This is a genomic window from Nocardia sp. 348MFTsu5.1, from assembly GCF_000383535.1.
Classification (GTDB): domain Bacteria; phylum Actinomycetota; class Actinomycetes; order Mycobacteriales; family Mycobacteriaceae; genus Williamsia; species Williamsia faeni.
This window is the reverse complement of sequence record NZ_KB911523.1, coordinates 1-57,209: the sequence shown is the minus strand read 5'-3', so window position 1 is coordinate 57,209 and position 57,209 is coordinate 1. Positions and strand designations below refer to the sequence as shown.

At 63.2% G+C, this 57,209-nt stretch carries 55 protein-coding genes and 1 pseudogene (1 of these 56 running past the window's edge); 29 read left to right on the top strand and 27 right to left on the bottom strand.

What is annotated here, in order from left to right; genetic code table 11:
* On the bottom strand, window positions 1–779 hold the start of the coding sequence (locus H290_RS0123010) for an NAD(P)/FAD-dependent oxidoreductase (protein WP_020109200.1). It extends 1,228 nt beyond the left edge of the window; only the first 779 of its 2,007 coding nucleotides appear in the window; the start codon lies at window positions 777–779; its stop codon lies off the left edge, out of view.
* Window positions 780–1,071: 292 nt separating this feature from the next.
* Between H290_RS0123010 and H290_RS29525 the strand changes: the two genes are divergently transcribed.
* Window positions 1,072–2,622: an HNH endonuclease signature motif containing protein gene (locus H290_RS29525; RefSeq protein WP_020109199.1), complete on the top strand. Its 1,551-nt coding sequence runs from the start codon at window positions 1,072–1,074 to the stop codon at window positions 2,620–2,622.
* Window positions 2,623–2,791: 169 nt separating this feature from the next.
* Here the strand turns inward: H290_RS29525 and H290_RS30910 are convergent, their stop codons facing one another.
* On the bottom strand, window positions 2,792–3,094 hold the full coding sequence (locus H290_RS30910) for a DUF1918 domain-containing protein (RefSeq protein ID WP_081631691.1): 303 nt from the start codon (window positions 3,092–3,094) through the stop codon (window positions 2,792–2,794).
* Between the two features lie 1,196 nt (window positions 3,095–4,290).
* Window positions 4,291–4,734 carry a hypothetical protein gene (locus H290_RS0122990; protein WP_028463581.1) on the bottom strand — a complete coding sequence of 148 codons (444 nt, stop codon included), beginning with the start codon at window positions 4,732–4,734 and terminating at the stop codon, window positions 4,291–4,293.
* Window positions 4,735–5,197: 463 nt separating this feature from the next.
* On the opposite strand from H290_RS0122990, the gene H290_RS0122985 reads away from it, so the two are divergent.
* Complete coding sequence (locus H290_RS0122985; protein WP_020109195.1) at window positions 5,198–6,061, top strand: alpha/beta fold hydrolase; 864 nt, start codon at window positions 5,198–5,200, stop codon at window positions 6,059–6,061.
* Window positions 6,062–6,261: 200 nt separating this feature from the next.
* Here the strand turns inward: H290_RS0122985 and H290_RS0122980 are convergent, their stop codons facing one another.
* The 4 genes from H290_RS0122980 to H290_RS0122965 form a co-directional block, all read right to left on the bottom strand.
* Complete coding sequence (locus H290_RS0122980) at window positions 6,262–7,404, bottom strand: NADH:flavin oxidoreductase (protein WP_020109194.1); 1,143 nt, start codon at window positions 7,402–7,404, stop codon at window positions 6,262–6,264.
* 4 nt (window positions 7,405–7,408) lie between these two features.
* Window positions 7,409–7,933: a nuclear transport factor 2 family protein gene (locus H290_RS0122975; RefSeq protein ID WP_020109193.1), complete on the bottom strand. Its 525-nt coding sequence runs from the start codon at window positions 7,931–7,933 to the stop codon at window positions 7,409–7,411.
* 13 nt (window positions 7,934–7,946) lie between these two features.
* Entirely contained in the window at window positions 7,947–8,879 is a 933-nt protein-coding gene (locus H290_RS0122970; protein WP_020109192.1) for a 3-oxoacyl-ACP reductase, read from the bottom strand.
* Window positions 8,880–9,026: 147 nt separating this feature from the next.
* Window positions 9,027–9,515: a nuclear transport factor 2 family protein gene (locus H290_RS0122965; RefSeq protein WP_020109191.1), complete on the bottom strand. Its 489-nt coding sequence runs from the start codon at window positions 9,513–9,515 to the stop codon at window positions 9,027–9,029.
* Between the two features lie 162 nt (window positions 9,516–9,677).
* Here H290_RS0122965 and H290_RS0122960 point away from each other — a divergent pair, with 162 nt between their 5' ends.
* Window positions 9,678–10,571, top strand: coding sequence for an IclR family transcriptional regulator (locus H290_RS0122960; protein WP_028463580.1), 894 nt, complete (start codon window positions 9,678–9,680; stop codon window positions 10,569–10,571).
* 28 nt (window positions 10,572–10,599) lie between these two features.
* On the opposite strand, the gene H290_RS0122955 is transcribed toward H290_RS0122960, so the two are convergent.
* A complete protein-coding gene (locus tag H290_RS0122955; RefSeq protein ID WP_028463579.1) occupies window positions 10,600–11,103 on the bottom strand; it encodes a flavin reductase family protein in 504 nt (167 codons plus the stop codon).
* A 198-nt stretch (window positions 11,104–11,301) separates the two neighbouring features.
* On the opposite strand from H290_RS0122955, the gene H290_RS0122950 reads away from it, so the two are divergent.
* The 4 genes from H290_RS0122950 (at window position 11,302) to bphC (ending at window position 16,146) form a co-directional block, all read left to right on the top strand.
* Window positions 11,302–12,177 carry an alpha/beta fold hydrolase gene (locus H290_RS0122950; RefSeq protein WP_020109188.1) on the top strand — a complete coding sequence of 292 codons (876 nt, stop codon included), beginning with the start codon at window positions 11,302–11,304 and terminating at the stop codon, window positions 12,175–12,177.
* 41 nt (window positions 12,178–12,218) lie between these two features.
* Entirely contained in the window at window positions 12,219–13,919 is a 1,701-nt protein-coding gene (locus H290_RS0122945; RefSeq protein ID WP_028463578.1) for an FAD-binding protein, read from the top strand.
* Between the two features lie 95 nt (window positions 13,920–14,014).
* Window positions 14,015–15,193, top strand: a complete 1,179-nt coding sequence (locus tag H290_RS0122940; protein WP_020109186.1) for an acyl-CoA dehydrogenase family protein — start codon at window positions 14,015–14,017, stop codon at window positions 15,191–15,193.
* A 26-nt stretch (window positions 15,194–15,219) separates the two neighbouring features.
* Complete coding sequence (gene bphC, locus H290_RS0122935) at window positions 15,220–16,146, top strand: biphenyl-2,3-diol 1,2-dioxygenase (RefSeq protein ID WP_020109185.1); 927 nt, start codon at window positions 15,220–15,222, stop codon at window positions 16,144–16,146.
* Between the two features lie 144 nt (window positions 16,147–16,290).
* Here bphC and H290_RS0122930 read toward each other — a convergent pair whose 3' ends face one another.
* The 3 genes from H290_RS0122930 to H290_RS0122920 are packed head-to-tail and all read right to left on the bottom strand — an operon-like array spanning window position 16,291 to window position 18,520.
* Window positions 16,291–17,082 (bottom strand): SDR family oxidoreductase, encoded by a 792-nt coding sequence (locus H290_RS0122930; protein ID WP_020109184.1) that lies wholly within the window; start codon window positions 17,080–17,082, stop codon window positions 16,291–16,293.
* Window positions 17,083–17,118: 36 nt separating this feature from the next.
* Window positions 17,119–17,382: a hypothetical protein gene (locus H290_RS0122925; RefSeq protein WP_020109183.1), complete on the bottom strand. Its 264-nt coding sequence runs from the start codon at window positions 17,380–17,382 to the stop codon at window positions 17,119–17,121.
* The gene (locus H290_RS0122920; RefSeq protein ID WP_020109182.1) at window positions 17,360–18,520 is read right to left on the bottom strand and encodes a Rieske 2Fe-2S domain-containing protein; all 1,161 of its coding nucleotides are present in this window, start codon (window positions 18,518–18,520) and stop codon (window positions 17,360–17,362) included. Before H290_RS0122920 ends, H290_RS0122925 begins: the two co-directional genes overlap by 23 nt.
* Window positions 18,521–18,702: 182 nt before the next feature.
* On the opposite strand from H290_RS0122920, the gene hsaA reads away from it, so the two are divergent.
* A complete protein-coding gene (hsaA, locus tag H290_RS0122915) occupies window positions 18,703–19,869 on the top strand; it encodes a 3-hydroxy-9,10-secoandrosta-1,3,5(10)-triene-9,17-dione monooxygenase oxygenase subunit (protein ID WP_028463577.1) in 1,167 nt (388 codons plus the stop codon).
* Window positions 19,870–19,879: 10 nt separating this feature from the next.
* On the opposite strand, the gene H290_RS0122910 is transcribed toward hsaA, so the two are convergent.
* The gene (locus H290_RS0122910; RefSeq protein ID WP_028463576.1) at window positions 19,880–21,418 is read right to left on the bottom strand and encodes an FAD-dependent oxidoreductase; all 1,539 of its coding nucleotides are present in this window, start codon (window positions 21,416–21,418) and stop codon (window positions 19,880–19,882) included.
* 161 nt (window positions 21,419–21,579) lie between these two features.
* Here H290_RS0122910 and H290_RS0122905 point away from each other — a divergent pair, with 161 nt between their 5' ends.
* The 7 genes from H290_RS0122905 to H290_RS0122875 all read left to right on the top strand — a co-directional run bounded on the left by H290_RS0122905 (window position 21,580) and on the right by H290_RS0122875 (window position 28,289).
* Entirely contained in the window at window positions 21,580–22,194 is a 615-nt protein-coding gene (locus H290_RS0122905) for a TetR family transcriptional regulator (RefSeq protein ID WP_028463575.1), read from the top strand.
* 19 nt (window positions 22,195–22,213) lie between these two features.
* The gene (locus tag H290_RS0122900) at window positions 22,214–22,429 is read left to right on the top strand and encodes a hypothetical protein (RefSeq protein ID WP_020109178.1); all 216 of its coding nucleotides are present in this window, start codon (window positions 22,214–22,216) and stop codon (window positions 22,427–22,429) included.
* A gap of 61 nt (window positions 22,430–22,490) precedes the next feature.
* The gene (locus tag H290_RS0122895) at window positions 22,491–23,654 is read left to right on the top strand and encodes a steroid 3-ketoacyl-CoA thiolase (protein WP_020109177.1); all 1,164 of its coding nucleotides are present in this window, start codon (window positions 22,491–22,493) and stop codon (window positions 23,652–23,654) included.
* Window positions 23,655–23,729: 75 nt separating this feature from the next.
* Complete coding sequence (locus tag H290_RS0122890) at window positions 23,730–25,916, top strand: acyl-CoA dehydrogenase (RefSeq protein WP_020109176.1); 2,187 nt, start codon at window positions 23,730–23,732, stop codon at window positions 25,914–25,916.
* Window positions 25,917–25,953: 37 nt separating this feature from the next.
* Complete coding sequence (locus tag H290_RS0122885; RefSeq protein WP_020109175.1) at window positions 25,954–26,823, top strand: MaoC/PaaZ C-terminal domain-containing protein; 870 nt, start codon at window positions 25,954–25,956, stop codon at window positions 26,821–26,823.
* Complete coding sequence (locus tag H290_RS0122880; protein WP_020109174.1) at window positions 26,820–27,476, top strand: PaaI family thioesterase; 657 nt, start codon at window positions 26,820–26,822, stop codon at window positions 27,474–27,476. Before H290_RS0122885 ends, H290_RS0122880 begins: the two co-directional genes overlap by 4 nt.
* A gap of 24 nt (window positions 27,477–27,500) precedes the next feature.
* Complete coding sequence (locus tag H290_RS0122875) at window positions 27,501–28,289, top strand: SDR family NAD(P)-dependent oxidoreductase (protein WP_020109173.1); 789 nt, start codon at window positions 27,501–27,503, stop codon at window positions 28,287–28,289.
* Window positions 28,290–28,373: 84 nt separating this feature from the next.
* On the opposite strand, the gene H290_RS0122870 is transcribed toward H290_RS0122875, so the two are convergent.
* Entirely contained in the window at window positions 28,374–30,035 is a 1,662-nt protein-coding gene (locus H290_RS0122870; protein WP_020109172.1) for a class I adenylate-forming enzyme family protein, read from the bottom strand.
* Between the two features lie 153 nt (window positions 30,036–30,188).
* Here H290_RS0122870 and H290_RS0122865 point away from each other — a divergent pair, with 153 nt between their 5' ends.
* The 9 genes from H290_RS0122865 (at window position 30,189) to H290_RS0122825 (ending at window position 39,991) form a co-directional block, all read left to right on the top strand.
* The gene (locus H290_RS0122865; RefSeq protein ID WP_020109171.1) at window positions 30,189–31,382 is read left to right on the top strand and encodes an NADH:flavin oxidoreductase; all 1,194 of its coding nucleotides are present in this window, start codon (window positions 30,189–30,191) and stop codon (window positions 31,380–31,382) included.
* Window positions 31,383–31,459: 77 nt separating this feature from the next.
* Window positions 31,460–33,088 (top strand): AMP-binding protein, encoded by a 1,629-nt coding sequence (locus H290_RS0122860; protein WP_028463574.1) that lies wholly within the window; start codon window positions 31,460–31,462, stop codon window positions 33,086–33,088.
* Window positions 33,089–33,194: 106 nt separating this feature from the next.
* Window positions 33,195–34,361, top strand: coding sequence for an acyl-CoA dehydrogenase family protein (locus H290_RS0122855; RefSeq protein ID WP_028463573.1), 1,167 nt, complete (start codon window positions 33,195–33,197; stop codon window positions 34,359–34,361).
* Window positions 34,358–35,296 (top strand): bifunctional MaoC family dehydratase N-terminal/OB-fold nucleic acid binding domain-containing protein, encoded by a 939-nt coding sequence (locus H290_RS0122850; RefSeq protein ID WP_020109168.1) that lies wholly within the window; start codon window positions 34,358–34,360, stop codon window positions 35,294–35,296. Before H290_RS0122855 ends, H290_RS0122850 begins: the two co-directional genes overlap by 4 nt.
* Window positions 35,296–36,399, top strand: a complete 1,104-nt coding sequence (locus H290_RS0122845) for an acyl-CoA dehydrogenase family protein (RefSeq protein WP_020109167.1) — start codon at window positions 35,296–35,298, stop codon at window positions 36,397–36,399. Before H290_RS0122850 ends, H290_RS0122845 begins: the two co-directional genes overlap by 1 nt.
* Entirely contained in the window at window positions 36,396–36,830 is a 435-nt protein-coding gene (locus H290_RS0122840; RefSeq protein ID WP_020109166.1) for a MaoC family dehydratase, read from the top strand. The genes H290_RS0122845 and H290_RS0122840 overlap by 4 nt, the downstream gene beginning before the upstream one ends.
* The gene (locus H290_RS0122835) at window positions 36,830–38,008 is read left to right on the top strand and encodes a lipid-transfer protein (protein WP_020109165.1); all 1,179 of its coding nucleotides are present in this window, start codon (window positions 36,830–36,832) and stop codon (window positions 38,006–38,008) included. Before H290_RS0122840 ends, H290_RS0122835 begins: the two co-directional genes overlap by 1 nt.
* Before the next feature lie 11 nt (window positions 38,009–38,019).
* Window positions 38,020–38,829 (top strand): MaoC/PaaZ C-terminal domain-containing protein, encoded by an 810-nt coding sequence (locus H290_RS0122830; RefSeq protein ID WP_028463571.1) that lies wholly within the window; start codon window positions 38,020–38,022, stop codon window positions 38,827–38,829.
* A 106-nt stretch (window positions 38,830–38,935) separates the two neighbouring features.
* Window positions 38,936–39,991 carry a ferredoxin--NADP reductase gene (locus tag H290_RS0122825; RefSeq protein ID WP_028463570.1) on the top strand — a complete coding sequence of 352 codons (1,056 nt, stop codon included), beginning with the start codon at window positions 38,936–38,938 and terminating at the stop codon, window positions 39,989–39,991.
* Between the two features lie 164 nt (window positions 39,992–40,155).
* Here the strand turns inward: H290_RS0122825 and H290_RS0122820 are convergent, their stop codons facing one another.
* The 7 genes and pseudogenes from H290_RS0122820 to H290_RS31825 all read right to left on the bottom strand — a co-directional run.
* A complete protein-coding gene (locus H290_RS0122820; RefSeq protein WP_020109162.1) occupies window positions 40,156–41,604 on the bottom strand; it encodes an MFS transporter in 1,449 nt (482 codons plus the stop codon).
* Between the two features lie 266 nt (window positions 41,605–41,870).
* On the bottom strand, window positions 41,871–42,710 hold the full coding sequence (locus H290_RS0122815) for a mycofactocin-coupled SDR family oxidoreductase (RefSeq protein WP_020109161.1): 840 nt from the start codon (window positions 42,708–42,710) through the stop codon (window positions 41,871–41,873).
* Between the two features lie 25 nt (window positions 42,711–42,735).
* A complete protein-coding gene (locus H290_RS0122810; protein WP_020109160.1) occupies window positions 42,736–43,479 on the bottom strand; it encodes an SDR family NAD(P)-dependent oxidoreductase in 744 nt (247 codons plus the stop codon).
* Window positions 43,480–43,574: 95 nt separating this feature from the next.
* Window positions 43,575–44,456 carry an LLM class F420-dependent oxidoreductase gene (locus tag H290_RS0122805; RefSeq protein WP_028463569.1) on the bottom strand — a complete coding sequence of 294 codons (882 nt, stop codon included), beginning with the start codon at window positions 44,454–44,456 and terminating at the stop codon, window positions 43,575–43,577.
* Window positions 44,457–44,494: 38 nt separating this feature from the next.
* Window positions 44,495–45,712, bottom strand: a complete 1,218-nt coding sequence (locus tag H290_RS0122800) for an acetyl-CoA C-acetyltransferase (protein ID WP_020109157.1) — start codon at window positions 45,710–45,712, stop codon at window positions 44,495–44,497.
* A gap of 68 nt (window positions 45,713–45,780) precedes the next feature.
* Window positions 45,781–46,194 (bottom strand): nuclear transport factor 2 family protein, encoded by a 414-nt coding sequence (locus H290_RS0122795; RefSeq protein WP_020109156.1) that lies wholly within the window; start codon window positions 46,192–46,194, stop codon window positions 45,781–45,783.
* A 106-nt stretch (window positions 46,195–46,300) separates the two neighbouring features.
* Window positions 46,301–46,462 (bottom strand): annotated as a pseudogene (locus tag H290_RS31825) (universal stress protein); the annotation flags it as partial.
* A 246-nt stretch (window positions 46,463–46,708) separates the two neighbouring features.
* Here H290_RS31825 and H290_RS0122785 point away from each other — a divergent pair.
* Window positions 46,709–47,281 (top strand): ester cyclase, encoded by a 573-nt coding sequence (locus tag H290_RS0122785; protein ID WP_020109154.1) that lies wholly within the window; start codon window positions 46,709–46,711, stop codon window positions 47,279–47,281.
* 53 nt (window positions 47,282–47,334) lie between these two features.
* On the opposite strand, the gene H290_RS0122780 is transcribed toward H290_RS0122785, so the two are convergent.
* Window positions 47,335–47,781 carry a hypothetical protein gene (locus tag H290_RS0122780; RefSeq protein ID WP_020109153.1) on the bottom strand — a complete coding sequence of 149 codons (447 nt, stop codon included), beginning with the start codon at window positions 47,779–47,781 and terminating at the stop codon, window positions 47,335–47,337.
* 78 nt (window positions 47,782–47,859) lie between these two features.
* Complete coding sequence (locus H290_RS0122775; RefSeq protein ID WP_028463567.1) at window positions 47,860–48,735, bottom strand: universal stress protein; 876 nt, start codon at window positions 48,733–48,735, stop codon at window positions 47,860–47,862.
* Between the two features lie 201 nt (window positions 48,736–48,936).
* Here H290_RS0122775 and H290_RS0122770 point away from each other — a divergent pair, with 201 nt between their 5' ends.
* Window positions 48,937–50,655, top strand: coding sequence for a GAF domain-containing protein (locus H290_RS0122770; protein WP_036519972.1), 1,719 nt, complete (start codon window positions 48,937–48,939; stop codon window positions 50,653–50,655).
* Here the strand turns inward: H290_RS0122770 and H290_RS32095 are convergent.
* The 4 genes from H290_RS32095 to H290_RS30905 form a co-directional block, all read right to left on the bottom strand.
* Window positions 50,588–51,358, bottom strand: coding sequence for a DUF6629 family protein (locus H290_RS32095; RefSeq protein WP_369758842.1), 771 nt, complete (start codon window positions 51,356–51,358; stop codon window positions 50,588–50,590). The genes H290_RS0122770 and H290_RS32095 overlap by 68 nt on opposite strands.
* Window positions 51,359–52,135: 777 nt before the next feature.
* Window positions 52,136–52,786, bottom strand: a complete 651-nt coding sequence (locus H290_RS0122755; protein WP_028463565.1) for a response regulator transcription factor — start codon at window positions 52,784–52,786, stop codon at window positions 52,136–52,138.
* 88 nt (window positions 52,787–52,874) lie between these two features.
* Window positions 52,875–53,765 carry a universal stress protein gene (locus H290_RS0122750; protein ID WP_020109147.1) on the bottom strand — a complete coding sequence of 297 codons (891 nt, stop codon included), beginning with the start codon at window positions 53,763–53,765 and terminating at the stop codon, window positions 52,875–52,877.
* A 161-nt stretch (window positions 53,766–53,926) separates the two neighbouring features.
* Window positions 53,927–54,202, bottom strand: a complete 276-nt coding sequence (locus H290_RS30905) for a DUF1876 domain-containing protein (protein WP_081631696.1) — start codon at window positions 54,200–54,202, stop codon at window positions 53,927–53,929.
* A gap of 295 nt (window positions 54,203–54,497) precedes the next feature.
* Here H290_RS30905 and H290_RS31535 point away from each other — a divergent pair, with 295 nt between their 5' ends.
* Together H290_RS31535 and H290_RS29515 are read left to right on the top strand one after the other, a co-directional pair.
* On the top strand, window positions 54,498–54,668 hold the full coding sequence (locus H290_RS31535) for a hypothetical protein (RefSeq protein WP_020109145.1): 171 nt from the start codon (window positions 54,498–54,500) through the stop codon (window positions 54,666–54,668).
* Between the two features lie 86 nt (window positions 54,669–54,754).
* Window positions 54,755–55,099 (top strand): hypothetical protein, encoded by a 345-nt coding sequence (locus H290_RS29515; protein ID WP_155976998.1) that lies wholly within the window; start codon window positions 54,755–54,757, stop codon window positions 55,097–55,099.
* A gap of 222 nt (window positions 55,100–55,321) precedes the next feature.
* Here H290_RS29515 and H290_RS0122730 read toward each other — a convergent pair whose 3' ends face one another.
* The gene (locus tag H290_RS0122730; RefSeq protein ID WP_020109143.1) at window positions 55,322–56,488 is read right to left on the bottom strand and encodes a cation:proton antiporter; all 1,167 of its coding nucleotides are present in this window, start codon (window positions 56,486–56,488) and stop codon (window positions 55,322–55,324) included.
* A gap of 298 nt (window positions 56,489–56,786) precedes the next feature.
* On the opposite strand from H290_RS0122730, the gene H290_RS0122725 reads away from it, so the two are divergent.
* Window positions 56,787–57,209 (top strand): alcohol dehydrogenase catalytic domain-containing protein (locus H290_RS0122725; RefSeq protein ID WP_020109142.1); only part of this gene is annotated, 423 nt, incomplete at its 3' end.

Below are 57,209 nucleotides of genomic sequence, written 5' to 3'. Positions count from 1 at the left end.
TCGACTCGAGTGGACAATCGTATTTTTTTGTACAGGTCATATTTGTCGGCGACGCCATGTAGATAATTCAGGTACTCAGGCCCTGTGGGGTAGTACATCGACCAGTCGGGGTTGAGTTCAAACGAGTACGAGTAGTAATGGCTCGGAGTGTCCACTGCGGCACCGGGATAGATGTTGCGCGTCCAGGTGCCACCGATATCATCTCGTGACTCGAAGACTGTGTAATTGAATCCGGCCTGACCAAGTTTGATCGCGGCGTTGAGGCCGATCATTCCGGCACCGATCACGATGACATCGTGATCCGCCGGGGGCTTCTTGGTGACCGGAACGACACGCTGCCCGTTGTGAAATCCGGCTTGCTCAAGCAGCAAAGGAACAAACTCTTCGGTTACCGTGCCGGCCGCGCAGAGTGAGGCCATTCGGCAGAACAACTCAGGATCGGGTGTCCCCATCTTGGGTGTGAGGTCCTCGGTCAGCACCAACCTGGCACGCTCACGAATATCAGCGATGACGCTCTTCGGGTATTGCCCTGGTGGGGGTATATCGGCCCCGCTAGCAGCGCCGTAGTGAGTCCGTGAGGCATCGGTGCTGAGCATCTCCATGGCCACGCCGAGCTTCTCTTCGAACTCGTCGAGTAGTGCCAGGTCCCCCGTGATGTGCACCATCGACATGAGAAGAGCGCCAGGATCGGCCTGATCGATGGCCGCAGCAAGACCATTCGTAGATTCAATGCTGGTGCTGGACGACTCGGCTTCGGCGGTATTGGACAACGCGGTCATTGGGGCCTTTCCCGTCGGATGGATTCGTTGATCCCATGTGGCTGAGCTGGCAGCCATGCTGTCGGACGGACCGATTACACCCGTAGCTACTGGTGCTGCAGAAGACAGACTTCCGCCCAGTGGACAGTGCTCGACGGTGCCATGTCGATCTGAAGAGCTGGTAGCTAGTCAGCGACTGGGTGCAGGGGCTGCCGGTCGGGCTAGCCTTCGTCCCGTCGTTCGTCGGGGAGCTTGTCGGTGGGCCGCGTTATCCTGGGAACATACTTTCGAAGAGTTGGTCCGGGGGGGGTCGATGTCGGATACACCAGCAGCCGCGCCGGTTCCGGATGCGGTCAGTGCGGCCGCCGAGGTGGAGGCGGCGATCGAGCGGCTCCTGGCTGCCGATCTGTCGGTGTTGTCCGATGAGCAGAGCGCCCGGCTGGTGGAGAAGATTGAGGTCGGATCACGGAAGTTGTCGTATGCCGGGCTGACTGCCGCGGCCGGGATCGATGCCCGCCGGGCGTACGCGAAAGCCGGGTATCCCTCGACGTACGGGTTTTTGAAAGGTCAACTGCGCCTGGGTGATGGTGCTGTCAAACGCCGGATCGCGGCGATGAACAATCTCGTCTCGCGGATCACTCCGACTGGTGATGTTCTCGATCCGGTGTGTCCGGCCACGTCAGAGTTGCTGCGGCGGGGGGTGATTGATCTCGACCACATCCATGCCGTCTTGGGCACTCTCGACGAGATCCCGTCGAATATTGCGGCTGAGGAACGCGCGAGCGCGGAGCGGACGATGGCAGGATTTGCTGCCGACTACACCCCGATCCGGCTGTCTGCGCTGGGTGATCGGCTGATCGCGCATCTCAATCCGGACGGGTCGTTGACCGACGAGGGTGATCGGGTCCGCAAACGCAGCCTGCACCGTGGGCGGCAGGATAAAGATCTGATGGGCAAGATCACTGGTCGTCTCGATCCCACGACGCTGGCGTTGTTCGATGTGTTGCTGGCTATTTGGGCGGCGCCCGGTATGAACGATCCGGGCAACCCGGATTCGCCGTCGGGTGCTGCTGATGATCCGGGGATCGATGCCGAGGTGCTGCGGGCGGCGGCGCAACTCGATTCGCGCAGCCAGGACCAGCGCAACCACGATGCCCTCTCGGCGATGCTGAAGTATCTGATTTCCTCTGGTCAGCTCGGTAACACCCACAATGGTCTGCCGGCGCAGTTGATCATCACGTTGAGCAAGGCTGACCTCGAGGCCGCAGCGGGTGTGGCGCACACCGCAACAGGGGTGGACATTCCGGTCCAGGACCTTATCGATCTGGCCGCTGACTGCGATCCGAATCTGGCGGTGTTCAAAGACGGTTCCAGTGAGGTCCTCTATTACGGGCGGGCGCGCCGTGGTGCTTCGATGTGGCAGCGGATGGCGATGGTCGCTGCCCAGCGCGGTTGTACTCACCCGGGTTGTGATCAACCTGCGGCGTGGTCTCAGGCCCACCATGGGGCAAAGGATTGGGCTGATGGCGGGTTGACCGATATCGACAGTCTGGCGTGGGCGTGTGGGCCGCACAACCGGTTGGTCGGGGACGGGCCCGGTCAATGGCGAACGTTTGTTGTTCCTGATGGACCCGACGCGGGCAAGATCGCTTGGGTTCCACCGGAATACATCGACCCTGAACGCAAGCCCAGGATCAACCGGGTCCACCATCCCGATGAAGCGTTGGCGCGGGCGCGGGCGGCACTTTTGGCCGAACGCCGCGAGGCGGCCGCCGCGCGAGAACGAGAGCTCCGCGGAGAAGCACCGGGCGAGTGCGACTCCGATCCCGATCCGCCCGAGGTCGATGATCCACCGCCACACTAGGTGCCGCGAAATGATTCGCTCTGCATCGTCGCGGCTCGGGCCGTGGGGCGACGTCAGTGCGATCGGTCTGCCGGGTGACCGGACCGGAGTTGGCTACTGTCCCAAATATGCTGCGATGACACTCAAACCAGTGATGTGCCCAACCCATGCCTGCCCGTCGAGCACGTCCTCAGGTCTCCTTGTCACGCGGTGCCGCCGAGGAGCTCGAATGGGGATGGTGCTGCGAGATGTTGCGTTCGATCTCGCTGATTCGGTCTTGCCTGCGTTGTGCTTCGTGTTCGTGTTCTTCAGGCGTGATGACGCGCGCGTCTGGGCCTGGTACGACCACGGCGTCGACATCGCTGTGCGTCCAGTGGACAACATAGGGAGGTTCACCGTTGGGTGAATGGACTTCTAAAATCTGTCCGAAATGATCGGGGGTGTCGAGCACCGTACCTTTGACCACCAACCAGTCACCTACTTTTGCGTGCATGTTCTCGTCCCTTCGTCTGCGGGTAGCTGATCACCTGACGTCTGTCTCCGAGCGGTGGATTCCAGGCTGCGAGCAAGGAGTGAAATGCCCACGTCACGAAGGCGGCCGACCGCGGCAGAATCATCCGCGGACGCAACTTCATTTCCGTTCATGGCTGCCTTACACCACACTCAATGATCGTCCTCGCTCCTGGACAACCGACGCAAGAGCTACGACGAGAGCTATCGGCGGACGCACGCAACCGACTCGGCGCGGTCTTGGCACTGGACCGATCTCGCGATGGCCGTGGCCACCAACAGTGCCTCGGTTGTCGCGAGGTACTGGTACACGGGCTGTCGGGTGCCTCGGCGTCGCCACGGTGAAGTTCCACCGGATGTCGGGCCGAAACGCAGTTGAAAGATAGTCCCACACACGTCAGCGGTGTCTACGGGATCTCTTTGTCCCGGCCCGGTCTGGTCTGTGGTGCCATTGTGCTGCCAGCTGCGCGGCTCGGGCCACGGATATGGCTCTTCCGACGATGAGGTACGACGTCGAATCTACTGAGGCACCGTTGATTTGGGCTTCGTAGCCGATGCCGACGGCGAGTTGTTTGGCCCATCGGGCGGCGTCTGTGGTTGTCGTTGCTTGACGAACATCGCAGAGCACGAGGATCCGGCATGTGGATGTGGTGGACGCTGCGCTGACGGCGAGCGCGGTGAGGCGCTGTTGTTCGATTCGTTCGACCGCTCGTGCACGCAATTGGCAGAGGCCTCGACGGTTCCGAGGTAACCGTGGGTGAGCGGTGATGATGATCATCGAGCCCGCCGTGGGGTTGAGACTGTCCGCTGCGCAGGTCGGACTTCCACGAATACTGTCGGTGGTCGTGGTCGTGGTCGATGCTCGGTGGTCGAGGACTGTCGGCGACACATTGTTCTGGGCCAGTTCGCGTGTGATTTCGAAACGCAGGTCGGTCGGCCTGCCGATCACGATTACGGAACGCTCGGCCTGAGTCGGTCTCGTCGAGGTCAGGTGGTCGGCATGGGTTTTGGCTCGGGTCAACATAGCGGTGTGCATATTCTCAACTCATTCGGGACTGGAGGTGCGGATCGACTGCGATGCAGTCGGTTCCGTGTTCTTCGGACATTGCGATCAGGCACATCTCAACGTCGCTGGGCCTTCGTGGCAGGGGAGGTATCTGCGTCCCTGAGCTCAAACGCTCAGAAAGACGGCATCAGGGGTGCAAGATGCAGAGCCGGGTAGCGCTTCTCCAAGCCGGCGCGCGAGTCCTGGTCGGTGTCGGTGGTCAAGGTCACCATCCACGGCACCGACTCGACGTCTTTGGAAACCTCTGGCGGTGAGTCCAGGTCGGTCAGAACGTCCCTGGACAATCTCTGTAACCGTGCGTCGGTCAACCACCCGGTCGGATCCCGAAAGCCATAGCTCAGTTCCCAGGTGACGGGGGCGGGCAACGAACTTGCATCGTTGCGCTCGGTCCATTGGCGGGCCAGCAAGGTTGAGACGCAATGCTCGATAATGCATGATCGCTGCACATGGTCAGGGAATAAATGCCCCACAACATATGCGGTGTGCTTGAAAAAGCGTTGAAACCGCTCCGGTGACGCGCATACCCGAAAACGACTTTCCATCAGAACCGCTCGCACGGAACTCACTCCTTTATATTTACTTGGTCCCATGGACTCTAGCCCAAAAATAAATAAAAGCCAGTCCGTCCGGAAACGACGGCGACGTGCACCCTGAATCTGCTCTGACCAGCCCATTTATCTGCATGGACCGCATCGACCCTGTGTTGGTGGATCCGTCCGGTGGGCTGACCTTTCCTTTGAGGGTGGACCGGTCACGTCGTAGAAAAAAGTGCGTCGCACCCGAGCAATAAACAATTAGAAATTAATGAATGCTCTTGCTGGAAGAGCTACATACCTACAAGCGGTCGCATTAAAGTAAACTCTTTCGCGAAAATTCCGGCTCTGGCGGGGACTGTTTCTTGATCCGTGTTTCGGCCTGACACGCGATGGGCGCGAATCACCCGTCGGCGGTACCGATGACTTTCAGGTGAATCGGTCGTCCATACCTCTGGATGAAGACCGACAGACAGGAGTCCAGGGCATGACGGGACGGATTGAATCAGCCGCGGCCTCGGTTCGGGCGAACGGTGTGGATCTCGGCATCGAGAGCTTTGGCCGCGAGGACGATCCGCTGATCCTTCTGGCCGGCGGCACAACGATGTTCTCGTGGCCCGACGCGGTGTGCGAGCGGCTCGCGTCGGGCGGGCGACGCGTTGTCCGTTACGACCTGCGGGACTCCGGTGCATCGACGACCTGCGACCCGGAGAATCCGGCGTACGACCTGCGGGATCTCGTTGCCGACGCGGCCGCGCTGGTCGGGGCGCTCGGCGCCGGGACCGCCCATCTCGGTGGGGTCGGCGTCGGTGGGATGGTCGCTCAGGTTGCCGCCCTGGACCACCCGGAGGTGTTCTCGGCATTGACACTGGTCGGCACCCGGCCGGTGGCGCCGGGCCCGGTGGACGAGGATCTGCCGGACCACGATTCAGCGGTCATGGGCGCGCTGTTCGCCCACCCGATGCCGGACTGGTCCGACCGGGATGCCGTCGCGGCGTTCGCCGCTGAGGGTGCCGAGCTGCTGGGCGACGATCCGGAGGAGGTGCGGGCGACGGCGGCCCGAATCTGGGACCGGACACCGTCGAGCGATCCCGCGGTGCACCAGGCGAACCAGCTCGGGATGGTGTTCTCCCGGATCGATTGCGCCCCGCGATGGCGGGAGCGGCTCGGTGAGCTCGACGTGCCCACGCTTGTGGTGCACGGTCGCGCCGACCCGTTCTTCCCGGTCGGCAACGGCGAGGCCCTCGCCGCCGAGATCCCTGCGGCGCGACTGCTCGTCCTCGATGACATGGGTACCGCCCTGCGGCACGCCGCGGCCGACCAGGTCGCCACCGCGATGCTCGGACTCTGACCCCTCGGCTTGAGCGCAATCCCTTCTACTGCCGGCCGGTTGCCGTTACGGCGTGCTTTCGACGTCCGTTGTAGGTGGTCTCGATTCCCGGTAGGGGAGACCGGATGCCGGGCACGTACCGCAGCAGCGGCGAACCGATCAATTCATTGGGGATCGCGCCGATCCCGGGGAGTTGACACGGGATCGGCGCGAAGCTTTGGTCAGCGCAGACTGGCTTCGTGCACTGAACGATTGAACGGTGTCAGCGCCGCACCCGAGCGCAGAGTGGTCGCCAGCGCGGAGTCCGCGAGGTGCAGTCGTCCGATGGCGATGAGGTCGAACTCGCCGGAGATGATCCGCTCTTCCACGTCGCCGATGTTGTCGACCACCGGGGCGGCACCGTCTATACGACTGTCGCGCAGTGATTTTCCGAGTCCCACGCTGCCGACAGCCATCGAGTGGGCACCTGTGAGCCTTTTGGCCCAACCCGCAAGCGACAGATCACTGCCGTCGAAGGCGGGTGAATCGAAACGGCGGTTGCTGGCGTCGAACACGTCGACACCAGCATTGGCGAGCGCCCCGAGGACAATGCCGAGTTCGTCCGGGGTCTCGGCGATACGTGCTGTGTAATCCTGCTGCTTGTGCTGCGAGAACCGGTAGAAGATCGGAAGATCGTCGCCGATGGCCGCCCGGATCGCTGTGACGACCTCGACGGGGAAGCGGGTGCGGGCCAACAGGTCTCCGCCCCATGCGTCTTCGCGGGTGTTGGTGCCATGCCACACGAACGAGTCGAGTAGGTAGCCATGGCCGCCATGCAGCGCGATTCCGTCGAAGCCGGCCGCGACGGCGTGGCGCGCAGCTTGAACATAGGCGGCGATAACATCAGCGATGTCTTCTTCGGTCATCGACGCGGTCGCCTGCGTTGCGCGCGTGATGTATTCGTTCGAGTAGGACGTCGTACCGACTGGGCCCCATAGTCCGGAGGGACGCATCGGCTTGATCGCGGGGTCCACGTTGCCCATGGCGCCCCAGAGCGGTCCGACGTGCCAGAGCTGCGGGATGATCTTGCCACCGGCAGCGTGCACCTCGTCGACCACGGCGCGCCAACCGGCCAGGGCATCGTCGCCGTACAGACGCGGCACACGGGCGTTGTCCACGGCGGACGGGTGATCGATGGCAACGCCCTCGGTCACGACCAGCCCGGTGCCACCTTGTGCCCGGCGGGTGTAGTACCGGGCGACGTCCGGCCCGGGAATCCCTGCGGGCGAAGATGATCGGGTCATCGGCGACATCACGATCCGGTTCGCGAGTTCGAGGGAACGGATTGTCAGCGGCTCGAAGATCGCGGAGTGATGGTCGTTCATGTATTCACAGTGCTTTCATGAAACGGAAGAATCCGGGTGATGAATCGACCCTCAATCGGGTGAGTTTGCGATAGCTGATCAGCCAGCGTCCGTCTTCCTTGCGGTATTCCTCGTGATAATGCCCGTACCCGTGAAGGTGAAGTTCCGCATCACCGTCTCGCCACCACAGCATGTCTTCCATCGCCCAGATGCCCCGCGCGGTGGTGTCGGAGGTCAGTTCGATCTCCGGGGTGTGCCCGTGATGGGCAGTCGTGACGCAGACGGGTCCGTCGAGGAGTGCCCGGATCGTCTCGGCCAGCTTCTCCTTACCGACGACCCGGTTCGCGGTGTCGCCCGTCCGGGGTTGCTTGTCTTCGGGTAGTCCACCCCATGTTTCGCTCACCACGTCGTCGGTGTGGAGCGGGGCGTACTCGTGCCACTGTTTCGTGTCCATACAGCGGAGCCGCGCCGCGAAGACGCGCTTGATCTCCTCGATGGCCAGAACAGCGTCGGCGGCCGACAGTGAGTGTGGGGGAGGAGCCTGCGACATGGCGGTCTCGACCTCAGACGCTCGCCGGCTCGGTCGCCAATGCAGCCTTCTCCAGCGCGGCGACGTCGTAGGCGGCATACGTCTCGTATTGTCCTCGGCCGGAAAAGTACGGCGTGAGTTGATCATCGAGTTCTTCCACGGAGAACGCCGACCCCGCCGCGTCGAAACGGTTCTCCACCTTGGGAGCTGCCATCAAGGCGACCATCTTGCCGTACACGACGAACACCTGTCCGTTGATCTCGTCGGATGCCGGAGACGCGAGGTACCGGACCAGCGTAGCGACGCGTTCGGGGGCAAGTGGATCGAGCTCGGCGGTGCCGGTGTTTTCACCGAAGGCATCAGCGGTCATCGCGGTACGTGCCCGCGGGCAGATGGCATTGGCGCGGATTCCGTAGCGGGACAGCCCTTGTGCCGTGGAAAGTGTCAGCGCGGTGATGCCGGCCTTGGCGGCCGAGTAGTTGGGTTGACCGGCCGCACCGAACAGGAATGCCTCCGACGAGGTGTTGATGACACGTCCGAACACCGGGCCACCGGCAGCCTTGCCGGCCGCACGCCAGTGGACGGCCGCCGCACGCGAGGTGGCGGCGTGTCCTTTGAGGTGCACGCGGATCACGTCGTCCCAGTCGGATTCGGACAAATTGAAGATCATCTTGTCGCGGACGATGCCGGCGTTGTTGACCAGGATGTCGAACGATCCGAACGCGGTGACCGCCTGGTCCACGAGACGCTCACCGAGCGACCAGTCGGAGACATCCCCGGTCAGTGCGACTGCGCGGCCTCCGGCGGCCGTGATCTCTTCTGCCACGACGTGTGCGTTCTCGCCCATGTCATTGACGACAACAGCGGCACCGGCCTCGGCGAGCGCGAGAGCTTCTGCACGCCCGAGACCAGCGCCCGCTCCGGTGACGACCGCGGTGCGGCCGGACAGGTCGAGTGTTTCCACCATGTTGAACTCCTCTTCGGATTACTTCCGTAAAAACTGGTATTGATTCTAGTTTCTGCTCTGGAGGAGGTTTGGGCGCATGGAGTCTTGCTCAGCGGGATCGATGGCATCCGCCACTTCGGGTCGGCACCTGTGCGGAGGATCAGATCCTCAGAGGCCCGCGGCCAGGAGATCGCGGGCCTCGGCGCGACCGTCGAGAACGCGACTGGTCCGCACTGTCACCTTCCACTGGCCGTCGATTTTTTCCAGGTTCCATCGGGTTGCCGTGACCCGGTGGACCTTGAACGAGTCGCCGTCCCGAATGATCAACTGTGACTTGCACGTCGAGACCGCTGTAGTGCCGTCGACACGCGTGTGCCCCGGTTCCAGGACGTGTCCACAACCACCCTCGATCCAGGACTGGTGGGCCTGTGATCGGACCATTGCCGTGATCTCGGCGTGCCCACGCATGACGCCGGTGTCGACGTCGTAGACGCCGTCCTCGGTCCACAGGCGGGCGACGGCCTCGGCGGATCCGCTGTCGATGGCGGGCCCGTAGGCGGTCATCAGTTCTGTGATGGCGAGTTTGTCCTCCAGCAAAGCGACCCGTTGGGCCAGGGATTGGACCAGGGCTTCTGTGTCGGGTGTCAGGTCGTTCATGTCGTCACATCCTTCTCGTGAGTGAACAGCTGAATCCAGGGGACTTCGTCCCGTGGAGGTTGTGTGCCCTCTTCCCGCTCAGCGGGACCGGTGCTACCATAATAGGAATTCATTTCAGTTTTGTTCCTGGGCGCGAGCGTGACCAGGTTGTTTGGAGGCTCCATGACTGTCGTTGATTCTGGTTCCACAGCTCCGGTGGGAGCTTCGCGGCGAGACCTGCCGCCGTCGATGGTGGAGCGCATGACGCTCATCCTTGACGCGTTTGACGGCCCGAAGACTCGACTGACACTCGAGGAGGTCGCCGGTCGTACGCAGCTGCCGCGTTCCACGGTCCACCGCATCCTGGATCAGCTGGTTCGTTTGAACTGGGCGGAACACGCCTCGTTCGGCTACGGCCTGGGACGGCGGGCGATCGGACTCGGCGGTGGCGACGGTGGTCACGCCCAGATTCGGGAAGCGACTGCACCTCTGCTGCACGAGCTGCACATGCAAACCGGAATGGTGGTGCACCTGTCTGTGCTCGACGGGAGCGAGAGTGTCTACCTGGACAAGGTCGGTGGACGTTTTGCCTCGCGGCTGCCCTCACGGGTCGGTGGCCGTGCTCCGGCCTACTCCACCGCCGGTGGCAAAGCGATGCTGGCCTGGATGGATCCGGAGAAGGTCGATTCGCTCTACCCGCACCGCTTGAATCAGGTCACCGAGTCCACCATCACCGATCTGCCGACGTTGCATCAGGAACTCAATCGCATTCGCCAGCGCAATGGGCTCGCGCTCGAACACGGAGAGTCGGTGCGGGACGTCTCTTGTGTCGGAGTCGCGGTCCGCAGTTTCGACGGTCCCGTTGCCGCAATCTCGCTGTGCGGTGATTCTCGTACCTCACAGCTCAAAAGGGTTGCGCCACTGGTCGTTCACGCTGCCCGGGAAGCGACGAGGACGCTTTACCCAGAAGCCGAGACCCCGCGGCGAAGTCGCAAAACCGTGGCCGTGCCGGAGAAGACCTGGTCCTCCGAGGCGCTCGACCGGCTGTTGGCCGTCGAGTCGGGGCAATGGGTGTAATGCCCCAGGGTCTCGGAGCCGGCGAGAGCTATGTACGGAGCGGTGTCGAGGGCGCCTCGATTCCGAACTTGCCCCGGAAGAAGATCAGGGGACGCTCTTCGGTCACCGACTCGAGTTCGAGGACCCGGCCGATCACCACGTCGTGATCGCCGGCGGGGTGCACATCGTGGACCTCGGCGTGCACCCGCATCAGCACGTCGGGCAGAGATGGTGTCGTCCACTTGGACATGTCCCACTCGAGTCCGTCGAACTTGAGGCCGGCGCTTCCCCCGAATCGTGCGCACAAGTCGGTCTGATCCTCGTGCAACACATTGATACTGAACCTCCCGGTGCCGCGGATTCGTGGCCAGGACCGACCACGATGGTCGGCGCAGAAGAGGATCAGCGGCGGTTCGAGCGACACCGATGCGAACGACTGGCACGCGAATCCGATCGGTCCCGCGTCGTCCATGCCCGTCACCACGGTCACACCACTTGCGAACTGGCCCATAGCTCTGCGCATCTCGGCCTGTGACATCGTTTCGATCGACATCAGATCCACCTCCGATTCCGTTCTGTGGTCAAGGATTCGACTCCAATGACGCTGCGAGCGTATGGCGAGGCCGCAGCACGCCCCGAGGTGGTCTCGCTGAGTGGAAGATGTCGATATCGGTCAGTTCGCAGGCACTCTCGATCTCGCTCAACGGGACGATCGCTGTGAGCGGCGTTACGTGCTGGCAACCTCTCCCGCATGACCACAGACGTGAGCTACGAGCGCACCCAAAGGGAATTGGAGACGAGTCTCGGGGTACTGCGGTATCACGAGGCCGGAGAAGGTCCTCCGCTGTTGCTGCTCCACGGATCTGGTCCGGGTGTCACGGGATGGCGCAACTACCGCGGTGTGCTCGCCGATCTCGCTGCGCATTTCCGTTGCCTGGTACTCGAATTCCCGGGCTTCGGTGTCAGTGACCCGGCCGAGGGACATCCGATGGTGATGGCGCAGTCGGCAGTTGGTCACTTTCTCGATGGTCTCGGGCTCGGTGCGGTCGACATGATCGGCAACTCGATGGGTGGCATCATCGCCACCAAGGTCGCGATCGATGAACCCGAGCGCGTCGGCAAACTCGTCACGATCGGCGGAATGGGAAAGAGCATTTTCTCATCGGGCCCCAGCGAGGGCATCAAACTTCTGATGGAGTTCACCGACGACCCCACACGAGAGCGTCTGATCCGGTGGCTGCTGTCAATGGTCCATGACCAGGCCCTGGTGACACCGGAGCTGATCGAAGAACGCTGGGCTCTCGCAACCGAACCGACCACACTCGAAATCGCTCGACGGATGTACAGCAGTAAGGCATTTGCAGCGAGCATGGCTGCCGCTGCCGCATCCGACGTGCCGCCGTACTGGGCCCGGCTGGGCAAGATCACCGCGCCGACATTGCTCACCTGGGGTCGGGACGATCGGGTCAGCCCGGTCGACATGGCGGTGCTGCCGATGCGCGACATTCCGAACGCAGAACTTCACGTATTCCCCAAGTGCGGGCACTGGACGATGATCGAGGCCCGTGAGGCCTGGCTCTGTGCAGTGCTGGCATTTCTCACCCGTACAGACAGGACCCAACGATGACGGACAACCGGATGACGGACAACCGGATGACGGACAACCGGATGACGGACAACCGCAACACAGCAGGCGATTTCGACCATGTGGTCGACTTTCTCATCGTCGGCAGCGGGGGCGGAGGTATGGCTGCCGGCATCACAGCGGCGCACCACGAACTCGACACCCTCATCATCGACAAGGGTGCCACCTATGGTGGTTCCACAGCGATCTCCGGTGGTGGGATCTGGATCCCCAATGCGCCGACCTTGCGCGCGAAAGGTGTTGTCGACAGCCGCAGTTCAGTTCGCAGGTATCTCGACATCATCACCGAGGGCAAAGTGCCCGCGGACCGTCTCGACGCCTACGTCGACAACGGCCCCGAGCTGATGGAACTGCTCGACAAGAGCCCACACATGAAGATGTACTGGGTCAAGGGCTACTCCGACTACCATCCCGAGCTCGAAGGTGGGCGCCCGCTGGGACGTACCATCGAGTGCAAGCCGTTCGACACCCGGGCGCTGAAAGAGGACGAGAAGCACCAGCGCCCCAACAGCATGAAGGGTCCGCTGGGCCTGTGGGTGACCTCGAAGGACTATCACGATCTGGCCATGGTCAAGCGCACCTGGAAGGGACGCAAGGCATCGCTGGTCGCCGCTTGGCGCGTCTCGTCCAACGTGATCCGTCGTCGGCATATGGCAACCGGTGGCCGCGCGTTGGTCGCCCGGATGCGGATGGTGCTCAAGGACGCCGGTGTCCCGTTGTGGCTCAAGACCTCCATGACCGACCTGATCACCGACGACCGCGGCACTGTCATCGGTGTGGTGGCCGAGCGTGACGGCAAGACCGTTCGCATCGGGGCCCGCAAAGGTGTGCTGCTGGCGACCGGTGGGTTCGATCACAACAAGGAGATGCGCGCGAAATATCTTCCGGAGAAGGGTGTTCCGGACATCAGTGCAGGTGCCAGGGAGAACGTGGGGGATGGCATCGTTGCCGGCCAGCGTCTCGGTGCTGCCGTCGACCTGATGGATGATGCCTGGTGGATGCCGTCGGTCTTCCACCCCATGGGAGCGGTCATCCCGCTGGTGTCCGAGCGCTGCATCCCCGCGTCGGTCATCGTCAACAGTGCGGGTCGCCGATTCACCAATGAATCGGCACCGTACGTGAACTTCGTCCACGATCAGCTCGAAGGTGGCCACGTGCCGGCCTGGTTCATCATGGACACCAAGGCCAAGAACCGGTACCCGTTTGCACAGGTTCTCCCGAATGTTCCGTTCCCCCAGGGCTTCTATGACTCCGGTGTTGTGCACAAGGCCGATACACTGGCGGAACTGGCTCAGGCAGTGGGGATTCCGGCGAAGGAATTGGCGAAGACCATCGAACGGTTCAACGGCTTCGCGCGCACGGGCAAGGACGAAGACTTCGGCCGCGGTGACAGCGCGTACGACCGGTACTACGGCGATCCGACGATGAAGAACCCGAACCTCGACGAGATCGTGAAGGGTCCATTCTATGCAATTCGTTGTGAAGCAGGAGATTTGGGTACCAAGGGCGGTCTGGTCTGTGACGCGGACAGCCGGGTGCTCAGGGAAGACGGCACTGCCATCGCAGGTCTGTATGCCACCGGCAACACGTCCGCGTCTGTGATGGGTAACGAGTATGCCGGCGCCGGAGCGACCATCGGTCCATCGATGGTGTTCGGATACATCGCAGCCCAGCACGTGGCGGAGGTAGAACAGCACACCGCCGCAGACGTGGCAGCCGGCTGAATGGTCCCGAGAATGCACCGCGTCGACAACGCCGCCACCTTCACAACCCCTGCCTAGGCGTCTGCCGGGTATCAATCAAGAAAGCAGAGAAGATCATGGGCCAGGTACTGGACAACATCTTGCAGTTCGCAGACGAGATCCGCGCAGAGGGTGTCGAGGGTGACAAGCTGATGCAGCTCTCGGACACCTCCGCGAAGCGCCTGCGGGACTCCGGCGTCATCCGAATGCTGCAACCGAAGGAGTACGGCGGGTTCGAGTCACACCCTCGTGAGTTCGCCGAAACCGCAATGGGTATCGGCGCCATCGACGGTGCGGCCGGCTGGGTGAGCGGTATCGTCGGCGTTCATCCCTGGGAGCTCGCCTTCTTCGATCGCAAAGCGCAGGACGAGGTCTGGGGTGAGGATCCCGACACGTGGATGGCCTCGCCTTATGCGCCGATGGGTGTGGCAAAGCCGGTCGACGGTGGCTACATCCTCAACGGACGCTGGTCATTTTCCTCGGGAACGGATCACTGCGGGTGGGTAATGATCGGAGCCACGGTCGGAGACCGGGACGGCAAGCCCTTGATGCCGCCACAGCATCTGCACGTCCTGTTGCCGCGCTCCGACTACGACATCGACCAGGAGAGCTGGAATGTGGTCGGGCTGCGCGGAACCGGCAGCAAAGATCTGATCGTCAAAGATGCGTACATCCCCACCTACCGCACGTTGTCGGCCAAGAAGGTCTTCGACGGATCGGCACCCAAGGAGTTCGGGCGCACCCAGTCGCTGTACAACTTCCCGTTCTCGTGCATCTTCCCACTCGGAATCACATCGTCGCTGATCGGGATCGCCGAAGGTGCGCTGGCATGCCACATCAATGCGCAGCGTGATCGAGTCACAGTGTCGGGCACCGCGATCAAAGAAGATCCCTATGTCCTGTTCGCCATCGGTGACGCGGCGGCCGAGATCGCGGCGTCGCGCGCTGCGATCCTCGAAACGGTCGACCGTTTCTGGGACATGACAGAGAAGGGACAAGAGGTCTCGTTCGAACTGCGTGCCATCGGACGCCGGACACAGGCCGCAGCCGCCTGGCGGGCAGTGCGGGCAGTCGACGAGATCTTTGCACGCTCGGGAGGCGGAGCGTTGCAGCTCAGTACCCCGATGCAGCGTTTCTGGCGCGATGCCCACGCCGGTCTGGCGCACGCCATCCACGTGCCGGGTTCGATTTTCCATGCCTCGGCGCTCACCCAGATGGGCGGCGAACCGCAAGGTGCCCACCGCTCGATGATCTAGTTCCGGTTCCACGAAAGGTTTTTCCCATGACTGACATACGAGCACTCGGATACCTCCGGGTCCAGACCAGTGATGTCGACCGCTGGCGAGAACTCACGGTTGATGGTCTGGGCATGTCGATCGGTTCGGGTCCCGAACCCGACGGTCTGTACCTGCGGCTCGATGAGCGGCGGGCCCGCATCATCGTGCTACCCGGAGACACAGACAAGGCGCTGGCCGTCGGCTGGGAGGTACGTGACCAGTTCGCTCTGCAGCGCGTGCATGAAGCGGTCGAAAAGGCAGGGATCGAGGTCGAGGTCCTGTCCGAGGAGGACGCGCGGTACCTCGATGCCGAGAGGGTCATCGCATTCGCCGATCCGTCCGGAACCCGTACGGAGGTCTTCTTCGGGCCGGTGCTCGACCACAGCCCGGTCGTAACCCCTCACGGTGGCCGATTCATCACCGGCGCAAGTGGACTCGGTCATGTGGTGCTGCCCACCCCGGCGTTCGACGAGACCTACGCCTTCTACACCGAGGTTCTCGGATTTCTGCCGCGGGGTGCCATCCGGCTCGGCGGCCCTGACGCACCCGGCCCGGCCCGCCGAGTGCGGTTCCTCGGTGTCAACCAGCGGCACCACAGCCTGGCGCTGTGCCCGGCGCCGGCCAGCCAGGATCCCGGCATGGTGCACCTGATGGTCGAGGTCGACACCCTCGACGCGGTCGGTCAGGCCCTCGACCGGATCAACAAGCTCGGCTTCAGCCTGTCCTCGACGCTCGGCCGCCACACGAACGACAAGATGGTCTCGTTCTACGTACGCGCACCAGGTGGCTGGGACATCGAGTTCGGTACCGAGGGCATGCTCGTCGACGAAACCCATTACACGGCCGAAGAAATCACCGCGGACAGCTACTGGGGCCATGACTGGTCCGGATCCGAACCGCTGGCGGCATTCGCGCCGCCGCCCACCGTGTGACACCGAACCGGGACCGATGAATGACGGCGGCCGGGGATCCGGGGTGAATCACCCACCGGATTCCCGGCCGCCGTCCTTCTTCGTGATCCATCAGACGAATGAGCCGGCCCTGCGCCGAAGCGCAAGACCGGCAGCATCCGTTTCTCAGTTACGGTTGAGCAGCTTGCGCATGGCCTCGGCAGCACCTTTGACAAGCTTGTCCCGGGGGAAGCCGTTGCGCTTCTGAGCTGCCTCGTAGTTGCCGCCGGCAACCCAGACCGGTCCGTCGGTGAGGTGTTCGAGACCTTCTCGCGCAACATCTTCGGGCTCGGCCACATTCATGCCGGGCAGATCGAAGTTCAATCCGGCCCGGATCATCGCAGGAGTCCGCGTGACACCCAGCACCAGCTCGACCACGTGCACGCCGAACGGTTCGAGTTCGATCCACAGGCTCTCGGCGAAGATGCGGCCGAACGCCTTTGACGCCGCGTAGATGCTCTGATGTTCGGCACCCATGTATCCCGACAGCGAACCCAGCAGCATGATGCCGCCCCGTCCGCGCTCTTTCATCCTGGCGCCGAAGTGCTGTGAGAGGGTCAGCTGCGAGGTGATGTTGAGGTCGATGACGCCCTGGAAACCGGCCAGGTCGCCGCTGACGAACTCATGTCCGTAGCTGTTGGCGCCGGCGTTGAAGATCAACAAGCCGACTTCGACATCGTCGGTGGCCTGCCGGATCTGATCGAAAGCGTCGGGGGACAGCAGATCGAGCGCCAGGGTCCGAACCTCCACCCCGTTGGTGCGCGCCTTTTCCGCGGTCTCTTCGAGCGGACCGGGTTTACGGGCGATCAGCACCAGATTGATACCCGCATTGCTCAGCTGGTCTGCGAACGATGCGCCGACACCTTCTGAGCCGCCGGCGATCACCGCCCACGGACCGTAGTAACTCTTGTCGATCAAGACTCCTCCTTCAGAATTGATGGTGTCGCGAAACGCTCAGTGCGACAGCCCGAGCGGGCGAACCGGCTCGGGGTCTAGCACGGTGACCGAACCGAGACGCGCCGCGACCTCGATCTCGTCGGTCAGGGTGCGGCACCGTTCTCGTGGGGCACCGGCCCGGCGGGCCGCCCCGTTGTTTTCACCGGAGAACTCCCGGCACGCGGTACGGGCAGCGGGGTTCCACTGCACGGATGTGTGCTCCCAACTGTTCTTCTCGACCAGAACCTTCGCTCCGCACTCAGTGCACTGCAATGGCTGCATCAGTGCCCGCGTTCCGTTCGAGGTTTGCTTCCACTTCCTTCTTCCATGACTCGACCGGGCGCGTCGTGTCGAGTTCGAACTCGAAGCGTTCGGTCATCTCCGGTGTCACGTCGGCGACATCGACATAGAACTGCTCGTACCAGCGGCGTAACTGGTAAACGGGTCCGTCCTCTTCGCAGAGCAACGGATTCTCGATACGCGTTTTGTTCTTCCAGATCTCGATGTCCTGCTCGAAGCCTTTTGCGATGAAGACTCCGAAGTTCTTGGCCATCTCATCGGCGGCGTCGCCCTCGAGTTGCTTCGACTTCTTGACGATCATGCCGTACTGCAAAACGAACTTGTCGGCACTGACCGGGTAGTGGCAGTTGATGAGGATTGACTCGACGTCATGGTCCTCGTACTGGTACACCAGATCGTCGATCATGAAGGAAGGACCGAAATAGGTTGCGTCAGAGCGGCTTCCCAGCATCTTGGGCTGCCCGGCGGCATGCGGCCGCATGTCCTCACGCGCCTGGCCACGCATGAACTGGCTGGCGACATGCCCCTCGAACACATTCTTGAAGAATGTCGGGAAAGAGTAGTGCACGTAGAAGAAGTGCGCCATGTCGACGATGTTGTCGACCACTTCGCGACAGTTCGTGTCGACGGTGACCTGGTACCAGACCCAATCGGACCATTCGTCGCTGAGTGCTCCCTCGATGCGGGGGATCGTGACATCGGCCGGCGGGGGATTGCCTTCGGGATCGTTCCAGACGAACAGCATGCCGTCCTGATCGAGCACCTTCCACGACCGCGTCTTCGCGACCGGAGGTACCCGACGGGCGTACGGGATCTTCTTGCACCGGCCGTTGGCTCCCCAACGCCAGTCGTGGAACGGGCACGCCACCTCGTCGCCCTTGATCGTGCCCTGACTCAGGTCCCCACCCATGTGCCGGCAATATCCGTCGAGGACCGCGAGCTCGCCCGAGCTGTTCGCGAACACCACCAATTTGGTGTCAAAAGCCTGGATGGAATGGGGTTTGCCATCCCGGAAAGAATCGGAGAGGCCGAGGCAGTGCCAGCCGCGGGCGAACCGCGCGGGTGGAGTCCCGGTGTCGATCTCACGGATCTCGACTGATTCGGACTGCGGGGTGGTCACGATGTGTCCGTCCTTCCATGGAGAGTTGTGGCAGTGGCGTGGTTGTTCGAACGCTAGGTGATAACGCACACATCCAGAGCCCATGTCCCACTAACCGAGACCTTCCGGTCGACCCACCGCTTCGCGGCACCGGCCTACCATCACGGGGTACGGCCCGCAACGCACCGATGGAGTTTTCGAAGATGGCCAATGAGGTCCTGCAATCAATTCGCGACCTGCTGCCCACGATCGCCGAGAGGGCACGGGAGGTCGACGAGTCGCGGCATGTGCCGGATGCGGCAATTGCCGACCTACAACAGGCCGGCGTGCTGAAGATGTTGCAGCCCAAACGATATGGCGGGGCCGAAGGTGATCCGGTGGAGTTCTACGAGGTGGTACGTGCGATCTCGGGGGCTTGCGGGTCCACCGGTTGGGTGGCGTCGGTGCTGGGAGTGCACCCATGGCACCTCGCGTTGTTCGATCAGCGGGCGCAGGATGATGTGTGGGGTGAAAACGACTCGGAGCTGATCTCTTCGGCGTACGCGCCGGTGGGCAAATTGGTGCCGGTCGAAGGTGGATTCGAACTCACCGGCAATTGGCGATTTTCCTCCGGATGCGAGCACGCCTCGTGGGCGCTGCTCGGGGGGCTCGTCTTCGGTGCCGAGGGCCGGCCGGTCGACTTCATGACGGTGCTCGTGCCGCGGAGCGATTACAGCATCCAGGACGTGTGGGATGTGGTCGGAATGCGCGGTACGGCGAGCAACGAGATCACCGTGACCAAGGCGTTTGTGCCCGAATACCGAACCATCCGGAACTATGACACCGCTCAACTCCGTGGTCGGGGACAGAAGGTCAACTCCGGGCCGCTGTACCGATTGCCGTTCGCGACGATATTCACCTCGGCGATCGCGGCGCCGATCGTTGGTGTTGTCGCCGGATGTCACGAGTCCTATCTGACGATGATGCGCGAGCGCGTTCGGCTCAGCCTCGGCGGTGGGCGGTTCGCCGAGGATCAGGCCGCCCAGGTGGCCGTGGCCCGCGCGGCCTCGGAGATCGATGCGGCGATGCTGCAGATGGATCGCAACGTCCGCGATCTGTGGAATCTGGCCCGGGCAGGCGAGGACCTGCCGATGTGGATGCGGCTGCGGGCGCGCCGAGACCAGGTCCGAGCCACCGAACGGTCACTCGAAGCCATCGATTTGCTGTTCAAGACCTCCGGCGGCAACTCGCTGACCCGGGGAAACCCGATCGAACGGGCGTGGCGTGATGCCCATGCGGGCAGCGTGCACGTGGCCAACGAACCCGAACGCGCCCTCGCCCTATACGGCCGGGGCGCGTTCGGGTTGCCGTTCGAAGACAATCTCGTCTGACCCGACGGCATCAACCCATCATGTGCAAGGCGGCCCGATACGAGAACGCCATCGCCGTCCCCAGCGGAACCCCGGGACCCGGGTAGACCTTGCCACTGAGCGAGGCGCTGGTGTTGCCGGCCGCGTAGAGACCTTCGATCGCGGTGCCGTCCTTGCGCAGCACCCGGGCGTCGGCATCGGTGCGCACGCCGCCCTTGGTGCCGAGATCGCTGAGGATGATGCGGGCCGCGTGGTACGGACCGGTCGCGATCGGTTTCAGCGCGGCGTTCGGCAGGTCCGCGCCGGGGCGGCAGAAGAAGGCGTCGTAAGGGTCCTCGCCGCGGTGGAAGTCTTCGTCGACTCCGCGTTCGGCGTGGTCGTTGAACCGTTCGACGGTGTGCAGCAGGGTGTCGGCAGGCACTCCGATCTTCATGGCCAGTTCCTCGATGGTGTCCGCCGACACCCACGTGCCCGCGTCGAAGTGCTCTTCGGCCGTGGCCTGGGGGATAGAGATCGCGGGCAGCGTGGGCCCGCCCTCGGAAGAGTCGAAGACCAGGTACGACGGGATGGCGGCGTCGGATCCACGAGCGATCATGGCCCGACCGAACTGATCGTAGGGCAGTGATTCGTTGAGGTACCGGTTACCTGAGGTGTCGACCAGGATGCCGCCGCGGACGCCGACCATGAAGGCGCCCGATCCGTCGGGCATCTCGATTCCGGGGCACCACCATGCTTCGTCGAGCAACGCGGTATCTGCGCCCACCTCGACTGCCGCGCGGATCAGATCGCCGGTGTTGGCGCCCTGCGGTCCCATGCTCCATCGCGCGCGGCCCGGAGTGTGGTTCGCTCCGCGCAGTTCGGCGTTGCCTTCGATTCCGCCTGCGGCCAAGAGGACGCCACGTTCTGCGCGGATACGCAGGATCTCGCCGGTGGCGGTCACCGCCTCGACACCGACCACCCGGTCGCCTTCGGTCAGGATCTGCCGGGCGGCCGTGCGGGTGCGCAGGTCTGCGCGTCCGGTGCCCTGCAACGCCAACAACAGCCGACCGATCAGGGCACGCCCACCGATGAGCGTGGCGTCGGGTTGCGGTTTCCCGGCTCGGTCGAGGTTCGGTTCCGGCCGCACCAACTCCCGAAGGTCCGCGATCTCGGCGCTGGGCAGGTCGAGGGGATTGATCGCTCGGCCTGAGTCCATCCGTCCCGGTGCCTGGTAGTAGTCGGGGAACGGGCGCCACTCGAACTCGATGTTGGGGTCGCTCTCGAGGAAGTCGACCACAGCCGGGGCAGTGGTCAGGTACGCCTCCTGACGCTCGACGTCGACATCACCGACCAGAGCTCGGAGGTAGGTGCGCGCCTTCTCGGTCGAATCGCCGATGCCCGCACGATCCTGCACCGCGGTACCCGGCAACCAGACTGCCGCTCCCGAATACGCTGATGTACCACCGAACAGATCGGTTTTCTCCAGTACGATCGTGCTAAATCCGTTGGCCGCCGCGGTATACGCACCGGTCAGGGCGCCGCCGCCGGATCCCACAACCAGCACGTCGCATCGGATGGTCCAGTCCTGCATCGTCATTCCTCCATGGGTTCGAGTGGGTGTCCACGCAATCTCATTCCGGTGATCGACGCGCCCCGGGTCCCACTCACCGGACAGAGTGTCACTGTTTCCTACGGTGATGAGACAGTCAGAGAGCGACAACGCGCGTGAGCGCATGACGAGGAGGACGGACGGTGCCGAGAATCGGCGAGGCGAGAGATGCCGCGGAACCCAGTTCCGACGAGCAGCGGGCCCGCCATGTCCGGATGCTGGAGGCCGCCGCGGAGTTGGCGACCGAGAAAGAGTTCTCGCGGGTGCAGATGCACGAGGTCGCCAAGCGGGCCGGTGTGGCCATCGGCACCCTGTACCGGTATTTCCCGTCGAAGACCCACCTGTTCGTCGCGGTCATGGTCGAGCAGATCGAGCAGATCAACGACAATCTCGCGCGACGCCCGCCGGCGCACGGCGGTAAGGATGCGATCTACGAGGTGCTCGTCCGGTCGACCCGCGCCCTCTTGCGCAGACCGGCATTGTCGACGGCGATGATCCAGTCGAGCAGTACGGCCAACGCGGCGACGGTGCCCGATGCGGCAAAGATCGACCGCGCATTTCACGACATCGTGATGAACGCCGCGGGCATCGAACACCCGACTGAGGACGACCACACGGCGGTCCGGCTGTTGATGCAGCTGTGGCTCGGTGTGATCCAGTCCTGTCTCAACGGCCGTATCTCCATCCCCGACGCCGAATCGGATATCCGCACGGCGTGTGATCTGTTGCTGGCCCGGATGTCGACCAACGAGTTCTGACTGAAATACATTCTTCCGCTTGCGCTCGGTCGGGCCTTCCGCCGAGCGTGCCCAGGCGACCGTCGAGCGTGCCCAAGCCACCGTCGAGCGGGCCGAACCGACCGTCGAGCGGGCCGAAAACGCAGCCGAACGTGCCGAAGTCGCCCAAGGCGATGTCGAAATCGTCGACCAGCTTGTTTTAGGCGTCTCCCATTGCGATGAATCTACAAGGGCATTGCCGGGTGTCGAAAAATAGAATACATTCTAGAAATACCCCCAAGGCGCCGGAATGTCTCGCGCCATTCGAAGGAGCGAACATGAGCAATGTCGTCATCGTGGAAGCGGCTCGCACACCGATCGGCCGTCGCCGCGGAGCATTGTCCGGTGTTCACCCGGCCGTCTTGCTGGGTGCCGCCCAGCAAGCCGTCCTCGACCGCACCGGCCTGCCCGCGTCCGACATCGGACAATTGGTGGGGGGCTGCGTCACCCAGGCAGGCGAGCAGTCCAACAACGTCACGCGCCAGGCCTGGTTGCATGCCGGCCTGCCCTACACAACGGCCGCGACCACGATCGATTGTGCGTGTAGCTCCTCGCAGCAGGCCGTGCACATGGTTGCCGGACTGATCGCCTCCGGTCAGATCGATGCCGGCATCGGTTGTGGTGTCGAGGTGATGAGCCGAGTTTTCCTCGGCCAGGCCAACGCGCCGGGTACCGGGAATCCGTATCCGGCTGACTGGACAATCGACATGCGGGATCAGTTCACGTCCGCTGAACGCATCGCAGCGCGGCGCGGTATCAAACGCGGTGACGTCGACGCCCTGGGACTCCAGTCGCAGCGTCGCGCTGCAGCGGCATGGGCCGAGGGTCGTTTCGACCGCGAGATCGTGCCCGTGCAGGCACCCGTTGTCGACAAGGAGGGCACGCCCAGTGGCGAGATCGCCACAGTGACTCGCGACGGCGGCCTGCGTGAGACCACCGCGGAGGGACTGGCCGCGCTGAAGCCTGTCATCGAAGACGGGATGCACACCGCAGGCAACTCGTCGCAGGTCAGTGACGGCGCCGCGGCCGTACTGCTGATGAGCGAGGAGAAGGCGGCACAGGCCGGCCTGCGTCCGCGCGCGCGCATCGTCTCCTCGGCAATGGTCGGCTCCGACCCGTACTACCACCTCGACGGACCGGTCGACTCGACCCGGTTGGTGCTCGAGCGCACCGGAATGTCGTTGGGCGACATCGACATCGTCGAAATCAATGAGGCGTTCGCGTCTGTTGTCCTTTCGTGGGCGCAGGTCCACGAGGCCGACATGTCGAAGGTCAACGTCAACGGTGGAGCCATCGCGCTCGGCCACCCGGTCGGTTCGACCGGCTCGCGGCTCATCACCACGGCCTTGCACGAGCTCGAACGCAGCGACAAATCGACGGCGCTGATCACGATGTGCGCCGGTGGTGCGTTGTCGACGGCGACCATCATCGAACGCGTCTGACACACCCACCCGAACTCACGAGACCGATAGCGGCACGAAGAACATGGGAATTGAACGACATGGGAATTGAACGACATGGGAATTGAACTCACTGACGACGACCGCGAACTGCGCGATTCGGTGCGGGGATGGGCAGCGCGCCACGCGTCTGCGACCGTGATCCGGGATGCGGTGGAAGCGAAAACCGAAGTCCGCCCCACCTATTGGCAGTCTTTGGCCGACCTGGGCATGCTCGGCCTTCACCTGCCCGAAGAGTTCGGTGGTGCCGGTGTCGGACTGGTGGAGCTCGCCATCGTCGCCGAGGAACTCGGGCGTTCGATGGTGCCCGGGCCATTCTTGCCGACCGCTGTGGTCTCGACGGTTCTGCACGAGGCCGGCCGAACCGCCGAGCTGGCGGGGCTGGCCGACGGCTCGCTCTTTGGAGCCGTTGCGCTACAACCCGGTTCGCTGCGGTTGCATCGTGACGGTGGCACCGTGACGCTGTCCGGAACATCCAGTCATATCCTCGGTGGACAGGTCGGTGACCTGCTCTTGCTGGCCGCCGATGACAACGGCGCTCGCGCATATGTGGTGGTTTCCCGTGACCGCGTCGACATTACCGATCTGCCCAGCCACGACCTGGTACGCCGTAACGCGCAGGTCGAGGTCGACGATCTCGAGTTGTCCGATGCGGATGTCCTTGGACTCGATTCGCAGCGTGTCCTCGACATCGCGGCGACGCTGTTTTCGGCCGAGGCCGCAGGTCTCGCCGATTGGGCCACGACGACCGCGGCCGAATACGCCCGTGTCCGACAACAATTCGGCCGGGTCATCGGTCAGTTCCAGGGTGTCAAACACAAGGCCGCGCGCATGCTCGGGCTGACCGAGCAGGCGCGGGTGACAGCCTGGGATGCTGCCCGTGCGATGGGACCGGGCACGGATGGCGGCGAAGCCTCCCTGGCAGCGGCCGTCGCGGGCGCCGTGGCGCCCGAGGCTGCGTTCTCCGTCACCAAGGACTGCATTCAGATCCTCGGTGGTATCGGCTACACGTGGGAACACGACGCGCATCTGTATCTCCGTCGCGCCCAATCGCTCCGGATTCTGCTGGGTTCGACCGCCACGTGGCGCCGCCGGGTCGCTTCGCTCACCGTCGACGGTGTACGCCGTGTCCTGGGCATCGACCTACCGCCCGAGGCCGAGCGGATTCGCACCGGGATCCGGTCAGAACTCGCCGGCGCAGCGTCGCTCGACGATGCCGAACGCAAGGTGTTCCTGGCCGACAACGGTTATACGGCACCGCATCTGGCCACCCCATGGGGCAAGGGCGCCGATGCCATCACGCAGCTGGTCATCGCCGACGAACTACGGGCCGCCGACCTCGAGCCGCACGACATGATCATCGGCAACTGGGTGGTGCCAACCTTGATCGCCCATGGGAACGACGAGCAGTTGCAGCGGTTCCTTCCGCCGTCGCTGCGCGGCGACATCGTGTGGTGTCAGCTGTTCTCCGAACCCGGTGCCGGGTCGGACCTGGCCGGACTGAGCACCAGGGCCACCAAGGTCGAGGGTGGCTGGAAGCTGCAGGGCCAGAAGGTGTGGACCTCGATGGCGCGAGATGCCCACTGGGGAATCTGCCTGGCACGCACCGATGGGGATGTTGCGAAACACAAGGGTCTGTCGTACTTCTTGATCGATATCAGGAACAGCGAAGGCCTGGATATCCGGCCTCTGCGCGAGATCACCGGCGAATCACTCTTCAACGAAGTGTTTTTCGACGACGTGTTCGTGCCCGACGAGCTACTGGTAGGAGAGCCGGGCGACGGCTGGAAGCTGGCCCGCACCACACTCGCGAACGAACGTGTCTCGCTGTCGAACGATTCGTCACTGGGCTCCGGTGGCGAGGCGCTGCTCGATCTGGCGTCTACGGTGCCCGGTGGTCTGGATGATGAGCAGATGACAGTCCTTGGAAAGGTGTTGTGCGACGCGCAGACCGGCGGGTTGATGGGCCTGAGGACCACACTGCGGTCGCTCACCGGTGGTCAGCCGGGAGCGGAGTCGTCGATTGCAAAACTGCTCGGTGTCGAGCACATCCAGCAGGTGTGGGAGGTGGCCATGGAGTGGGCCGGACCATCCTCACTCCTGAGTGAGCAGGATCGGTGGGCACCGACCCAGCAGTTCCTCAACTCTCAGTGTCTGTCGATCGCCGGCGGGACAACCAATGTCCAGCTGAACATCATCGGTGAGCGGATCCTGGGGCTCCCCCGCGATCCCGAACCGGCATAAGAAGTGCGGGCATGACCGCAATGAAGGAGTTCTAGCCGTGGGTATCGACGTCAACGTTGCACTCTCTGCCGAGCCGACCGTCCGTGATGTGTCCTGGACCGAGCGAGACGTCCTGCTCTATCATCTGGGCCTCGGCGCAGGTACCAACAATCTGGATCCGGCCGAGTTGGCCTGGGTCTACGAGAAGAACCTGCGTGTGGTTCCGACCTTCGCGATGGTTGCCGGACAGGGTGTTTCGGCCGGCGCGATCGAAGCTTCGGGTATGAATCTCCCGGGCATCGACATCGACCTGCGCAAGATCCTGCACGGTGGACAGTCGCTGACACTGCATGCGCCCATCCCGGTGTCCGGCACCGCGCAGATCTCGTCGCGTGTCGCCGACGTGTGGGACAAGGGCAAGGCGGCGGTCATCGTGCTCGAACAGGCGGCCACCGATGTCGACCGAAATCCATTGTGGACCAGTTCGATGCAGATCTGGGCCCGCGGAGAAGGTGGTTTCGGGGGACCGGCCGGACCCGATGTGGTGACGGCGACCCCCGACCGTGAACCGGACAAGGTCCTCGTTTCCAAGACGTCGGCCCAGCAGGCATTGGTATACCGACTCAGCGGCGACATGAATCCGTTGCATGCCGATCCCGCCTTTGCCAAGATGGCCGGTTTCGAGCAACCAATCCTGCACGGGCTGGCTTCATACGGCATCGTGTGTAAGGCCGTCGTCGACGGCATCCTCGACGGTGATCCCGCAGCGGTGCAGGCCTATTCGGCGCGGTTCGCCGGTTCGCTGTGCCCGGGGGAGACCATCGAGACCTCCGTCTGGCGCGGCGACAACGAATTGATCTTGCAGGCCGTCTGCGTCGAACGCGATCAGCAGCCGATCCTCACCCACGCCACGATGGAGATCCGATGAGCCAGGACCCGGCCAAGCACCCGACGGTCGGGAACGCGCCGGACGGCATCGTCCTGACCTCGGCGCCCAACGGCGAACCCGTCGATCAGGCGACTGCCGCCGCACGGCGTGTGGTGGATGCACTGCTGCGCACGGATCGCACCAATGCGAACCTCCATCGAGTGGCCGAGGAATTGAACGGTATCGCCGAGCATCTCGAAGAACATGCTCCAGAGGTCGCCGACCGTCTGATCGATATGTGGCATGGCGAAGGCGTCACCCGGCACGATCCCGTGACCGGCCCGGAGAATGCGATAGCACCGCCGCTCACGCTGGCCGGCCGTGACGACGGCTACGTCGAAGGTGATGTGACGCTGACGTTCCCGTATCAGGGACCCCCGGGGCATGTGCACGGCGGCGTGGCGGCGTTGTTACTCGACCACACGCTCGGCGTGGCCAACGCCTGGTCCGGCCGCAGCGGTGCCACGGCACAGCTCAATGTGCGCTATCACGCTCCGACACCGTTGTTCGAGCCGTTGACGATACGTGGCCGGTTGACGGAGGAAAACGGCAGAAAGATCACAACCGTGGGCGACATCCGCACCGCGGACGGCACGGTCTGTGTCTCGGTCGAGGCATTGTTCATCGACAAAACGGTGCCCCGCCCTCGCTAGAGGAGTACCGGCGAAGGAGTCTTCATGGCCAAGTTGGACGGCAGGGTGGCTGTGGTCACCGGCGCCGGTATGGGTATCGGCCGGGGTATCGCCGGGGCGTTTGCCCGCGAGGGCGCTTCGGTGGTGGTAGCCGAGATCGACACTGCTGCAGGCGAACAGACGGTCGCATGGTTGCGTGACGAGTGGGGTGTGGCCGCGGAGTTCGTCCGCACCGACGTCACCGACAAGTTGCAGGTCTTGGCGATGGTGGACGTCGCGGTGAAGCGTTTCGGCAGGCTCGACATCTTGGTCAACAACGCCTGGCGTGGCTCCGGCTATGCGCGCTTCGAGAACATGACCGACGAGCAGCTGCGTGGCGGTTTCGACATGGCTGTGATGGGGGCGTTCTGGGCGATGCAGAAGGCTCTGCCGGAATTGCTGAAGCACGGCACCGGGCGGGTCATCAATCTGTGTTCACTCAACGGCGTCAATGCGCACATGTACTCGGTGCAGTACAACGCGGCCAAAGAGGCACTGCGCAGCTTGACCCGGACCGCGGCCCGCGAATGGGCGCCACATCAGGTGTGCTGCAACGTCATTTGCCCGGGTGCCCAGAGCGAGGCCTACAAGCGCGTCGCCGAAGCCGACCCCCAGATGGCCGCGGGCATGGCCGCCGGCAACCCGATGGGGCGTATCGGCGACCCCCTCGACGACATCGGCCCGGTTGCTGTCTTCCTGGCGAGCGATGACAGCCGGTATCTGACCGGAAACACACTCTTCGTCGATGGTGGCGCCCACATCAACGGCGTCCAATGGGCGCCGGCCGTCGACTAGTCGTACACATCGAACAGAAGCACACGCTCCAGTCACCGGCACACGTCGCAACGTGTGCAAATGACTGGAGCGTGTGCTTTGTCGTCAGACCGTGATCGAGCGGCGCATCATCTTGCCGGTCGCGTTGCGGGGCAACGGATGATCGGTGATCCGCCACTGCGTCGGAACCTTGTAGTAGGAGAGTCGCTCGGTTGCGAAGGCGCGGAGGTCGTCCTCGGTCGCCGATGCTCCCGGCCTGGTCACGATCACGGCAGCAACCTCCTGACCCAGGTCGGGATGCGGCACACCGACCACGGCACATTCGGCGACATCCGGATGCTCGTCGAGACACTGTTCGATCTCGGTCGGGTAGACGTTCTCTCCACCGCGCAGGATCAGATCGGACCTGCGTCCGGTGAGGCGCAGCCTGCCGTCCTCGACGATGCCGAAATCACCGGTCCGCAGCCATCGCCCGGGTGCGATCGCGGCATCGGTGGCCGCCTCGTCCTCCCAGTAGCCGAGCATCACGAATGGACTGCGCACGCAGATCTCGCCCTCGGTTCCGTCGGTTACCTGCCGCCCGAGCGGATCGCGGATCTGCAGGCTGACGGTCACGATGGGACGGCCAAGGGTGCCGGGGAACGCCTCGATGTCGGCGGGTGTCGCGACGGCGATGGCCGTGCTGCATTCGGTGAGACCGTAACTGTCGACCAGCGCGTTGCGAGCGAACGCAAACTTGGACTGCAGCTTCTCCTTGAACGCGACCGAGGAGGGCGCCGATGCGAGCGCGAAGGACTTCAGGGACGACAGGTCGTACTTCTCGACATTGTCGTGCTCGAGGAGTCGGGTGGCCATGGTCGGCACCGCACCCCAATTGGTTACCCGTTCCCGCTCGATGAGACCCAGGATGGTGTCGGCGTCGAACGCGCCCTGATTCATGATCACGGCGCCCCCGGTCGCCAAACGAGGCACCACCAGATTGTGCAGGCTCGCGATGTGGAACAACGGTGAAGTCAGCAGATGGCGTGCCGGGCTGGACGCGGTCGGATCGTAGGTCTGTCTGCTGAGTTCGGCCATGAACGCGTCACTGAACCGCTGATAGTCGACCACCGCCAAGAGATTGCGCTGTGAGTGCAGCGCACCTTTGGGGCGCCCGCTGGTGCCGCTGGTGTAGAGGATGACCGACGGGTCGTCCTCGTCGACATCGGGGTACGGCAGGTCGGCACCGTCGTATTCGGCGATGAGTGCGGGAAGGTCTTCTTCCATGGTCAAGACGGTGACCGTGCTGGGGATCTCGGGGAGTGCGGCAGCGCGCTTCGCGTCGACCACGAGGACCGTCGGCCGGCTGTGCTCGAGGCCGTAGGTGACCTCACGCGGCACCCACCAGCCGTTGAGGCCGACGGTGATGGCACCCAGAGCCTGTGTGGCCCAGAACGTCATGACCCATTCGGGGGTGTTCGCTGCGAGGATGCCGACACGGTCGCCTTTGCCGACGCGGTATTTGTCGCGCAGTGCCGTGGCGAGCGCGGCGACGGACCGAGCGTGGTCGGCGTAGGAGATGCGACGATCGGTGGTGACGAGGTAGTCGGCATCTCCCCAGTTCAGGGATTGCGGAAGAAGTTCGGCCACAGCGTGCCGGCGATGCTTCATCACCTGCATGGACGTACCGAGCACATCTTCTTCAACCAGCTCGAACGGTCCGCCGGGGCCGGTCAGGCGGGTCATCACCGCAGCGATCTGTAGCTGCGGGTCGGTGGGGGCAGACATCGGAAGCCTTTCGTTTGTACTGCGATGTACGCCACAAAATCTCACGGCGTGACATATCCATGGTGACGGTTACCACTGAGCGAGACTCGGCCTTCTCGGAAACGGTGGCGACGATACCGTTCGGCGAATAATCGCAGCTGGAGGAATATCACCATGACGACAGATCTCGGCCGGCCCACGATGTACGCCGACCCGTTGGCTCCCGCCAAACTGGGGCCGATCACGCTACGCAACCGGGTCATCAAGGCGGCGACCTTCGAGGGTCTGACGCCCAAGGGCCTGGTCAGCGACGAGCTGATCGAGTTCCATCGCCAGCCTGCAGCCGGTGGTGTCGGCATGACGACGGTCGCATATTGCGCCGTCTCATACGAGGGCCGGACGTCACCTGCCCAGATCTACTGGCGCGACGAGGCGATGCCCGGCCTACGCAAGCTCACCGACGCCATCCACAGCGAGGGTGCGGCAGCCTCTGCCCAGATCGGGCATGCCGGTCCGGTCGCGGGTTCGAAATATCTGGGTACCCCGGCGCTCGGGCCCTCGCGGGCGTTTCGAATGACAACGCAGAACTTCTCCAAGCCCGCGTCCAAAGCCGACATCGCCCGGATCACCGAAGCGCATGCGGAGGCCGCACGCCGGGCGATCGAGGTCGGATTCGACGCCGTCGAGATCCACTTCGGCCACAACTACCTGGTCAGTTCCTTTTTGAGTCCCCGGGTGAACAAGCGCAAGGACGAGTATGGGGGTTCGCTCGAGAACCGGGCCCGTTTCGCCCGCGAGATCGCGCTCGCAGTCCGGGACGCGGTCGGCGACAAGATCGCGATCCTGGCCAAGCTGAACATGGATGATGGTGTGCCCGGCGGGTTTTGGGTCGAGGAAGCGATCCAGGTTGCCAGGTGGCTCGAACAGGACGGTTCCCTCGACGCATTGGAGCTGACCGCTGGCAGCTCGCTGCTCAACCCGATGTATCTGTTCAAAGGCGATGCCCCGCTCCGTGAGTTCGCCGCCGTGATGCCGCAGCCCACAAAGCTGGGAATTCAGCTAGTCGGCAAGCACTTCCTCAAGGAGTACCCGTACAAGGACGCGTACCTGTTGGAGGATGCCCGCCAGATCCGCGAAGCGGTGAAGATGCCGCTGGTCCTGCTGGGTGGGATCACCGGCAAAGAGACCATGGACCTGGCGATGCGCGAGGGATTCCAGTTCGTGGCGGTTGCCCGGGCGTTGCTTCGCGAGCCTGATCTCGTCAATCGAATTGCGGCACAAACCCACTCGCCGGGACTGTGCAATCACAACAACAAATGCATGACGGCAATCTACGGTGGCACACACTGTGTGCTTCGAGCACGATGAGGACTGAAGTCTTGGACGCGACAACCCCCGCCACGACAACCCCCGCCACGACAAACCCCCGCGACGACGTCGCACAGATGCTGATGGACCGGCTCGGCGATGAGCATCTCGGACTGCGGACCCGGACCCGGGACTGGACCTGGGATGAGGTCGTCCGGGAGAGCGCGGCGCGCGGCGCCTTGGCGCAGTCATTGCGTCAGCCGGGACCCTTTCACATCGGGGTCCTGCTCGAGAACACACCCGAGTTCACCTTCTGGCTGGGCGGCGCGGCACTGACCGGCGCGACGATCGTCGGCATCAATCCCACCCGGCGTGGCAAAGAACTCGAGGCCGAAGTCCGGTACGTCGATTGCCAACTCATCGTCACCGACAGTGCCGGTCGGGAGAAGCTCGCCGACCTTGATCTCGGACTCACCGATGACCGTTTTGTACTGGTCGATGACGCGTCGTACGTGGACTCGGTGGCCGGGCACGTCACCGAGCCGCAGGTGGCCGACGGGGTCGACGCCTCGACACTGTTCCTGCTCCTGTTCACCTCGGGCACCACCGGAATGTCAAAAGCGGTGCGGTGCAGTCAAGGTCGCATCACCCGACTGGCCTACGCGAACTGCGCGAAGTACGACATCGATCGAGACGACGTCTGCTACTGCTGCATGCCGCTGTTCCATGGCAACGCGTTGATGGGGTTGTGGGCGCCGGCCCTGTCCGCGGGCGCGACGGTATGTCTGGTGCCGAAGTTCACCGCATCAGGGTTCATGCCCGACGTCCGGTACTACGGCGCAACCTATTTCACCTATGTCGGCAAGGCCCTGGGATATCTCATGTCGACCGAGGAAACCCCGGATGATGCGGACAACACGCTGACCCATGGGTTCGGGACGGAGGCGTCACCGGGGGACAAGACCGAGTTCAGCCGCCGCTTCGGGGCGAAGTTGTACGAGGCCTACGGTTCCAGTGAGGGTGCCGGTTCGATCCGTCTGGATCCGGCGGCACCGACCGCGGCACTGGGACGCCCTGCCAACGAGAACATCGTCATCGTCGATCCCGAGACGCTTGAGGAATGTCCGCGTGCGGTACTCGACGAATACGGCCGCGTCCTCAACTCGGACGAGGCGATCGGAGAAATGATCGACAAGGCCGGTGCCGGTCGCTTCGAGGGCTACTACAAGAACGAGTCGGCGGTGGCCGAGCGAATTCGCCACGGCTGGTACTGGACCGGCGACCTCGGATATGTCGACGAAGCCGGATTCATATACTTCGCCGGACGAAAGGGGGATTGGATCCGCGTCGACAGCGAGAACACGTCGGCCCTGATGATCGAACACGTTCTGCGGCGTCATCCGAAGGTGATCTCCACCGGTGTGTTCGCGGTACCCGACCCCCGCTCGGGAGACCGGGTGATGGCTGCCGTCGAGGTCGCCGACCACAGCGATTTCGATCCGGAAGAGTTCGCGGTATACCTTGCCGCACAGGCTGATCTGGGTACCAAGGCGGCGCCGAGGTTCATCCGGGTCTCGACCAGCCTTCCGGTCACCGGATCGAACAAGGTCCTCAAGCGTGCCCTGCAGACCGAAGGCTGGCGCTGTGACGAACCGGTGTACCACTGGGTCGGTCGGGGCGCGCCCGTCTACACCCTGATGACCGATGCCGATCGGGACGCACTCGAGAAGGAATTCGACGAGCACGGGCGTACCCGCTTCCTGTGAATTCACGCTCCTCCCGCTGGGCGGGACCTCGCTACCGCGGTCGGCGGTGCGCAGTTAGCGTCCAGAAAACTGCAGCGATAGCCATAAACGTCATAGGAGAACCACGATGGATTTGACTGAATCGCCCGAGCAGCAGGAGCTCAGAAGGGAATTGCGCGCGTACTTCTCCACGCTGCTGCCCGAAGATGAGCGCCGTGCGGCCGGCGAGCAGGGTGTAGGTGGTCCCCGCTTCCGCGAGATCGTCAAGATGCTCGGCAAAGACGGATGGCTCGGCATCGGCTGGCCGGTGGAGTTCGGCGGCCAGGGCCGTTCGATCGAGGATCAGTTCGTCTTCTTCGATGAGGTCCAGCGGGCCGGGCTGCCGTTCCCGTTCGTCACGGTGAACACCGTCGGACCGACGCTGCAGAAGTACGGCACCGAGGAGCAGAAGGCCCGCTTCCTGCCCGGAATCCTCTCCGGCGACATTGTTTTCGCCATCGGCTACACCGAACCCGACGCCGGCACAGATCTGGCCTCCCTCAAGACCCGGGCGGTCCGCGAGGGCGACAAATGGGTGGTCGACGGCAACAAGATCTTCACTTCGGGCGCGAACACAGCTGATTACGTCTGGCTGGCCTGCCGGACCGATCCGGAAGCGCCCAAACACAAGGGCATCTCAATCCTGATGGTCCCCACCGACGATCCCGGGTTCTCGTGGTCACCGATCCCGACCGTCGGCGGCCTGATGGTCACCTCCACCTACTACACCGGAATCCGGGTCGGCCCCGAAGCCCTTGTCGGTGAGGCCAACGGCGGCTGGCGCCTGATCACCGCGCAGCTCAATCACGAACGCATCGGTCTGGCCGCACTCGGCGGGCGGACCGAGGGCCTGTGGAACCAGGTGCTGGAATGGGCCACAGAGTCCGGTGCCATCGAGATCCCCTGGGTCCAGCAGGATTTCGCGCGTACGCACGCGAAGTTGGTCGCCATGCGACTGATGAACTGGAAGATGACCGCCGCGGTCGCCGCGGATACCCTCTCGGGCGCAGATGCCGGTGCCACCAAGGTGTTCGGCACCGAGACCCACGTCGACGTCTACCGGACCCTGCTCGGAATCCTCGGTGCCGCAGGACGTATTCGCCCTGACAACCCGGGTGCGATCCTGGCCGGACAGATCGAACAGATCTCTCGGCAGGGCGTGGTCAACACTTTCGGCGGTGGCGTCAACGAGGTGCTGCGCGACATGGTCGCGACCATCGGCCTCGGTACCGCCCGCATGGGGCGTGGAAAATGAGCGGGATCGACGCGGCGCTGAGCAACCTGGTCGGTCAGGAGCTGGTGCCCACCACGTGGGCGCAGGATCCGGTGAACACACCGATGATCCGGCACTGGGTGGAGGCCATGGCTGATGAGAATCCCATCTACCTCGATGACGACGCGGCCCGCAGCGCCGGACGCGACGGCGCGATCGCCCCTCCGACGATGGTGCAGGCCTGGACCATGCGGGGCTACGCGGCAACCGCGGCGGGCAGCGCCGGTTCGGAGGTGGCGGTCGAGCTCTTCGGTCTGCTGGCCGACGCCGGGTTCACCTCGGTGGTCGCCACCGACTCGGAGCAGGAATACTTCACCGAGCTGCGGCCCGGCGACCTGATCAACGTCACCGAGGTCATCGAATCGATTTCGCCGGAGAAGAAGACCGGCCTGGGTACCGGGCACTTCGTGACGACGCTGAAGACGTACCGCAACGAAGAGGGTGACGTCGTGGCCACCCAGCGGTGGCGCACACTGCGTTTCCGTCCTGAGGAGAAGCCGGCGCCGCGTGCGCTGCGGCCCCGGCCGGCACTCAACCAGGACAACGCCTTCTGGTTCGACGCCGCCAAGGAACACCGACTGGTCATCCAGCGGTGCACCGCATGCGGAACGCTGCGGCATCCGACGGGGCCGATGTGTGGACACTGCCGGTCACTGGACTGGGACACCGTGGACGCCTCGGGCAAGGGGTTCGTCTACAGCTTTGTCGTCAACCACCATCCCAAGATCGATGCGTTCGACTATCCGCTGATCGTCGCCGTCATCGAACTCGAAGAGGGCACCCGATTGATCGCCAACATGGTCGGTATCGAACCGGACCAGGTGAAGGTCGACATGCCGGTGGTATTGGACTGGATCGACGCCGACCCGGATCTGACGCTTCCCGCGTTCCGGCCGGCCGCACCCGAGGAGAACTGATGGATTTCACCTTCAACGAAGAGCAGACCGCGATCGGTGACCTGGCCGCGGACATCTTCGCCGGCAAGTCGGCCATCGACCGGGTCAAGGCCGTCGAGTCCACCGATGAACGCATCGACCGCGAGTTGTGGCGCGAACTCGCCCAGGCGGGGCTTGTCGGGATCGCCTTGCCCGAGGAATTCAACGGCGGTGCAATGGGTTTGACCGAACTGTGTGTGCTGCTCGAGCAGCAGGGCCGCAACGTCGCCCCGGTACCACTGTGGGAGACCGCGCTGGGCGCCATGGCGATCGCGGAGTTCGGGACGCAGGAACAGAAGCAGGCATATGTGGGTCCGGTCGCTGCCGGTGAGATCTTCCTGACCGTCGGTCTCGAAGAGTTCGGCCCCATGGACCCGACCGCACCGACGACGGCTGCGCGCGCCGGAGCCGACGGAACCTGGACGCTGACCGGCGCCAAGGCCGTGGTCCCGGCCGCCCACATCGCCACGCGCGTCGTGGTGTCGGCCGCAACACCTTCGGGCACAGGGCTTTTCCTGGTCGATCCGGCCGGTACCGGGGTGGTCTCGCAGAACAACGAGACAACGACCCGCGCGATCGCGTCGAACCTGACCTTCGACTCCGCTCCGGCGGAGTTGCTCGGGGAAGGGGAGTCGGTGCAGTGGCTCGTCGACCGCGTGGAGGTCGCGATGGCCGCCCTGCAGGTCGGGGTCGGCACCGGTGCGGTCGCGCAGGCCGTGACCTACCTCAACGATCGTCAGCAGTTCGGCCGGCCGTTGTCGACGTTCCAGGCGGTCAGCCATCAGCTCGCCGACTGCTACATCGACCTCGAGGCCATGCGGGTCACCCTGTGGCAGGCAGCCTGGTTGCTCGCCAACGATCACGATCCGAAAACCGCAGTGCTGGTGGCCAAGTGGTGGGCCACCGACGGCGGTCAGCGGGTGGTGCACCGCACCCAGCATGTGCACGGCGGTATCGGTGTGGACACCGACTACCCGGTGCACCGGCACCTGTTGTGGGGCAAGCAGATCGCGGCAACCCTGGGCGGTTCGAGTGCCGACCTCGCCCGGATCGGCGCACAGCTTGCCTCCGGGGTCGCATCATGACCGTCGATGACGAAGTGGGGCAGGCAGCAGCTGGTCAGGTTGTGGTGGGACAGGTCCTGCCGGAGCTCACCATCCCGCTGACCCGGACGATGATCGTGGCCACGGCCCTCGCGAGCCGTGACTACCAGGATGTGCACCACGATCCGGATCTCGCGGTGGCCCGCGGCTCCAAAGACGTGTTCATGAACATTCTCACCACCAACGGGCTCGTGGGCCGGTTCGTCACCGACTGGGCCGGACCACAGGCATCGCTGCGCAAGGTCGCGATCCGGCTCGGAGCGCCCAACTACCCCGGCGACACCATGACGCTGACCGGAACGGTGACGAGCGTCGAAGACGGTCTTGTGTCCGTGCAGGTTCGGGGCGCCAACAGCCTCGGCGACCACGTCAAGGGCGCCGTCAAGTTCACATACCTGGAAGGAAGCCGCTGATGGCGATCAGCCCACTGTCTGGCGCGGCGGCCATCGTCGGCATCGGTGCGACCGAGTTCTCCAAGAACTCCGGACGCACCGAACTTCAGCTGGCGTGTGAGGCGATCATCGCCGCGCTGGCCGACGCCGGCATCGATCCGTCCGAGGTCGATGGTCTCTCGACCTACACCGCCGAGACGAACGGCGAGGTGCTGGTGGCCCGTAACTGCGGGCTGGGGGAGTTGAAGTTCTTCTCGCGCATCGGTTATGGGGGCGGTGCCGCATGCGGCACCGTGCAGCAGGCCGCGATGGCGGTGGCCACCGGTGTCGCGGACGTTGTGGTCTGTTATCGCGCCTTCAATGAGCGTTCGGGTGTGCGCTACGGCCTCGGTCAGCACGACCGGCCGATGGACAGCACCGCCGACCGGGCGGCATACGCCTGGATGACACCGCAGGGTCTGTCGACGCCCGCGCAGTGGGTGGCGATGTTCGCCCGGCGGTACATGCACCAATATGGCGCCACCAGTGAGGATTTCGGCCAGGTGGCCGTAGTGGCTCGCAAGCACGCCGCGAACAATCCCGCCGCGTGGTTTTACGGGCGGCCGATCACGCTGGAAGATCACCAGAACTCGCGGTGGATCGCCGAACCACTGCATCTGCTGGACTGTTGCCAGGAGACCGACGGCGGCCAGGCCCTCGTGATCGTGTCCGCGGAGCGGGCCAAGACCCTCACCGGCACAGCGGCATTCATCAAGGGCGCCGCTCAGGGCAGTGGAAAAGACCAGCACATGATGACCAGTTACTACCGCCCAGACATCTCCGGGATCCCGGAGATGGGACTGGTCGGCAGACAGCTCTACGGCCAGAGTGGCCTGTCGCCCGCCGACATCAACGCCGCGATCCTCTACGACCACTTCACCCCGCTGGTGTTGCCGCAACTCGAAGAACTCGGTTTCTGCGCACGGGGTGAGGCGAAAGATTTCATCGGCGACGGCAACCTGGAGATCGGTGGACGGCTTCCGGCGAACACCCATGGTGGACAGATCGGTGAGGCGTACCTGCACGGCGTCAACGGCATCGCCGAAGCGGTCCGGTTGTTGCGAGGAACGTCGACGAATCAGCCCGACGGGGTAGACAACGTACTCGTCACCGCCGGAACCGCGGTCCCGACCAGTGGCCTCATCCTCGGTGCCGCGTGAAGGAGCACATTGTGACCACCACGAAACCTGCCGGCGACTGGCGCGGCGAGGATCTGGGCACCCGCACCGTCTCGTACGACGAACGCGACGCCATCCTCTACGCATTGGCAGTCGGTTCCAGGGCAACCGAGCTCGACCTCGTATTCGAAGACCGGCTGCGGGTTCTGCCGACATTCGCGCTGACGCTGGCCCAGTGGGCGCCCGACGAACTCGGTGTGCGCGGCGCATTCGACACGACCACGGCGCTGCACGGCTCACAGCAGTTGACGGTCACCGCACCGCTACCCCGTAGCGGCGAGGTGACCTTGGCCGCCTCTGTCGGCGAGGTCTGGGACAAGGGCAGCGCCGCAGTGTTCGAGGTGGTTGTCCGCAGCGACTACTTCGTGACCACGTGGTCGATCTTTGCCCCGGGCACAGGCGGATTCGGGGGAGAACGCGGACCGGCACGCCCGGCGGGACCGCAGGGGGATCCGGTTGTCGAAGCGGTGCTGCACACCACGGAAAATCAGGCAGCGCTGTACCGGCTCACCGGGGATCGCCATCACATCCACATCGACCCCGAGGCCGCCGCCAAGATCAACCAGCCCCGTCCGATCATGCACGGACTGTGCACGCTCGGAGTCGCGGCGGTGGAACTCGCGCGATTGACCGGGGCGCATCCGGCAGACCTGACGGCCCTCGATGGACGGTTCGGGGCTGCGATTCATCCCGGTGAGTCTGCCGACCTACGGGTATGGGGCGACACCACAGACCTTGCGTTCGAGCTCGTCAAAGACGGTGACCCGACGATTACCGGGGGACGTGCCGCGTTCGGCCGGTGAGTGACACGTCGTGCAATCCCGTTCAGCGAGAAGTGGGTGTGACGCGCCACATCCGGTGCCCTAGTGTCGTCGAGTCCAGTTCACGTATGGAAAGGCATGGTCCGCGATGGCAACCGCTCAAGCGTCGAGCAGCTCGCGTTCTGCAAAGATGACCGTCGCGGCGGTCATCGAGGAGACCAGTGATGCGAGGTCGCTGGTGTTCGAAGTCCCTACCGACCGCGTCGACGAGTTCGCCTACACGCCCGGACAGTTTCTCACCCTTCGTGTTCCGAGCGATCAGACCGGGTCGGTCGCGCGATGCTATTCGCTGGCCAGTTCACCGTTCACCGACGATCTGCCGAAGGTGACCATCAAGCGGACGGCGGGCGGCTACGCCTCACATTGGCTGTGCGACAACGTGACCGTCGGAGATGTGATCGAGGTCTTGCCGCCATCCGGCGTGTTCACGCCCACGAACCTCGATGAGGATCTGCTGTTGTTCGCCGCCGGCAGCGGCGTCACCCCGGTGATCTCCATCCTGAAGTCGGCCCTGAGTCAGGGCACGCGCAAAGTTGTTCTGGTGTACGCGAATCGAGACGAGACGTCGGTGATCTTCGCGCGTGAACTGATCGAGCTCGCGGCACGTCACGGCGACCGGTTGACGGTGATCCACTGGCTCGAGAGCGTGCAGGGCCTGCCGTCTGCGGGCCAGCTCGCAGTCCTTGCCTCCTCGTTCACCGGCCACCGGGTGTTCATGTGTGGACCGAAGCCGTTCATGGACACGGTCCACGACGCCGCCGCACGCGCCGGTATCCCACGCAACCGTGTGCATGCAGAGGTGTTCACCTCGCTCTCCGGTGATCCGTTCGCGGACGTGGTCCTGCCAGACCTCTCTGAAGAGGAGGCCGGTGATGCGGCAACGGTGTCGGTCACACTCGACGGGGACTCGCACAAGTACGCCTGGCCGCGCTCGGTGACGCTGGTCGACGTACTGTTGTCCAAGGGCATCGATGTGCCCTTCTCCTGCCGCGAAGGTGAATGTGGTTCGTGCGCATGCACATTGGTCGATGGAAAAGTCGACATGGGCAATGCCTCCATCCTTGATGAGGATGACATCGCGGATGGCTACATCCTGGCCTGCCAGGCTCGCCCGATCAGTGACGACCTCCACGTGGAGTTCTAGCCCGTCGACTTGTGACCCGCTGCAAATAATTCGAGGCTACATCGATTACTCGATGTAGCCTCGAATTGTTCAGCAACACAGTGCCTATGGAGTTTCGGATTGTCAAAACCGAACACATCGCACCCGTGAGTGCGGCGCGGGTGCGATGTGCTCGGGGTGTTCTGTCAGTGCGCGTACACGCTGCCGCGGCGCAGCATCAGTGCCAGGCCGACGGTGACCACCGCACCGGCAAAAATGATACCGGCGACGGCGTTGAGCCCTGCCACGGTGGGTGCGATACTGCCTGCCACAGCCGAAGCAGCCAATACAGTTGTGCCGATAGACGTGCCGATGCCCTGTCCGGCGGTACGGATGACTGTTTGCAATCCGGTTGCCTCGCTGGTGTTGTCGACAGGCACAGCCTCGACGATGAGGTTCGGAAGGGCGGTGTACGCGAAGGCGGTGGCGATAGATGCCGTGGTGACCATGGCAAACATGCCGCCAATCGAATCGTGCGACGTGACCAGCAGGATCGCCACCACGACATAGAGCAGACCACCGACGATCAACGAAGCGCGAGACCCGACGGTGCGGGTCAGTCGGCCGCTCAACGGGGTGAACGCGAAACCGATCAGAGCACCGATCAGAGCAAGCAATCCGGCATCGGTGGGCGACATGCCGAGCCCGTACGGCGCAGTTGTCGGGGACTGGAGCACCAAGGGCGTGATCATGTTGCCGATTCCGAAGGGGCCCACGGCCGCCGCCAGCGTCGCAAGCATCGTCAGTGCAACCTTGCGGTTGGTGAACAGCCGCACATTGGCGATCGGGTCTGTCACACGAAGTTCCCAGACCACCCACAGTGCCATCGCCACCAGCCCGGTCACGATCAGGCCGATCGTTTTCGGATCAGACCAGCCCCATGTGCTGGATTTGTTGATACCCAACAAGATTGCTGCAATGGCCGGCGCAAACACGATGGTGCCGACGTAGTCGACCTTTTGCGTGGTGCCGACCGGAGGGCGCCACGGAAGGGCAAACAACACCAGTAGGAGTGCGAATGTCGCATAGACGGCTGCGACGATGAAGATCATGTGCCAGCTCGCGTGGTCGATCATCAGACCCGCGATGTACGCGGATGCTGCGCCGGCAGCCACCGCTGATCCCGAGATGATCGCGATCGCAACGGGAACCTTGTCCTTGGTCAGGTGCTCACGCGCCAGTCCGATGCACAGCGGGAGAATGGCTCCGGCCACGCCCTGGATGGCTCGTCCGGCAATGATTGTGGTGACACTGTCGCCTAGTGCACTGACCAGCGAACCGATGGTGGCTGTGGCGAGGATGACAACGAGTACCCGTTCGCGTCCGAACATGTCACCGAGGCGACCGCAGACCGCAGCCGAGGCGGCGGCCACGAGGAGGAACGCCGTCACCGCCCATCCGACTGTGGCGGCGTCGCTGCCGAAGTCGGCGATGATCGTCGGGATCGCGGCGAAGACCATCGAGGTCTCGAATGCGCTGATGATCTCGACCAGCACCAGGATCGTGATGATGAATGCCGCTGAGCGGTTCCGGTTGTAACGACCGGCCAGCGGTACCGGCTTGGCCGGAGCAATAGGATCGGGAATTGTGGTCATCGAAGTCCTCCAAGAAGGTGTCGCGTCATGGACGGGCGCGTCGTGCTGCAACACCGTTGGAGCAGAAGCTTTGGGGCCGTTGCCGTGCCGTTCAGCATTGTGTGTGTCCTTACCTGTATCGGAGGCGGAACGTGACCGCCACGTGACTACAGAGATACAGTGACGCACAGCACATTCGGAGCTCAGTCCCAGTGAGTGGAAATAGGGGACGAATCAGCTGAGACCGATTGTCGCGGTGAGGAGTTAGCTCACGAGTGAGCCAGATATCAACCGGTGACGCGTGCTGCGTTGCCGGCGTCCACAGGAATGACTGTTCCGCTGATGTGCGCGCTGGCCCGATCGGCGAGGAACAGCACCACTCGCGTTATCTCGGCGGCGTCAAGCCACGGAATGTCCTGGGCATGCAGCGAACTGAAGATGGGTGCCACGTCGGCGGCCGTCGGTGATTCGAGGTCAGGACGCATCATCGAGTACAGCTGATCATTGTGGATCATGGGTGTCGAGATATTGCCCGGCGCAATGGCATTGACGGTGATGCCGTGGCCCGCAAGATCGAGCGCTGCGCTCTTGGTCAGCCCGATGACGCCCCACTTCGACGCGGCATAGCCGACCATGTTGGTGTTACCTGCGCGGCCGAGCATCGACGAGATGGTGACGATTCGCCCGAATCCGCGCTTGATCATGCCGGGAGAGACCGCACCGACAGTGTTGAAGACCCCGGTGAGGTTCGATGCGATGACCTCGGACCATTGGGTCTGCGTCATGGACTGAACGGGTGCCGCGACGGACACACCAGCATTGGCGACGGCGATGTCGATACGGCCGAACTCGGACTCGGCCTGTGCGACAAGCGCATCCATCGCCGACCGGTCGGCGGTGTTGGCCTTGACAGCAATACATTTGCGTCCGGTCTCTTCAACCAGCCGTGCCGTCTCGGCGAGATCGGCCTCCGTCGCGAGCGGATAGCCCACCGCAGGGCTGTCCTCGCATCTGTCGCACACGACCACGTTCGCGCCACGCTCGGCAAACGCGATCGCATGGCTGCGACCCTGTCCCCGGGCGGCCCCCGTGATCAACACGACCTGTCCATCGAATCCGTCGGCCATGATGTACTCCTGTTCTGCCAGTGGTCTAACGAAGTTTGATTATGCCGCCGTCGGCCATTACGGTCTGGCCGGTCATGTATTTGGAATCCTCGGACGCAAGGAAGACCACCACCGGCGCGATGTCGGTTTCGGGATCTCCGATCCGCTGCAGCGGCACCTTGGCCACGGATTCGGCAGCGCGTTCGGGAAAAGCTTTCTGCCAGGCGAGCACACCTTCGGTGGCCGCGAACGGGCAGATGATGTTCACGCGGATGCCGTCGGGGGCCCATTCATTGGCGGCCACCCGGCTCATCCCTCGGATGGCCTCCTTCGCAGCTGCGTAGGACGTCTGTGTCGGCATGCCCTCGAGCCCCGAACCTGAGGCGAAGTTGATGACCGAACCCGACGATGCCTTCAGCTGTTCATAACAAGCCTGCATAAGGTGAACGGTCGGATAGAAGCCGGTCTTGAACGACAATTCGAACATCTCAGCGGTGTGGTCCACGAGCAGCGCCTGACGGGACGCATGAGCGTTGTTGACCAAGATGTCGACTGAACCGAACGCGTCAACTGCGGCATCGCGTATCGTCTCCGCGGCACCAGATTCCGAGATGTCGATATTGAGAAACCGTGTGGCGCTGCCGAGTTCACGCTCGAGTGCTGCTCCGCGTTCTTCGTCGATGTCGACGAATAAAACGTTGGCCCCTTGCCGGACGAACACGCGGGTGATCGCCCCGCCGATACCACCGGCACCACCGGTGATGATTGCTGTTTTTCCTTGTAGTCTCACTGCTCTCCTCGTGCTCAATAGAATTGAATTCTATTGGTATGCCGCACGACGCGAATATTGCAATCAATCCCGCTCAGCGGGACTTGCCGGGATCGCTACCGTTGACCGGGAGTGAACTCGACACCCTCGTCACGCGCGAGTCGGTGGAGTTCTTCGACCTGCTGCCCATAGTGGGCGGCAGCTCGTGCAACGAGTGAGGTGCCGGCGATTGTCGCCCCCACGTCGCGCAGACGTGCCAGGGTCTTGACCGTTTTGTCGGGGTTTCCGAGCGGATCGAGGGGAAGTCCCGCGGACAGAACAACATCGAAGCCAGTCGGGAGGTTGACCGTTTCCAGCATCGCTTTCAGTTCGGATGCACTGAGCCCAAACGGAACCCACCCGTCACCGTGATCGAACGCTCGGCGCAGCGACCGTTTGGTGCGGCCACCGATCCAGATCGGGACCCGCTCCTGGACGGCGTGCGGCTGGACCACGAAACCCTCGTAGTCGTAGAAGGCGCCGTGATACTCGGGTTGTGACCTCGACATGGACGCGCGTATCGCGGCGAGCGCGTCATCGGCACGGGCCCCGCGATCACCGAACGGTGCGCCGATCAGTTCGAATTCTTCCTGGAGCGTGCCCACTCCCAATCCGAGGATCAGACGGCCGCCGCTGATGCGATCAAGCGTTCCGTAACGCTTCGCGATCTCGAGCGGATGATGGTAGCCCAGCACCAAAACCTGTGTTGCCAGACGTATTTGCCGGGTTCGGGCGGCCAGATATCCGAACGTTGCCAGCGGATCCCAGTACGTCCCACCGCGCTCGGCCGCCACCTCGACCGGTACCGCCACATGCTCGCTGCAGGTGAGATGGTGGAAGCCGAGACGATCAGCGCACTGGGCTATCTCCGCTACGTCATCGATGGTTGCGGTGGCTTCCCACGCCGAACGGGTGCCCGGATGCTGGACCAGAACCGGTGTTGAAATGCCAAGACGCATATCTCTGCAGCTTCCCTGTGGTGGTGGCGACTGATGGCTCAGCTAAGGCGTTCGAGGATCATCGCCATGCCTTGTCCGCCGCCGACGCACATGGTTTCGATGCCGAAGGTCTTGTCGTAGGTGGTGAGGTTGTTGAGCAGTGTGGTGGTGATGCGGGCGCCGGTCATGCCGAAGGGGTGGCCGAGGGCGATGGCGCCGCCGGAGACGTTGAGTTTGTCGTGGTCGATGCCGAGTTCGTTGGCTGATCCGAGTACTTGTGCGGCGAAGGCTTCGTTGATCTCGAAGAGGTCGATGTCGTTGATGTTCATGCCGGCGTAGCGCAGGGCTTTGCGGACGGCTTCGATCGGTCCCAGTCCCATGATCTCGGGGGATAGTCCGGTGGCTGCGGTGGCGACGATCCGGGCCAGTGGGGTCAGGCCGAGCGACTTCGCCTTGGTGTCGCTCATGATCACCAGTGCGGCGGCGCCGTCGTTGAGGGGGCAGGCGTTGCCGGCGGTGACGGTGCCGTCGGGGCGGAAGACGGGTTTGAGTGCGCTGAGTTTGTCGTAGGTGGTGCCGGCGCGGGGGCCGTCGTCGGTGCTGATGAGGGTGCCGTCGGGCAGGGTGATGGGGTCGATTTCGCGGGCGAAGAATCCGGAGTTGATGGCGTCTTCGGCGCGGTTCTGGCTGAGCACGGCCCAGTGGTCCTGGTCTTCACGCGAGATTTTCGAGAAGGAGGCGACGTTTTCGGCGGTCTCACCCATGGGGATGTAGATGTCAGGGAGGAGACCTTGTGCGCGGGGGTCACTCCACGTGGTGCCGCCCTCTGCCGCTGTGGCAGTGCGTTCCATGGCCGCGGCGAATTCGGGGTTTTTGGTGTCGGGCCACCGGTCCGCGCTACCGAAAGCGAAGCTCGAGACGCTTTCGACACCGGCGGAGATGAAGACATCTCCTTCTCCGGCGCGGATGGCGTGCAGTGCCATGCGGGTGGTCTGCAGCGACGACGAGCAGTAGCGGTTCACGGTGACGCCGGGAACCTGGTCCAGTCCGGCCAGGACGGCGACGACACGCGCCTGGTTGAAGCCGGCTTTACCTGCCGGTTGTCCGGATCCCAGGTGCAGGTCGTCGATGTCGGTGCGGTCGAGTTCGGGGACCTTGTCCAGCACGGTCTCGACCATCTGGCGGGCGAGTTCGTCGGGGCGGACATCTTTGAGCGAGCCTTTGACGGCTCTGCCGATCGGTGAACGGGCGGTGGCAACGACAACTGCTTCTGCCATAGGGAGTCCCTTCGAAGTGGTGCGCATCAAGCGCCTTGGTAGGTATGCGGTTCAAACCGGAACGGCCGTCACGGGCACTCGTCACAGCGGGATCGGTGGACATCAATCGGTGACCAGAACGCACGCATGCTGGTGATGAGTCCGTCATTGTCAAAAGTCATGACGTCGATCGGCTCAATGGTGATGACCTGATCCGCCGTTGTTGTGGTGACCCGAAAGTGAAAAGCGGCCGAGTTACCGGAGACCCGCATGGTGATCAGTTCAGCTGCGATACCGGAACTGCTGATCTTCGAGTAGAACGACCGGATGTCGTCGCGGCCGCGGCGTGGCTCGTTACCTACGGGATCTTCCAATGTCGCGTCCGGTGCATACAGATCGGCGATGGCCTCGGCGGTCCCCGCGTCCAGGAACGAAATATATTGGGAGACACTGGAGGCTATTCTCGCCGACAACGTTGCAGGACCACTCTTGGTTGAGAACACCGGGACAGATCACCAGCATTCGCAGAACTTCGCCACAGCGGTCCCGCTGGATGGGAGTACGCCGCCGCATTCGAGCCCTAGTACAACCCATCTCTCGTTGTCATGTTCAACGGGGAATGATCATCACCGGGCACGTCGCGCCCAGGATGACTTTCCGACTGACAGACCCGAGAAGCATGCCGACGAATCCACCTCGCCCATGTGTTCCCACCACAACCAGCTGTGCGGCCTGTGCGTGGTCGAGCAGCGCCTGTGCGGGCCGATCCCGAACGGACTTTCGCAAATCCAGGCATCGGCGGTGGTTTGCGGCTTCGACTAGGTCGTACAAACAGGTAGCGCGTGGTGCCAGATACTGCAATTGGCGGCGGCATCCCGAGGTATCTTCAACGTGGATATCGGTTTTCCTCGGCTCGAGGCCTGCGCCGCTCGGGAGTCTTTGGTCATGGATCTTGCCGCAATAGCGGTAGTTGGATACAGGCTGAACTTTGTCGAACCAACGAGCGAAGAAGGCGTCATGACCTCGTCGAATGAACCCGCCGCTGGGCCCGGCAACAAAGGCACCGTGGTTGGGAAGGGCACCGACCTGCAGGACATAGCTGCGCGCAGCTTGGAGATCATGGCGACCGGGTCTTTGCCGGACTTCGAAGCGGTGGTGCATCCAGACGCGGTGAACCGGGAGGGCATTACAGAACCTGCCGCTACTCGTGGATCCGGCCCTGCAGCCTTCTTTGCGACCGCGCAATGGTTGCGCGGCGCCTTCGCGGATCTGCACCACGAGATCCACGAATCTGTGACCGCGGGCGACCTCGTCGTGCTGCATACGACGATGACTGGCCGCCAGGTCGGACCCTTCGTGGTCTACGACGAGAACGCGGCGGTGAAGCAGGCGTTCCCGCCTACCGGCCGCAACTTCGCCAGTACGCAGACGCACTGGATTCGGATCCGGGACGGGAAGGTGATCGAGCACTGGGCCAACCGCGACGATCTCACGCTGTCCGAACAGTTGGGTTGGATTCCGCCGAGTCCGCGCTACCTGATCCGGATGGCGATCGCGAAGCGCAAGGCGGCCAAGGGTTCGTCGAGTTAGTCGAAGTGCATGGGTTGGCCGTCCCCCGTGAATCTGTCCGGCAGGCAGGTAGCTCAGTGGGTGAGCTCGTCGCGCGGCGGCGTGCCGGTGCTTGCCATTTGCGATCCCGCCGCGACGAGTTGAATTCCTACGAGCCCGAAAACGACTTGCAGCGGATTGAATGTCTGGATCACTGCGATCTGTACTGCAATCCATCCGACCAGTAAGAATCCGGCGATGAGTGTGGTGAGTGCTGCCTGAGTTGTGTTGTGCCACAGGGTGAAGGCTGCCAGGGCCGTTGGTATTCCGACGACGACCGCGAGTGCTATGCCGGCGAAGACGGGACTTTGCCAGGGCAACCGGCTCTCGATCTCCTCGCCGAATCGTGTGCCACCGCCGGCGACGCCGATGGCGCCGGCCAATGCGAGCACACTGGTGGCGGTTGCCGTGACCATCGCGGTCACACGCCAGATGCGTTTGCTGGAGCGGTTCGCAGTCGCGGTCTGCTGGCTGGCGCTCATTCTGTTCTCCTCGAGGACGGCGGCATCTGCTGTTGCTTCAATTCAAGGTCGGTTCTTTTCAATCCCAGCGTTTTGGGTTCAGCGGGGAACGATCATCACCGGGCACGCCGCGCCAAGGATGACTTTCCGACTGACAGACCCGAGAAGCATGCCGACGAATCCACCTCGCCCATGTGTTCCCACCACAACCAACTGGGCGGCCTGTGCGTGGTCGAGCAGTGCGTGAGCGGGCCGATCCCGGACCACCACTGGTCGGACGCGGACATGCGGATACTTCTCACGCAGATTTTCTAGGCTGTGCGCCAACACGCGGTCGGCTTCAGAATGAACATCGGACCACCCCCACGGTTCGAGTCCCTGGTTCGATTGGATCAGCGTGAAGTCGCCATCGGCCCAAGCGTGGACCGCGGTCAGATCCACCCCGCGGCCTGACGCTTGTTCGAATGCCATTTCCAGTGCTGAAAGGCTGGCCGCGGAGCCGTCAGTGCCCACGACGACATTCCGTCGCCCGGCTGAATCATTCGCGGACCAGGCCCGGACCACGGTCAACGGGCAGCGGGTGTGGGAGGCGAGCGCCGAACTCACCGACCCCAGTAGCGCCCGATTGATCCTGCCGATTCCGCGGTTACCGACGACCACCATCCGGGCGGATTTCGACATCTCCAGTAGGGCAGGGATCGGGGGTTCCGGAGTCACCTTGGTGGACACCTGGAGCCCGGGCCTCTCGTCCGTGTGCAGAGCCAGGGCACGAGCCTCGGCCAGAGCACGTTCTGATTCCTCCTGAAGAGCGTCGTAATAGCCGGTCGGGGGCAGGGCGTTCGCCGGCGGACACATCGACGACACCAGGATGAGTTGGGAGTGATGCAGTTTCGCGTCGCACGCTGCCCATCTCACAGCGTCGAGCGCAGTGGATGAACCATCCACACCAACGACAGTCGGGGCAGTAGCGGTCATCGGGTTCTCCTCCTCTGAAACGTGGCTCAGGTTCTCCAAACAATTCCACCTGAGGAACGCTGATTTGGAACCTGACTTAGACCCTCGAGTCGCAGGACGAAAGTAATCAATCAAGCTCCAGTTCGTAACCGATCTCGTCCGGCTGAAGCGTTACACTCAGGGGCAACATGCGCTGAGTCATGGAATGTTTCGGGGTGAAGCATGAATTCTACGCCGGCAGCATCAGAACAACTGCGAAGCGCATTGTCCCAGTTGCGTTTAGGTGAGCTTCTCGACGAAGTCCAGGAACGGATCGGGCAGATCGCCGTCGCGCGCGAGCAGACCAACGGGTTGATCGAGGCGATGCTCGTGGTCGCTGCCGATCTGGACTTGGAAGCCACCCTGCGCTCGATCGTCGCATCGGCGGTCAAATTGGTCGATGCACGATACGGCGCTTTGGGAGTGAGAGGATCCGGTCACGAACTGAGCGCATTCATCCACCAAGGGGTCGACGCGGAGACAACCGCCCAGATCGGACCGCTGCCCACCGGCCGTGGCGTGCTGGGATTGCTGATCGATCAGCCAAAGGTTATGCATCTAAACGATCTTTCCCAACACCCCGACTCTGTGGGTTTCCCTCCGAACCATCCGCCGATGACCACATTCTTGGGCGCGCCGATTCGAGTGCGTGACGAGATATACGGCAACCTGTATCTCACTGAGAAGCAGGGCGGGGGAGGGTTCACCGAAGACGACGAGGTGGTGATTCAGGCATTGGCCGCCGCGGCGGCCATCGCGATCGACAACGCACGCCTGTATGAACAATCGCAGACGAGTCTGGCGTGGATTGAAGCCACTCGCGATATCCGAACCGAGTTGCTTGCCGGCGCCGAGATAGAGACTGTCCTGGAGATGATTTCGCGTAAAGCGTTGACGCTCACCGACGCCGCGGTGGTGTTCATCGCCGAGCCGGCTGATCGTGAGCAACCCCACGACGAGGTCACCGAATTGGTCATCACCGTTGCGGAAGGTGAGTCGTCCTCCGATTTGCTCGGGCGCACCATACCGGTGGAAGGCTCGACATCTGGTGCTGCGTTCTCACGACTGACACCGTTTCTGCGGGAGAAATTGGACTACGAACTCAAGGTCGGGGATTCGGGCACGTTTGGGCCGGCGATGGTGGCCCCGCTGAGCAGTGGGGACACGATGACTGGGGTATTGGTGGTCTTGCGAAGGCCAGATCGCCGACCGTTCACCGAAGAGTTGCTGGCACTGGTGTCGAACTTCGCGGATCAAGCGGCCTTGGCCGTGTCGATGGCCGAAGCGATCCATCGAACACGTGAACTCGAGGTGCTGGCCGATCGTGAGCGCATAGCGCGCGATCTGCATGATCATGTGATTCAACGTATCTTTGCCGCTGGATTGAGCCTGCAGGGGACCTTGCAGCGCACCCAGTCCCAGGACGTCCGTCGACGGCTCACCGAAACGATCGACAACATGCAGGACATCGTTCAGGAGATCCGCACCACGATCTTCGACTTGCAAAGCGATGGGCAGGAGACAACCCATTTGCGGCAGCGTGTTCATGAGGTGGTTGACCAGCAGGTCGGCGATGCGGCGGTGAAGACCTATGTACGAATGTCCGGACCGTTGTCGGTGGTGGAACCGGTGTTGGCAGAACAGGTATTGGCCGTGGTCCGGGAAGGGCTGAGCAACGCCGTTCGGTACGCGGGAGCGCAGACGATCACATTGACGATCTCGCTGGACAACGACCTCACCGTTGAAGTTGTCGATGACGGCGTAGGTCTGGTCGGAGACGTGACGCCAAGCGGTCTGGCGAACCTGGAAGCGCGCGCGAAGGAACTGGGTGGCGTCATGACATTGTCGAGCCCCGATACCGGGAATGGCCTCGTCCTGAGATGGTGCGTCCCTTTGTGTTAGCGGATCGGTGCTTCGCGTGACCTGCAGGCGCCGCCGACACGTCTCCCTGACCCCGCGGGTCTCTTTCGTGGCCGGCTTCGTTGCGGCGGATCGCGCTGACGATCGCGACGCTGGTCACCACCGCCCAACCGCACCACAGCGAGGTCAGCGCTGCAGCGTTGATCAACGTCAAGACAGCGACGGCCAGCACGTTGACAATCGCAAAGGCTCGTATCATCCGCGCAGAGGAAAGCAGCCCCGCTCCGCAGATAGCGAGCACATACCCCGGGACCACCAGCGCCCCGACGGGAATCGTGGTGGTGTAGCGAATGAAATGGTTATCCAACGTCGCGGTAACCGGGTGGAGGAGAAGGACCGAAAACAGCACAGTGGATACCGCCAGTCCGAGCAGGACCAGAGCAGTCAGTGCCCGTCGATGACGACTGTCCGGCTCTCGCACCCAAATCGCCACCGGCACGAGTGTGGGCAAGACAACGAATGCAATGAACAGGTACGCGTATGTGGCGACGGTGCCCACCGAGGCGTCTACCTGCCCTCGGCCCGCGTACCAGACGACTGCTTCGATGAGACTGTGAACTGCCAACACGGCCGGTAGCAACGCGAGGGGTAGATCAGACCTACGCGGGTGACGGCGCAACGCATCGGCCGCAATCACACCAAGCACCACTCCAGCGGTCAGGTCAGCCTCGGGGGAAAAGCACATCTCGAACTCCCGTCTCAGACTGCACGCAGACATATCCGATTCAGCACTCTTCAATCGATCTTCAGCGAGATCCACCCCCCACATCTGGGTCGTCGGGCCCCACCGTCCGATCTCGATCCGGCCACCGGAGGCTCAGCCAGATCGCGATACAGATCAATCCGAGCGCGGACCCTGCGGTACATGTGAAGGCGGCAATCGCGAACCCCACGATCACCGACTCGTCCGCCGCGACTGTGAGTAACCACGCGGGAACCGCCACGATCGCAAGTATCGTCGCGAGCGCATACAACAACCGCTTGTCGGCGCGTGGTGCTGCACAAGTGACCGATACGAATGAACAGGCAGTGCAACAACTTACATCGCCTTCGACGGTGCTCAAGCCGGCGAGTCGGTTCCAGGTGACGCAGCCGACAGAGTTGTCTTGATTCGTCGATCGCCGCGTCGTAGAGGCGAGAGATGCATCTGCAAATGGCCACACTGGCCCAGGAATACTTTCACGGCTCCGATCGCGCCCGGAAAGACTGTTCGACACCAGATTTCGTCTGCGTCCGAGACTGGTTCGAGTGCTCACGAGTGCTCCTAGATCGCAGACCCGAAGGGTCGTTCTTGATCAGAGTCGAGTCTTCAATTTCACTCGTCGGCGGTGTCCCGGCCCTAGAGTCTGCGGTCCCTCGCCAGGTGACCGAGGTCCCTTGCACCCAGGGGACGCAAGGGCGATCGTCAGCAATAGCTAGACAAGTGTTCCGTGCGGCCGGCCGGCACAACAATCTGCTCGGATCATTCTCGCGATCGGTTGGGCTTGTCTCCCAGTTTGGAGGCGTACACAGCCGCCTGTGTGCGCCGTTCCATGCCCAGTTTGGCCAAGAGCCGGGAGACGTAGTTCTTGACTGTCTTTTCCGCCAGATGCATTCGGGCGGCGATCTGCCGATTGGTCAGGCCTTCACCGAGCAAAGCGAGCAGCGTTTGTTCCTGCTCGGTGAGATTGTCGAGCGGTCCGGGTGCTGCTGCGCGCCTCCGAAGGCGGGCCATGAGCGCGGCAGCGGCCCGATTGTCGAGTAGCGACTTGCCCTCACCCACCTCGTTGATCGCTTTCGCCAGCTCCATGCCCGTGATGTCTTTGACGACGTAACCGCTTGCGCCGGCGAGGATTGCGTCGATCATGGCTTGATCTTCGGTGAAGGATGTCAGCATCAGGCACCGCAACTTATCGAGTTTGGTGAGCAGTTCCCGGCACAATTCGATGCCGTTGCCGTCTGGCAAGCGCACGTCGAGTACTGCGACATCGGGTTGCAGTGCTGGTATCCGGGCCAGCGCCTGCGCACAGGATCCGGCTTCGCCGATGACAGTCAGGTTGGGGTCAGAATTGATGAGTTCGATCAGGCCCCGCCGGACGATCTCGTGGTCGTCGACCAGAAACACTGAAATCACAGTTGGCTCCTCTGATGGCGCCGTCACAGCTTGCTCGTTCAGTGTAGGTAGTCGGGACGGTTTCGCGGTGGCTCGTCAAAACTGGCAGCTACGGGCGGGCGATGAGGACTGGGCATGTTGCGGAGTGCAGAAGCGCGCGGCTGGTGGATCCGAGCAGGCCTGCGGTGAAGCCTCTGCGGCCGCGTGAGCCCACCACGAGTAGACCGGCGTTGCCTGCCGCGTCGCGTAGTGCAGCGACGGGATCGCAGTTGAGGATCTGCTGTGAGACTTCCAGATCCGGGTATTGTTCCCGATGTCCGGCAAGGGTTTCGGCGAGGACAGCTTCTTCGGCAGTGCGTGCTTCCTCCCAGGCGAGCTTGGTGTGGTCCGTCTTGAACACCGAATGCACCTTCCTCAGGTGCCAGGCGTGGATGGCGATCAGCTTCGCGTTGCGGATCGATGCTTCTTCATAGGCGACCTCGACGGCTTGTCGGCTGCATGGAGATCCATCAATGCCCACGACGACAGTGTTCGGCCGGGCGTCAAGGATGGCCTCCGGCTGTTCTCGGACCACGGCGATAGGGCAGCTCGCGCGCGTCGATAGCGCATCCGCCACAGAGCCGAGTAGGCCTGAGACGCGGCGGGTGGCGCCATGAGCGCCCAGCACGAGCAGTTGCGCACTTTCGGAAAGTGTTTGCAGGCCCGCCCGCGGTTCGCAGAGGAGCATTTTGGTTTCGATCCCGATGTCCGAACCGGCGCCCACAACCACGGCCAAGGCCTGTGCGCTTGCCTCGGCAAGGTCCTTCGTGGCGCGCTCCCGGAGGAGATGGATGTAATCCTCGGGAATCGGATAGTCGCTGAGTGTGATCATGTCGTAGTCGACGCAGCAGAGAATCTTCAGCCTTGCCCCTCGCAGAATGGCTTCGCGTGCTGCCCATCGCACAGCGGCGAGTGCGGTTTCCGATCCATCGACTCCCACCACAATCGGGTTGCTGTCCATGGGCACTCCTCCAAGCGTGAATTCCGGTCGCTGTTCTACCCACCGTCTCTCCTTGCCGGCACCTGGACATAGGGCCGGTGGACATCGGCCACGATGTCGAAAGGCACTTGGACCGGGATGTCGACGAGCCGTTTACAGGTTCGGTGTAGCGACCGGAGCACTCAGCTTTTCAGATGCACATGCTCATGGGTGGATTGCGCCACATCATCGGTACTGGCTTGGAGCAGCTGGTCTGCCAAGTCGTGAAGAGCTCTGCTGGCAGACAATTCGTCACCGATCTCCGGGACATCTTTGTCGTGCGGGCTAAGTTGAGCGACACCTTCCCCCGTCAGTTGAACTCCATCGCGACCGTGAAGTTGTGCATGTGCCACGGTCTTCGTCCCATCATCAACACCTTCGTCGATGGAGATGTTGACCGTCCAGCGGTGCTCTTTCATGGCATCCCTCTCCAGTTGATCGACCGGCAAAAGTCTGGTTCTTCCAGTGGAGATCCTGTCGATCTTCAGCGGTAGGGCCGACGGTCATTCGGCAGACGACTCAAGTCCTTCCGAGCCGGCCTCGGAGGTCAGTCCGGCCGTGAGCTCGTGGCATCCACCAACCAACCATCTACCTCCACGGGCAAACCTGTGACCTTAGGCCCTTCACTCTTTTCCTCGCGGAGCCCATGCTGTTGTAGAGGCACTTGCAGATCGTGCAGGGCGCAGTGAGAAAGCACAGGGGTTGTCAGCGATCATGTTCGGCAATGAGCGAACTGAAAAGCTCGCACTTACGTTTTTGGCTCTCGCGTTCTTGCTGTGCGTACTGGTTTCCCTGTCAGTGTGGCTGACGGTCTTCTTCGGATTGCTGGCCGTCCTTCAGGCAGTGGGCGTGGTGGAGGACATGACCAGCCCCTGGCGGATCTGAAGATCCCGCAACGAGCAGGGATCAGGAGCATGACAAGCCCGGTACCGAGGTCGCCAATAGACGCGATGGTGGCTCTCGGAAACTGCGTGACGCAGACAGGCCGACTCCTCGCCCGCAAGCAGATCCACCAACCTCGAGCAAACATCGACCGACGGATATCCTTCGCCGACGGAACGACGGCGCGCGTCTACCGTGAGACCCTCATCGACGTCGACACCATCGTCGAACCCGTCACCTTGATTGTTGGCTTCCGCCTGCGTCGCGTTGGTGGTAACCGAGTCGCGCACAAGTTATTTCGTCATGAGAGTCTGCTCAACACGCCATTGTTCGCAGGTATCGAAAACCGTGGATTCCGGCGCGGACCGGGACAGCACCTTGAGGACTTCAGATTCCACCCCCGACTGCGGGCAATGGTGGCGACCCATCTGTGAAGACTGATGAAGTCCCGCCCACACGGGACGTTCGACCCTGTCCGCAGCATTGTGTCCGTGCGCATACTTTGTGTGCCGAAAGAAAGTCGGCACGAATCGCCCGGAAACTGCCCAACGGGGTCATGAGGATCAAACGATGGATCCGAATCGTGGAAACGCCAGCAGTCCGGGCGAAATCGTGTCTCGGGCAGGACCGGGAAAGGGTTTCCTCCGGTTCATGCGTCATCCGGTGCCGGGGCGCTGTTTTGTCGAAGGCGGGGCAGCGGAACGTCGGCGCGCCGCAAAGTTGCCGGCAACAGCAGTGACGCCGATCGTGATGAGCGCACCGAGGATCAGCGCAGAGGGTTCGCCGGGACGCAAGATATGCGACTGCACGCCGATTGTCGCTGCCGCCACTGGAACGCCCAGCTGAGCCGATGTCAGGGCTGCCAACGGCAAGGGCTGGCCGAACAGCCAATTCACGCAATGCGCGAGCACTGCAGCGATACCGAGCGCTACTCCGAGCAATATCAGTGATCGGTGGTCCGCCAGCTCGCGCAGATTCAGCGAAGCCCCGAGCCAGACGAAGAACAGCGGCCCGAAGAATCCCTCGGTGATCGAGAACAACTGTTTTGCCAGGCGCCGTGGTTCGCCCACGCCGGCGATCGCCAACCCGAGCGCGAAACCGGCCAGCATGACCGAGACCTGTGTATGTACCGCCAGCGCCGAGAGGAGGAAGAGCATCACGAGATTGATTCGTAACTCCAGCGCGAAGCTGAGGTGCTTGGATTCTTTGTGCAGTTTGTGTAGCCAGCCGCGCTTGTCGCTCGCCTTCAGCAGCACATAGAACAGTGCCGCCGAACCTGCCACTGCCGCTGCTCCCAGCGCGGCGTGGGCGGCGTGTGCTGGATTGATCACGAGCGGAAGCGCGACGATGCAGGCGATGTCAGCGACCGCCACCTGGGCCAGGGTCTGCAGAACCGGTGTGCCGGTGAGCCCGATTGCATCTACCAGCGGCAGCACCACAACGGCGGACGACGATGCGATGAGCACCGCATACAACGCTGCGTGTCCGGTGCCGAACACGCCGGCGATACCAAACCCGGCCGCCGCCGCAACCACTCCGACGATGGCAGCACGGACCGCGCCCGCGACGAGGGCAGGCCGAATGGCGGCGTTCGCGATGGGGATGTGGGTTCCCGCCACGAACATGACCAGCGCGAATCCGATGGCAGCGAAGAAGGCCAGCGCAGGGTCACCCGGATCGAGCCAACGAAACCCGGAAGTGCCGATCACCAATCCGGCGAGCAATTCACCGAGCACCACCGGCAGGTGCCACGAGTGCCGACTCGCAATCAGCGGACCGAGGAGAGCGACGGCAGAGATGAGGGCGAGAATCTCAAAGGACATTGCGGTTACCTCGGCCCGCCGGGGCACCCGGCGTGGGAGTGCTGAACTCTGGCGCCTGACGCCACCGACTTGTCGACATGCTGATGATTGTGCCGCCGTAGAGCTGTGCGCAACGAATCACCACAACAAAACTCGATGCAGGCTGCCTGTCGACGGGTGACCGTTGGCCCGCAATCAATGACTTTCGACTCAGGCGCCACCGTGCAAACCATGCTGCACTCAATGCATAGCGACGTCAGCTCGGTGCCGCTGGGCCGCAACGGACACCCGGACATCGGGAAACGAGGAGCACCGAACGATGAACAGCATGAATGCCGCTCTCGTACACAGCTTCACCGACGACCTTGTTGTCGAAGAGTTGCCTATTCCGGCTCCGGGTCCCTTCGAGGCTTTGGTCAAGGTTCAGTTCTCGGGGGTTTGTCACACCGATTTGCATGCCGCGCATGGTGACTGGCCGGTCAAACCAACTCTGCCGTTTGTACCCGGTCATGAGGGTGTGGGCACGGTGGTTGCGATCGGCGATCAGGTGACCCGCCTCGCGGTGGGTGACACGGTGGGTAACGCGTGGTTGTGGAGTGCCTGTGGTGAGTGTGAATACTGCCAGACTGGTTGGGAGACATTGTGTCCCGACCAAGTCAATGGCGGCTACTCGGTCAATGGATCGTTCGGTACTCACATGTTGGTCGATTCACGATATGCACCCATCATTCCTGAGAACGTC

Bases quoted from the DNA above. Each gene is read 5' to 3' on its own strand.
- H290_RS29525 (WP_020109199.1), top strand. From the start codon at position 1,072: ATGTCGGATACACCAGCAGCCGCGCCGGTTCCGGATGCGGTCAGTGCG.
- H290_RS30910 (WP_081631691.1), bottom strand. From the start codon at position 3,094: ATGCACGCAAAAGTAGGTGACTGGTTGGTGGTCAAAGGTACGGTGCTC.
- H290_RS0122985 (WP_020109195.1), top strand. From the start codon at position 5,198: ATGACGGGACGGATTGAATCAGCCGCGGCCTCGGTTCGGGCGAACGGT.
- H290_RS0122980 (WP_020109194.1), bottom strand. From the start codon at position 7,404: ATGAACGACCATCACTCCGCGATCTTCGAGCCGCTGACAATCCGTTCC.
- H290_RS0122975 (WP_020109193.1), bottom strand. From the start codon at position 7,933: ATGTCGCAGGCTCCTCCCCCACACTCACTGTCGGCCGCCGACGCTGTT.
- H290_RS0122970 (WP_020109192.1), bottom strand. From the start codon at position 8,879: ATGGTGGAAACACTCGACCTGTCCGGCCGCACCGCGGTCGTCACCGGA.
- H290_RS0122965 (WP_020109191.1), bottom strand. From the start codon at position 9,515: ATGAACGACCTGACACCCGACACAGAAGCCCTGGTCCAATCCCTGGCC.
- H290_RS0122960 (WP_028463580.1), top strand. From the start codon at position 9,678: ATGACTGTCGTTGATTCTGGTTCCACAGCTCCGGTGGGAGCTTCGCGG.
- H290_RS0122955 (WP_028463579.1), bottom strand. From the start codon at position 11,103: ATGTCGATCGAAACGATGTCACAGGCCGAGATGCGCAGAGCTATGGGC.
- H290_RS0122950 (WP_020109188.1), top strand. From the start codon at position 11,302: ATGACCACAGACGTGAGCTACGAGCGCACCCAAAGGGAATTGGAGACG.
- H290_RS0122945 (WP_028463578.1), top strand. From the start codon at position 12,219: ATGACGGACAACCGCAACACAGCAGGCGATTTCGACCATGTGGTCGAC.
- H290_RS0122940 (WP_020109186.1), top strand. From the start codon at position 14,015: ATGGGCCAGGTACTGGACAACATCTTGCAGTTCGCAGACGAGATCCGC.
- bphC (WP_020109185.1), top strand. From the start codon at position 15,220: ATGACTGACATACGAGCACTCGGATACCTCCGGGTCCAGACCAGTGAT.
- H290_RS0122925 (WP_020109183.1), bottom strand. From the start codon at position 17,382: ATGCAGCCATTGCAGTGCACTGAGTGCGGAGCGAAGGTTCTGGTCGAG.
- hsaA (WP_028463577.1), top strand. From the start codon at position 18,703: ATGGCCAATGAGGTCCTGCAATCAATTCGCGACCTGCTGCCCACGATC.
- H290_RS0122910 (WP_028463576.1), bottom strand. From the start codon at position 21,418: ATGCAGGACTGGACCATCCGATGCGACGTGCTGGTTGTGGGATCCGGC.
- H290_RS0122895 (WP_020109177.1), top strand. From the start codon at position 22,491: ATGAGCAATGTCGTCATCGTGGAAGCGGCTCGCACACCGATCGGCCGT.
- H290_RS0122890 (WP_020109176.1), top strand. From the start codon at position 23,730: ATGGGAATTGAACTCACTGACGACGACCGCGAACTGCGCGATTCGGTG.
- H290_RS0122880 (WP_020109174.1), top strand. From the start codon at position 26,820: ATGAGCCAGGACCCGGCCAAGCACCCGACGGTCGGGAACGCGCCGGAC.
- H290_RS0122875 (WP_020109173.1), top strand. From the start codon at position 27,501: ATGGCCAAGTTGGACGGCAGGGTGGCTGTGGTCACCGGCGCCGGTATG.
- H290_RS0122870 (WP_020109172.1), bottom strand. From the start codon at position 30,035: ATGTCTGCCCCCACCGACCCGCAGCTACAGATCGCTGCGGTGATGACC.
- H290_RS0122865 (WP_020109171.1), top strand. From the start codon at position 30,189: ATGACGACAGATCTCGGCCGGCCCACGATGTACGCCGACCCGTTGGCT.
- H290_RS0122860 (WP_028463574.1), top strand. From the start codon at position 31,460: ATGCTGATGGACCGGCTCGGCGATGAGCATCTCGGACTGCGGACCCGG.
- H290_RS0122855 (WP_028463573.1), top strand. From the start codon at position 33,195: ATGGATTTGACTGAATCGCCCGAGCAGCAGGAGCTCAGAAGGGAATTG.
- H290_RS0122850 (WP_020109168.1), top strand. From the start codon at position 34,358: ATGAGCGGGATCGACGCGGCGCTGAGCAACCTGGTCGGTCAGGAGCTG.
- H290_RS0122845 (WP_020109167.1), top strand. From the start codon at position 35,296: ATGGATTTCACCTTCAACGAAGAGCAGACCGCGATCGGTGACCTGGCC.
- H290_RS0122840 (WP_020109166.1), top strand. From the start codon at position 36,396: ATGACCGTCGATGACGAAGTGGGGCAGGCAGCAGCTGGTCAGGTTGTG.
- H290_RS0122835 (WP_020109165.1), top strand. From the start codon at position 36,830: ATGGCGATCAGCCCACTGTCTGGCGCGGCGGCCATCGTCGGCATCGGT.
- H290_RS0122825 (WP_028463570.1), top strand. From the start codon at position 38,936: ATGGCAACCGCTCAAGCGTCGAGCAGCTCGCGTTCTGCAAAGATGACC.
- H290_RS0122820 (WP_020109162.1), bottom strand. From the start codon at position 41,604: ATGACCACAATTCCCGATCCTATTGCTCCGGCCAAGCCGGTACCGCTG.
- H290_RS0122815 (WP_020109161.1), bottom strand. From the start codon at position 42,710: ATGGCCGACGGATTCGATGGACAGGTCGTGTTGATCACGGGGGCCGCC.
- H290_RS0122805 (WP_028463569.1), bottom strand. From the start codon at position 44,456: ATGCGTCTTGGCATTTCAACACCGGTTCTGGTCCAGCATCCGGGCACC.
- H290_RS0122800 (WP_020109157.1), bottom strand. From the start codon at position 45,712: ATGGCAGAAGCAGTTGTCGTTGCCACCGCCCGTTCACCGATCGGCAGA.
- H290_RS0122785 (WP_020109154.1), top strand. From the start codon at position 46,709: ATGACCTCGTCGAATGAACCCGCCGCTGGGCCCGGCAACAAAGGCACC.
- H290_RS0122780 (WP_020109153.1), bottom strand. From the start codon at position 47,781: ATGAGCGCCAGCCAGCAGACCGCGACTGCGAACCGCTCCAGCAAACGC.
- H290_RS0122775 (WP_028463567.1), bottom strand. From the start codon at position 48,735: ATGACCGCTACTGCCCCGACTGTCGTTGGTGTGGATGGTTCATCCACT.
- H290_RS0122770 (WP_036519972.1), top strand. From the start codon at position 48,937: ATGAATTCTACGCCGGCAGCATCAGAACAACTGCGAAGCGCATTGTCC.
- H290_RS32095 (WP_369758842.1), bottom strand. From the start codon at position 51,358: ATGTGCTTTTCCCCCGAGGCTGACCTGACCGCTGGAGTGGTGCTTGGT.
- H290_RS0122750 (WP_020109147.1), bottom strand. From the start codon at position 53,765: ATGGACAGCAACCCGATTGTGGTGGGAGTCGATGGATCGGAAACCGCA.
- H290_RS30905 (WP_081631696.1), bottom strand. From the start codon at position 54,202: ATGAAAGAGCACCGCTGGACGGTCAACATCTCCATCGACGAAGGTGTT.
- H290_RS31535 (WP_020109145.1), top strand. From the start codon at position 54,498: ATGTTCGGCAATGAGCGAACTGAAAAGCTCGCACTTACGTTTTTGGCT.
- H290_RS0122730 (WP_020109143.1), bottom strand. From the start codon at position 56,488: ATGTCCTTTGAGATTCTCGCCCTCATCTCTGCCGTCGCTCTCCTCGGT.